Source organism: Rubritalea squalenifaciens DSM 18772 (assembly GCF_900141815.1).
GTDB classification, from domain to species: domain Bacteria; phylum Verrucomicrobiota; class Verrucomicrobiia; order Verrucomicrobiales; family Akkermansiaceae; genus Rubritalea; species Rubritalea squalenifaciens.
Map to the genome: position 1 here is coordinate 516,028 of NZ_FQYR01000005.1, position 57,671 is coordinate 573,698.

Genomic DNA, 57,671 nt, shown 5'->3' on the forward strand with positions numbered 1-57,671 from the left:
CCAAATCGGTCGCAGGTCTTCGCTGTAGAAGAACCAACGGTATTTTCTATGAGGTTCGCTGGTGTTTCCGTACTGGGGATAGAGTCGTTCCCTGATCAGCTTCAGACGTGCCTCAGGGCAGCTGTCTTTGGGGAGGTCATCGACAATATGAGAGAAAACTCGAAGAATGCTCTTCCGGTGATTCTTTGAGATGATGACTTCGTATTTGTCCGGATTACAGAGGTGAATCAGGGCTGCATGAATACCGCAATAGTCCTTCAACGTAATACCCCGATGGGGCTGAGGGGAGCCATGAAGGGCCTCATAGCTCAGAGACTCAAGGCGCTGGCGGAAGTCCTCAGGACTTTTGAGTGAAGAGTCATCAAAGACCATGCTGAGAATTCGCAACAGGGCTCTGATCTCATAGTATTTATTGGTTTGGTAGTACTGGCCCGGGTGAGCAATGAAGTGACTACCACCCTTCCCGAAGTAGGCAGCGTCATCATCACGAACTTCGTCATCTGAAAACCACCTTAGGGCATAGGATCGCTTTTTCTCGGCCTGGATGCCCTCGGTGTGTAATGCCCAGAGGTATTCGATATTGGCAAAGAAGAGTCTGGTATTGCGTGGAGCATCTTCGAACTGCTTCAAAGCTTTCACTCCAAAAGCCTCTTTACCTTCGTCGAAGTTTTCTACATAGCGTTGTAATACGTCATCGATCGCATGGCTGATATCCAGCTTTTCGTGCGATTTGGTGATGAAGCTGCGGTGCTGAATGAGGAAGAGCTCAATGAACTCAGCAAATACTGTGTAGGAGTGATAGTTTTTCCACGTGAAGTTCTCTGGCGGGGCTACAGGCATGGTGACAGTTTAAATAGTAGGTGGGACAATTGAAGGGGGATGTTGGGAGGAGTCTGACGGTGTTGTGTAAGTGACTAGATTAGACTTTCTATGTTTCTGTTTCGCTTGTGCCGCTCTAGACCGGTACAGGGCGGAGTATTTATGGAGTAGAAGCCTTTGGCTAGGTGACAGGGCTAGCTTGATACTCAGGAGAGATTTCAAGGTGATCCGAACTGTAGTCATCCCAGTGTATGCGCATGTGTGGTTCATCACCTTTCGGAAGTCTGGAGCGCTTGATCAGCTTTCCGTCGATGCGCATGTCAGGGTCAATCTTGACGATGGCTAATACGCCCCAGTTACCAGAACGCTTTACCGTGACGAATGGTTCGCTCTTGATCGGGGTGATAGTCTTCACTTCCACCAGTACATTTGCTAGCTGTGCTTCGTGGCCCGGTTTTGCCATGCGTCCATCAGAGCCTTGTGCTTGCGCTGGATTTTGAGTGAATCCGAATCTATCGGCAGCATATCTCTCGCCGATTTCTCCGTAGATAGGAAGGTGCTGCTCGTATTCTTTGTAGTAGCGGTCGGCGAAGGATAGCAGCCAGCCGTAGGATATGGGTGGTGTCGTTCTCGGGTGGTTGAATTTGCCTTTCTTGTAGAGTTCAACATCCCTGGCGAAGAGGTACTGGGGGGAGATATTATCGAAATCTTCAAAAGAATCACTCAGTGCATACTTCAGCTTCTTCGGATTCAAGCTCAGAGAGTCGACGTGTTTCTTGAAGAAACTATAAGGCGCGAGGTAGCGGTTGTGGGCGCGATAATAGGCCACGGAAGCGTGGAGGAGTTCCTCGACCAAAGTGGTCTCGTCTTCATCACGCGCAATGGCCTCTAGAACATCCTTTTCATCAGTGATCCCTCTGAGTTCCAGCTCGCTACGCTTCTCTTGCAGGTAGATGTGAGTGTTAATCTCATCCCAGCTAATCCATTCACCGTCGTCCCAAATGCCGTCCATATTTTTGATGTAGTGATAAAATGAGTTATTTAGATTAATCGTTCAGAGCCGCTGTAGTTGCAGCTGGGGATGGCTTTGCAGGTATACAAGGCCGACCTTTGCGATAGGATAGTGTGTGAACCTGATTATCTTGGATAAAAAGCGGTGTGCCATAGTTAGGATCAATCATAGGGAAACGACTCTGGGATAAGAGGCCATTTCCCTATCAATTTTGAGACGGGGATACGAGGTGAAAATGTGTCGTTCCAAGCTACAGTGACATGGTTTTAGCGTTGGGTTTCTATTACTCTTGGCTCGCTGGTGGTCTATTTATCTTAAGTATTTGAACTTAGGAGAGGTGTGGAGGTTTTCATTTTTTTTGGCAAATTTGTTAAGATGTCGCCGAAGTTTCCTGTTAAGGTGTAGAATTGGTATGAATACCCCTCAGGACACATCCAAATGCTCCTATGCGGAGTTTATTAGTCTGCTGACTAAACAGCAGTCTGATCTGTGTGCTTATATTTATGCTCAGCTCGCAGGAAGCTCGGATGTGGAAGATGTGCTGCAGAAGACCAATTTGACTTTATGGGCGAAGAGGGATCATTTTACTCTAGGGACTGACTTCAAGAAGTGGTCGTTCAGGGTAGCCCGTTTTGAGGTGCTGGCACATCTGAAGAATTGTAAGAGAGACCACTGGCTGGTTTTCTCAGGAGAGCTTGCTGAGATCATTGCGGATGAATCTGAGGAGAAGCTGAGTGGGTCCTTTGATAAGATGAGGCACCTAGAGAAGTGCATCTCCAGATTGCGACCACAAGACCAGAGATTGCTGCGCCATCGGTATCAGGCAGGTAATTCGCTGCGCGAATATGCCCAGCAAGTGGGCAGGAGTGTCTCCACGCTTTCAGTCACGCTCTATCGTCTGCGCGTGATGCTGAAGGACTGTGTGGAGAAGAAACTCAATGAGGAAGGGGGGAGAGTATGAATGAGAGGGCTCATCAATTGATCCAGAGATTGTGGGATAAAACCATCAGTGCTGACGAGTTTGAGGAATTGAACACCATGATGCTGGCTGACCCTCAAGTCAGGGATCTTTACTACGAGTATGTGTCACTGGAACAGGGTCTCAAGTTCCACCTGAGTAACGCATCACATAAGCCCGGGATACCGGGACTGGCTAGTTTCCTGTTAGCAATGCAGTCTAGAAGAAATCGCAAGATCGCCATGGTGTCGGCCTTGGCTGCAATGATCGTGCTAGGCTTCGCGCTAAGCCTGTTCTTTATAGATCGTTCGGTTGACCAAATTAACTACAAGGTGACGCCTGGCACGATTGTGCAGTTTTCGAGTTCTGATGAGGGGCAAACGGGCGAGCCTGGTGTTTTCAAGGTTGGTTCCACGATGGTCATCTCCCAGGGAGTTGTAGAGCTTGATTTTGAGTCTGGTGTGAAATCAGTGGTCTCTGGGCCAGCCAAGTTGACTCTGTATGCTGAGGATAGATTGGCGATGGATTATGGCACGGGGTGGTTCCGTGTTCCTAAGGAGGCTGTGGGTTTCGCCGTCACAACCAAGGAGTTGGAGGTGATCGACTTGGGTACTGAGTTTGGTGTGATCTCTGACCTGAATGAACCGGATCAGGTTCATGTGTTAGATGGGAGTGTGAAGGTCAAGTCCTTGAGGGGTCAGAGGCAGGAACTCGTATTGGCAAGAGATCAGGCTGTTAGTGTCTATCCAGTAGGGAGTTTTGAAAATCTACCTGCAGAGGACAAGTATTTCTTAACCAGTCTACCAGTAGTCTTGCCACATCTCCATTTCTCGTTTGATCAAGCAAATGACTTTGTAGCGAGTAACACGATCATCGGTCTCCAGGACTTTGATTACAGTTACCATGGTGACCGCCCCATGCTTGAGAATGGAGTGTTCGGTGAGGCCATTCACTTGAATGGAAAGAACAACTATCTGGAGACGAACTGGCCAGGTATTTTATCCAATGACCCCAGGAGTGTGGCCTTGTGGATGAAGATGCCCAAGAAGAGATTAGTGGATGAAGACGCCGATCACTTTGGCGATACGATCGTCGGGTGGGGGATGCAGCGAGATAGGAATAGCTTTGAGGCTGGAATCCACAGCAAGTGGACGCTGCATATGGATTATCGAAGAGATCGCTCTCCCTTCTTAAATATAAGTTTCGGAGGAGTCTGGTATTATGCAGATGATATCGTTCTAGATAATGATCAGTGGAATCACATTGTGGTCACTTATTCTGGAGAGAAAAATAAGGACGGCTTTCCTCTGGTTAAACTCTATTTGAATGCTGAACTGATAGATGTTCACCCTGTGCGGGGTGCCTATGTGAAGCCGGTGAGCGAGCAGGAGGTGCTGATCCGGACTCTGGAAAAAACCCCAGTGGTGATGGGGGCAACACTTTCGAGTGAGTCAGAACTGAATGTAAGGGAGGGGATGTATCTAGGCGCCATGATTGATGAACTTTATATCATCGAAGGTGTGATCGGTCCGGAAGAGGTGAAGTCACTGATGGACTCCAATAAGCTGCCTGAGCGGAACTGAGTGTGGGGCGGGCATTAATTTTCGACGGTTCTCTTCTATGTAGAGCTGAGAAACACAAAAACAAACACAACTGAAAAAATGAATAAACTCGTAACTGCTAGTGCATTAGCTACCCTAGGTCTCGCCGGTATGGCGCAGGCTACACTCACAGCTTGGCAGACAGAAGTAGGGCTTGGTGCCACTGCCTCCTCAACAGTCTTCGCTACCACCAGTACTCCAGTCAAACATGATGTAGGTACTCTTTCTGGGGCTCAATCCTTTGAGTTCATTGTCAACGCAAACCTTGGAGGAGCTTCTTCGGCTCTTCTTGGTGACAGAACAAGCGGGACTGGTAATGAGCAGGCATTGAAATTTGAACAGTACAACAACACAGGCAACTTGGGCTTGAGTGCATTTGGTGTGGCTGACTGGAACTCCGGTGTTGCCGCTCCTACAGGTGTAGATACTCATATCGTATTCAGCACTGATGGTGTTACAGGTACGAACCTGTACCTCAACGGAGCTTTGGTTGGAACAACGACAACCGTGTTAGATATTTCCGGACTCACTGGTCTGGGTGCTGTAGACCGAGGCGCTTCATTCCAGGATGTTATGGATGGAGATATCCTTGGTTTTGCTTCCTATGATAGCGAATTGACTTCTGGGGAGATTCTTGACCACTACAATGCCTTTAATGCAGCCGCTGTCCCTGAGCCGACGTCTACCATGTTTATTGGACTCGGAGCAGTGTGTCTTCTCTTTAGGAAGCGTAGGTAGTCATCTCGGTCTACAACATTCTACAATCGCAATTCTGCCTGGCAATATGTCGGGCAGAATTTATGCTATAGAGAAAGCTTTATTTTATCAGTTGGAATAATGATTTAGAATGATGATCTATCAAGAGTGTGCTGATTTGTTGAATGCTCGTGTGGCCGTGGCCAGTGATGCTGGTCAGGCTATGCGGTTGTACGAGAAAGCAGTGCGCTCGAACCCCAAAAATGTTTTAGTCCTGCAGGAAGCGGGGGCTTATTTTGCAGAGCATCATGAGTTGTCCAAGTCTCATGCATGCATTGAGCGCTTGATAAAGTTGGGGAAAGGTCAGGACGCTCGTATATTGCTTTTGGCTGGCCTTATGTGGAGGCAGGCTTACCGGCCTGAAAGGGCTCTGTCATGCTTGAGAGAGGCTTCTCAAATGCCTCAAGCTTCCCCCAAAGTCTATTTGGAGTTGGCTGATTTGTTAGAGCGAGCGAGTCAATACGAGGAAGCTCATGAGGCGGTAGAGCGGTGTCTAGCCGTAGATGAGAAAAGTGGAGTAGCAAAGGAACTGAAGGCAAGAATTCTCCATGCCTGTGGGGAAAAGGAAGAGTCTTTTAGGCTCTTACATGCATGCTTGAATCAGGATGGAGTCCCTAAGGTGGAATTAGCCAAGATACTCAATACTTGGGCTAGGATGCTTGATTCAGAAGGGGCGTATAATGAAGCATTTGATAAGCTCTTACAAAGTAAGGAGCTTCTGCGTAATGCCGGGGGAGTGGGGTCTATGGACCGGGCTAACCAAGTCGAAAATGCCAGATTGTCAGCGATGGTGGTAGGGGTGAATTCGTCTCATGTGGAGTCGTGGCTCTCAGAAGCCGAGGAAGGGCAGACGAGGCAGGTGTTGCTGACGGGGGCTCCCCGTTCAGGCACTACATTGATTGAGAGGTTTTTGGACAGTCATGAAGAGGTAGTGGCTGTGGATGAATATAATGCGTTAACAGGCCGGATTATCCCATCAGCCATGAGGAAAGGATTCCAGAGTACTGGGGGGATAGATATTGGAGTGGTTGATGGGATTGATCGACGAGAGAGAAAGATGTCTGCGAAGCTATATCTCAAGTTGATGGAAGCGTATTTAGGTGGTCGAGTTGGAGATAAGTACCTACTTGATAAAAATCCGGGTTTGACGGGGCATTTACCAGCCATTCTGAGGATGATGCCGAACATGAAAATACTCTATGCTTTGAGGAATCCTATGGATGTGGTTGTGAGTAGTTTTTTCAGCTGGTTCCCGGGTAATAGAATGAGTGTTGAGTACTTTACGCTGGAGAGTACGGTTAAGCGGGTATCTCTGGAGTTGGAGTTCTGGTTGAAGCTGCGTGGAGTATTGCCCACTGCTTTGTGGAGAGAAACGCGCTATGAAGACACAGTGGGTGATGTGGAGAAAGAGGTTGATGGTATCTTCGATTGGTTGGGGGTGACTGGTCGTGGAGCTGAGCGTGAGCGCAAAGGGCAGGTCTATGTCAATTCACCAACTTATCGAGAGGCTTCAAAACCCATTTATACAAGCTCACAAGATCGCTGGAAGAATTACGAGAAGCATCTGCATGAGCTCGCTGGAAATCTGCAAAGTCGTTGTGACCAGTTGGGGTATTCCATCTGAGTTAGGCATTAGTTTGCCGACTGAGTAGAGAAATCACGAATTTAAATAAATTTGTTAAGATATAGGGGTGATATGACTGTTATCTGTTGAGTATGTTCCTATTGATATAATCCCGTGATACCTGATTCATTCAGAGAACTTTCTTTAAGGTTGTCTCAACGAGTGATGAAAGACGTGGCGGCATTGTGCTCATAGCCTCGGCCGGGCTGTTGAAGAACGAAATTCAGCATTATCGCTACTCACAAAAGCTTGGCGTCTTCTGATGAAGGTGATGCCTCTGGCCAAGGGTTAAACATACTTTATTTGTGCTAAAACTCACACACACAGATAATGAAACGAATAAACCCTAAAACACGAAAGAAACTAAGCTTATGTGGCTTATTAAGGTGGGGCACGCTGAGTGCTGTCTCACTGGGAGTCATGGCTTTCCCTCAGGAAGCTGCTGCCACGCCTTTACCCGACTCTTTGAAGTTAACGGTAACGGTCAATGGAGTCCAAAAGACTCTGAATCTACACCGCCGTTCCATACGTGGTGCAAACTTCGCAGTGAGAGTCTGGGATCAAACCAGTGGCTATTCCACGCTGCCCACAGTGCCTGAAGTAAGAACCTACAGAGGTACTGTTGAGGAGGATCCAAATACTTTGGTCTGTGCTTCTATCAATGAAAGCGATGTGATCAGTGCCCAGTTTTTTGACTTGAGCAAAGGCAAGGGGAGATCGGCTTGGATCAATGAACAGGTTAGTGCTCAGCTCATTGCTCCAGTTGCTGCGGATCCAATGCCGTCCCAGTCAGTGGCTCCTCCGCGGAATGCGAATTCATCGGTTTCTTTGGCCGGTCCCAAAGTGCCTACCGGCGTCTCTGGTACGGGGATTTCGTACGGCGATCTAGTGGAGGTAGAACAAGCCATCGATGTAACGAACCATTCGTATAATAATCTATTGGGCAACGTGGATGACATCTTGGCCAAGTATGAGCTCGATATGTTGGTCTACGATATGATGATGACTCGTGATTGCCTCACGCGCGTCGTCCTTCCTCACATCGTCATCCGTAGTGAGCAGTTCTACGCTAGCTCCACAACACCAGGGCTGTCAGAGATGAATACGGAATGGAAGTCCGAGCCTTTGCTTAGTACCAACTGGGATATGGTGTGGGCTACCGAGGGCTATTATGCCTGGGGAAACCAAGTCGGAAAGGACGAGAACTCCATGGCTGCTGGAGCCCTCTATCATGAGACAGGGCATAACTGGGGTGTGTATCACCTTCCGTATGCATACGATACGATGGGGGGTAATAGGCCCTTGCACGAGGCCTACAGTGTCGATGTGATGTTGGCAAAGCGTGCGGAATCTATCGATGAAGGGGACCTCACTATTGCAGCAGGTTATAGTGATCCTTTGCATCCACATACGCATACGGATGTAGCCAGAGTGGTGCAGAATACACCCACTGATATCGATGTGTTAGCCAATGACTGGGACTCCAATGGTGATACGCTTACAATTTTCAGCCACACAACTACCACAGCCAATGGTGGTAGTGTAACCCTGAATCCTAATGGAACGCTACGCTACACGCCCGCTACGAATTTTGTAGGGAAGGACATGATCGTCTATACCGTGCAAGATGACTCCACCATGCAGTTGAAAGCGCGTGAGATTGTGCACATCGAAGTGGTGAACAATGGTCTGATGCTTCACTATGCGTTCGACGAAACAAGTGGCACAGCTGTCTCTGATTCAAGTGGAGTTGGTTTAGCTGGTGACCTCAATGGAGCCAATTTTGCAACTCATGCAGTCGACTCACCTCTGGGTAAGGGAATCCGTGTCTGGGGCTGGGAGAATGATAACAATGAGGAGAATGCTGACTGGAGTGGGGTTGTGGTAGGCAATGGGAGTGTACTTCCAGTAGCTTCTATCGATGATAGAGGGGCTACTCCCTTTGACTCTACACACAATAATCACAGTGGCTTCTACGATGTTATGGATGGGGACTTCACCGCATCTACTTTCTTCCGTGTAGACGACTATAATTTCGGTAATGGCTACACACTGTCAGGAGCTCCTTGGATTTTCACCAAGTGGTGGCATGCAGAGCAAAAATGCGGCTGGGGACTCCAGGCCACAGGTAATGCTCTGGTGATGTATTACCGTCCTTTCAAAGGAACTGAGTCAATTCGTACTGTTAGCGGCAGCTATAACTTTGAAGCAGGTAAATGGTATCATACTTCGGTGGTCTTTGATCGTGCCTTGAATGAAATCCGTCTTTATGTGAACGGAACAGAAGTGGCTAAGCAAACAAGTGCCTTCCCGGCTGATGCGCCTTACCTCTTTACGGGTCGCATGCCCATGCGATTGGGAACATTTGGGGCCGAGAAAGTCTGCTTGGATGACTTCCGCCTCTATTCAAAGGCGTTAACAGTCGCAGAGATCGGTGCCCTGGTAGATGCTGCCGGCCCCACGAAATTCCTCGCTGATGCCACCGGGCAGATCCAACACTACAAACCCATGGTTTTTGACCACAATGTGGCGGGAGATGTTTGGGATGGTGATGGTACGGGAATCACCTATAGCAAACTCAGTGGAGATACTTGGATCAATGTGAGCTCTGAAGGCCGCTTGACTGGAGAAGCTCCTGGTGAAGGAGTATACAGCGTCACTGTACGCGTATCCAATAACGAGGGTGATACAGATGAGCGACAGTATCAGGTCACGATAGTAAGCAAAGGCGTTTACTATGAAAGGTTTGCAACGAGCAGTGCAACCATGTCTGGCCTAACTGATCATGCATCCTTCCCGCATATGCCGACGGTAGGTCAAGTGATTGATCATGCCGAGATTCCAGCCAATGTGGCTAACAACTATGGCTCACGTATGCAGGCCTATCTTGTGCCTGATACTACAGGTGATTACACCTTCTGGGTGTCTGGAGATGATGTGGGTGAGCTTTGGTTAAGTACCAGCGAGTCTCCTGAAGATGCGGTGCAGATTGCAAACTTACCTTCCTGGACTAGTGCGTACGCCTGGGATGCAAATCCAGCTCAGAAGTCTGCCACGATTACACTTGAAGCTGGTAAGAAATATTACCTCATGGCTCTTCATGTAGAAGGTGGAGGAGGTGACCATTTTGCGGTAGCTTGGGAGGGGCCTGGTTTCACAAGGCAGCTGATTCCCAATAACAATCTGGAGATTTACTACAGTAATGTGGTTGCCAAGTGGGCCTTTGATGAAGGCAACGGTACCACAGCAGGAGATGGAGTTCCTTATGGTATTGATGGTGCGCTGAATCCCGCTGTGACTTGGACATCGGGTAAACGTGGTAGCGCGGTATCAGTCGCCAATGGTGCGATCACCCTTGGTCGCAATGACTACTCTGGTGAGTGGACCTGGTCTGGCTGGGTGAAGCGTACAGGTTCAGCAACCGCCAGTGCTCTTATGGCGAGCAGCAGTTATCAGATGCGCCTGGAGCAGTATTATAATACTCACAGAGTTGGTTATACACGCTTTGGTCATGCAGATTGGTCAACAGGCTATACTTCTCCACCGGGGACTTGGGTTTACCTAAGTGCAGTCATGGATGACGGAGTGTTCAAGGTCTATGAGAATGGGGTATTTCAGAGCAGCGTCGCTGTGACTGGAGGAAGCCTTCCTATGAATGCGATAGGTTCAGGCCCAATAGAGATGGATGATGTGGTGATCTATAACCGGGCCATGCCTGAGTCAGAGTTGCTTCCGTTTTCACTCAAGGGTGGGACTTATGCTGTGGATGAGAATGCAAGTGTGGGTGCCAGCGTGGCCTCTGTTGCTGGTAAAAACATCTGGGCAGTAGGATTAAACTACAGCATTACCTCCGGAAATACAGGAGGGGCCTTCTCTATCAATTCTAGCACTGGTGAAATCACCGTGGCAGGAACCCTGAGTGGTGGAAGTCAATATGTGCTCTCCGTAGCGGTAAACGACGGTAGCGGCCTGAGCAGCTCTGCTACAATGACTGTAGATATTAACGAGATAAATTTTGCTCCGAGTCTTTCAGATGAGAGTGCTAGCATTGCGGAGAATAGTGCAGCGGGCACTTCTGTGATTACCTTGAGTGCTACCGATCCGGATGCCGGGGACGTGTTGAGTTATGCAATTACAGCAGGAAATACTAATGGCGCTTTTGCGATTAATAGTAGCACTGGCGAAATCACCGTAGCAAGTACTTTGAACTATGAAGTCCTCAATAGCTATACGCTTACTGTGGAGGTGACTGATACTGGATCTTTGTCAGACACGGCTACCATCACAGTGAACGTAACTGATGTCGATGAGAGCGCTGTGACAGGAGTCCAAGCCTGGGAAGAGGCTGTACACCAGGGTGCATCGTTTATCCTTAAGCGTACAACCCCTCTTGCAGGGAATGCCACGGATACGGTCGATATGTCTTCCATCAGTGGAGATGCTAGCTATGAGTTCATCGTCGAAGCTGAGGATTTCGGCCAGTCTGCAGTTCACTTGTTGGACGGCAACGGATGGAGCCTTCGTTTCGAGCAGTGGAGTAACAGTGGCAAGCTCGGGATGACCCGATACGGCGTGGCTGACTACCAGTTGACCGCTGAGAGTGGGCAATCTGTAGCTTCGCCGTACGGCGCGGTACATCACATCGTCTATGTCGTGGATAGTGTGAATACCCAGACCAGAGTCTATGTGGATGGGGTATTTGTAGGAACCGTATCTCAGATTCCAGCCCTGAATACAGCGTCTATCACACTAGGTGCGACGAATCTCCGTAGTGATGCATCAACGGGTATTCACGCCTTTGCAGCTTACAATAGTGCATTGAGTGCCGCGGAGGTGTCTACTCATTCAGCAGCTTGGCTGGGTGTGGCTCCAGCTTCTAACAATCCTCCTGTAGCTACTACGATCGCCACGAGTAATGCTGAGACGATGATTGATGGACAGGTTATTTCTGGTTCTATGGCCGATACGCAGACATCCAACAATGTCTACGAAGTCCTTCAGGAGGCAAAGACGTCCGGAAAGCCATCTACTCGAGTATCGAGTCTGGAGCATACTTGGAGCTTTGATATTGGAGCCGGCGGGATCCTTGTTGAGCTGAATGTTGAGGCGCATCACAGCGCCAATAATGAAGGAGATGACTTTGTGTTCTCCTATTCCACTGACGGCCTTAACTTCACCGACCTTATTACGGTGACCAAGACTGCGGATGACAATACGGCCCAGATCGCACCTCTCCCAGCAGGTGTCACTGGAACCGTGTACATACGCGTAAGGGATACTGATCGCACAGTAGGTAACGGTGGTCAGGATACCATTAACATCGATCATTTATTTATGAGTATAGTTGAGTAGTTGAGGACTCATTGCGTGTAGCCGCTGTCGGGCACTGGTTGCCTGGCAGCGGCATTTTCTCTGAATACAGGATGATTTTGAATCGAGAATGTAAGGTAAATTTATGAAAAGAATATATTGTCTATTGATGTCACTAGTTAGTGTATGTGGCGTGAGTGCGGGTTACTCCCAGAACCTGGAAGTAGTGCCCGCTGTGAGTAGCTGGAAGCCAGCTCAAGGTGCACTGAAACTTGGAGAGATGCGTTGGTCGTTGTCTGATTCAGGTTCTATGCAGCTTTTGGTATCCGTGCTTGAGGGAGAGGGTGTATGGGGGGACCAAGTTGGTGTACCTGAGACGGCCAAGGGTGGCGTCCATTTCAAATGGGATAAGGGGATTGCGGGAGAAGAAAGCTACCGAGTAACCATTGGTGATGGTGTGCTGGTGGAAGCGAGCAGCTACGCAGGTCTATTCTATGGATCAAGAACTGTACTCCAGCTCGTTCATTCTTATCAGGGAAACATTCCGAAAGGTATCATTCAGGATAAGCCCGTTTATCAAGTGAGATCTCTTATGATCGATGTAGGGCGAAAGCATCTGGAGTTCGAGGACCTGAAGGACTGGGTGCGTCTGATGGGGTGGATGAAGTTCAACCAGCTTCAGCTTCATTTGAATGATAACTCATGGGGACGCTATCCAGGCTATCGACTGGAGAGTAAGGTATATCCGGGATTAGCGTCCAAAGATGGCCATTACACCTTTGAGCAGATCAGAGAGATTCAGGATTTTGCCAAAGGCTATGGAGTAGAGATTATTCCTGAGATTGATAGTCCAGGGCATTCACTAGCTTTCACGGTCTATCGCCCCGATCTAGCTCATCCTGATATCGACCGTGCTGGGTTTGGTCTGGCTTATTTGGATATCAGGGGTGAGCAACCCAGAAGATTCATGGAAAAGTTGTTCGATGAGGTGGCTCCTTTGTTTGATAGCAAAGAATTCCATATCGGCACTGACGAGTATCGTCTGAATCTGATTAAAGACAAAAATGAGCGAGATGCCCTGGGTGAAGACTTCCGCTTGTATATCAACCATTTCAACAAGTACCTCAAAGAGAAGCACGGCAAGACGGTACGTATCTGGTCTGGCTATGAGCACATGCCCGGTACTACTGAGCCAGAGAAAGATGTGATCATTGATATGTGGGTCACCGGTGATGCCAAGAACAAGACCAAAGACGGCTACAAAATCATCAACTCATCTCATAACTATACCTACATTGTGCCGGGTGCGCCATATTATGGAGTGCATAATCCGGGTATCTATAATGACTGGACTCCCTTGAAGTTCATGAACAAGCCTGAAGGTATCCTTGAGGAAGGTGAAAAGAATTTGTTAGGGGCTAAACTGCATATATGGAACGACTACGGGCCAACGGGGTATACTTGGAATGAGATCGCTCGTCTGACAGTTCCGTCCATGGCGGCCTTCGGTGAGAAAATGTGGGGTGTGAAAGGTGCTGAGAACTATGACGCGTTCGTGAAGTATGCAGACACTTTATCCTCGGCAGCGCCCGCAGTCACCCTGCTCACACGCGATGCTACAAAAGAAGAGATGGTCTGGAGCCTAGAGAATCAGAGCGAAATGATTGGCAATAGCAGCATCAGCATGAATGCGGCGGCACAGAACCTTGAGTATCCGTGGATTGCGAGTTTTACCATCACCCGGAAGAATGATATCGCCGGGGACGAGCTGCTAGTCAGCTCTTCTTTGGCAGCATTCTATCTTGATCTTACGCACGAGTTTAAGTCCAAGCAGGGTGTGGAAACCAAGCGGGGTGTGGCCTGTGTACGTGCCAACCAAGCTCCTGGTTTTGATCCTCTGACTTCCTATAATCCTGATGTGATTGTCTTTCCATACGAAGTGCCACTGAATCAAAAAGTGACGCTGACTTTTGTGGGGGAGCAGAAGAAAACCTCTCTCTATGTCGATGGTAAGTTAGTATCATCAGTGAATACCCAGATGGTTTGTCCATTAGGTCAGATAGGTGCAGATCAGTTGCCGAGAGGTTTTCACGGCACGCTTCACAAGGTGAATATTTTCTCCAAATCCATTAACCATGAGATTGGTCATTGGGATACAGACCTGTTGAAAGATGGCCGCTATCCATTTGAAGTGAATGTGCTCGCGGGGGCTGCTGCCGTGCGTTTTGAATACAAGCGTGGAGCCCATGGTGCCAACCTCAGAAAAGTGGGTCTGTGGAAGGAGGGGGTCCTCGTTCATCAGTATGAAGGTGACTACTTTGTCGGTGGTAGTAACCGGGACCAATCTTTCAAGATTCCTGCTGCTCTTAAGGATGAGCGGGATCTGAAGATAAAAGCGGAGATTACTGGTGAGGGTGGTAGTGACTCATTCGGCAAAGTGAGTTCAGGACGCTTCTTTTAGTCAGAGTGTGTATGGGAAGATTGGTTATAAGCTCGTGGCACAATGTGTCTTTTCATGCCCATCGACCATGGGCGTGGCGAGCTTATCAGTTGTGCGGAGCCATGGTGCGGTGGCGAAGGACTTTGCCGGACTTGCTGATGACCCAGTGCAGGCGGGAATGGCCATCGCACTCCTCGGAGCGGGTCCACTCTATCAGTACGGTTCCGCGATCGGCTGAGATGTGGATTTTGGGTTTGTTCAGGTGGGATAGGAAGCCTCTGGCGTAAGGTTTCTGGTCGTCTGGTACGTCCTCTAGCTTGAGGCTCGACTGCTGCAGGCGGAAGCCAGCGAGGTCTGCCCAGAAGCGTTCGGGGATATCGATCTTCTTGCCGTCCCAGGTGAGCTCGAACTTGCGGATGAGGGTTTCGCCTTTCCAAAAGCGGGAGGGTAGTTTTTGTCCTTTCAGCTTGTAGCCGACAGTCTGGCCCTTGTGGTTTTTTATCTTCTCTAGTTCCGCATCGGTGGGTTCGTAGAGTTCCACGTAGAGGGTAGCCTCACCGTACTCGCTGTAGGGGTTCTTCACGGTGCTGGACAGGGTGTAGGAGACGCTCTTATGCCAGTGTGGGTTCTTGGCCAGTTGCGCCTGAGCCCCGAGGGAGAAGATGAGTGTCGCCAGAGCGGGTAGGAGTAACATTTTCATCGTATGCTAAGCGTCCCGGCGCGGCAGCTATGGAAGAAAGCATCGACTGCACACCCGGACATTGGGGTTAAAATTCACCAGCTAAGTTAGCACAAGACGTGGGATGTGTCAGTAGGAAGTGGACTGAGAGCAGTTTACTCATGCAGGTAGCCCCAGTCGTGGACACGCTCGTAGTAGTTGTAGCTCATTTCGGCCTCATAGTTCTGCTGGGGTAGGTAGACGAATTCATCCCAGTTCAGGCCGCCGCTGGTGCAGGGGATGTAGAGTACCCAGGGGTTGGAATGGTAGCGCTCGGCTTGGGGCGCTACCTCGTACTTATATTCTGGGTAGGCCATGATGCCTGTGCGGGGGACTTTCTCCAGATACTGTGGTACGAGTTCCTGCAGGTTCTCCGGCGGGCTGCCGTGCTGTGCCGTGTAGTCTGCGATGGCGGTGACGAGTGGGGCGCTGCGCTGTGCCAGAGCTGCAAACTCGGCCATTCGGATTTTGTTTCCTATTAGGACGCTGGCGATGAAGAGTCCGGTGTATACTATGCATACGGACCACCAGCGTAGGGCCGGCTTGCGGAGCCGTTTATTCAGTAGCAGGAAGGGTAGCACGATGATGGCTGGTAAGGTAGCTAACAGCAGCATGCCCATGATGGCTAGTCCTGAGAGGAACATGCTGGTGCCAATGGGGGCAACTGCCACGTACTGAAACAGCAACGCTAGAACGGGCAGCGCAATGGCCCAGCGCCAGACTTGCTTCATGGTGTCTGGCTTCGGGCTGTCGGCTGGAGCTGGCTGGTTCATATGATTATTTTTAACTCGTGGGCCTTGGATGAGTTATTACTCGAAATGGGAAATTAGGTTAAGATTATCCAACATAGGTACCCTTAAGCTGATTATGAATTAAAAAAGTTTATTCCTTAACAATGATGATTTCCCACTGATGCTGGGAGCGGATGAACTGCTGGAGGCGTTCGGGGCTGATCTGGCCTTCTCGAATGATGATCTTCTTTAAGTTTGGTAGGGGAACGGTCTTGTTGAGGTGTAGTGTTGAGCAGCCACTGACGTTAATGGTCTCCATGGATTGTCCGTCAAGATCGTGAAGGTCATACCGGCCCTGGCATTGGAGGACGAGTTCGTTTACTTTGATAAATCGGAACAGACTCTCACCTGAACCTCCGCCTCTAGCTAAGTTTATGGTGACGATGTTCTCCGACGACTGGATGGTCAGCTTTTTCGTTTTGGGCTCGTACTCAGAGGAGAAAGTTTTTGGATGACGGTTTACCACTTCCAGAAATGCGATAAAAGCGGGGTAGGGAAGGCCGTTCTCACGAGCTACATGGTCGTAATAGAGAGTCCGTTCTATGTGCGCCGTTAAATCAGGCTTCATTTCCCCAGCGGCTCTGATGTAGTCAGTGAGTTGTTCCGTTGTGGGGCGGCGACTGTTAGAGAAGGCGTAGCCTGGAAATTTTTTGGCTAGTTCGAAAAGACTCAAGGTGAAGTTGGACTGGGTATGCTCTATGCCTTCGACCTCAAGAACACCTTTAAAGTTGAGTTGAAGACAGCGCATGGAAACTACCTCAGCTCGTGCGATGTTATCTTCGGGGTTGAGCTGTAAGGCAAGCTGAGCCAGTTCCTCAACCTCGCTTACGGTGCGTACGGGAGATTTGAAGATACCCAAGTTCTTGAGGCTGTTTGCCGAGCGGGCAAGTTTACTGGCTAGCTGACGACGAGAGCTTTCGCGGGTTTGGACTTCTTTCTGGTAGAGTGAGTCGAGCATGCTGGCCTCGGAAGCGTAGTCGGCTGCTTTTTGGCGTTCAACCTCAGCGCGTTGTTTTTCAGAAGCTACCCTCTGACGTTCTTGTTGGAGATCATTCAGAAGCCAGGCAGAAATACCTCCGATCGCTAGCAGCGAGGTCATGGAAATGACCACTGGTAGGCGGTGACGCATGATAAAGAAGCGCGCAGCCCTGAGGAAGCTGGGATCCTCGGCCTGAGTGGCATAGCCGGTGAGGTGCTTGCGCATATCAGAACTTAGCTCGGCTGCAGAGTGGTATCGCTCGCCGGGATCCGCAGCGCAGGCTTTCAAAATGACAGCCGATAAACTCTCTGGGATGTTACACTGAGGAAATTGCTTACTAGGATGCGTAAATTCGGCTGTTCGCGTTTTCTCTATGAGCTCTTCCTTGGAGTTAGAGATGATAGGCGGTTTTCCTGTAAGGATGTAGTGAAGGATACAACCTAGGGCAAAAACATCGGTTCGTTTGTCTTGTCTAGCTCCCGGAGTGACTTGCTCAGGGGCCATGTAGCCTGGCGTGCCACGAATTTCTCCCATTAAGGTGAGGTTGCCGATGGATTCGGTCTGGCCCGGGTAGGTGGGCTCATCGTCTATGGTGGCCTCTTCGGTTCGTTTGGCTAGACCCCAGTCGCATACAAGGACTTCGCCCAAGCGGTCGACTTGGATATTTTCCGGCTTTAGATCGAGATGGAGTACCCCACGTTCATGAGCATGGGCGATGGCTTCACAGATGGTGAGAAAGATCGCCAAGAGCTCACGCCGCTGACCCGGGCCAAGGGGATGGACAAAGTCAGCCAATGTGCTGTCACCCTTAAGGTCCATGGTGAAAAAAGGCCGACCCAAACTATCTGCACCCAGATTGTATACCTTGATGATATTTGGATGGTTGAGCGATGAGATGATGCGAGCCTCGTGTACGAAAAGGTCATAATACTCAGCACCGCGATCTTCCCGTAGACGGGCCATCGCTATCCAGCGCATGGCTCTGGCATCCCAGCATTTCCATACCTGCTTGAGTGATCCAGTACCCAGGAGTGTGTCGTCCACGTAGCGCTCCTGGATGCGGCGTAGCTCTTCAAAGTCCGGGCAGATCCCCTCCATCCCTGCTGGATCAAGGAGATTGGCCTCCGCATAGGCGCGGCCTAGGCGACGGTCTGGTTGATAGGGAACAGGTTCGTCGCTCATGGTTCTAGATCGGCGGTTAGGGCTCTAATTTCCAGGTAAAGCCGTTTTTTGACGCGTTTGCGCAGGGTGTAGACTGACTGGACGGTGAGATCTGTCTGTTCTGCAATTTGCTCTGCAGAAAGTCCGTCCAGACCGAGCTCGAAGACTTTGACAGCTTGTCCTTGGAAGGTGGCACGTACTCTTTCCATGGCTAGGTTCGCGATATACGTCGTCCATTCCTCTTCGATCAGTGCATCGATTTCTGGAGCCATAGCATCAGCTTCGTCTATCTGTAGCTCATGTCCAAACTTTTGGAGGCGGATACTTCTACGCTTGGACTTTCTGAGATGGCTGAGTGCGGTATTGCGAATCACGGCGCTCAACCAGCCTCTGAAGGAGCCCTTGTTTTTATCATAGCTGGCGAGATCCCGAGTCAAGTGGACGAGGACCTGCTGGGAGACATCATCCAGGTCAGCGTGATCGATTCCGATTTCTCCAAGCACATAATAAATGAAGCGTTGGTATTGCTGGACGAGTTCCTGCCACGCGTCCGCGTCACCTACATCGCAGGCGCGCATGATCAAGCTATGGCGGGTGTCTGGTCGGTCCATCTTATTTTCGGTTATGGAATGAGGTACATGCTGTCGAGGGGATTTATATCAAATGTGAAAAAAAATGACTCAAGTGTCCCAGTCACTGAAATGGGTGGCGAAGCATATCATGTCATGGGGCGGTATCACTCTGTCTCCATAGGGAAACCCTTAAATAACTCTATCACTCAACTCATGAAGAATACACTGATGTTTGGAGCCGTCTCGGTACTCATATTCACCCACGCTTCTGCGGCTACGATCACTCTGGATACTCTCACTGACTCCATTACGGCAGGTTCTACGGATACCACAGGCGGTAGCACCGCCCCTACGGCTCCAGGAGACAGCTGGTATACTGGAGACTATGAGGGATCCGTCAGGACTAGAAGTGATGGGAACCAAGTAGAACTGCGCACTCAGTGGTATTTCCGTTTTGATACATCCGCGCTGGCTGGCGTGGATGCTGCCGATATTGTCTCCGTAACGATGTACATTCCGCAGGTGGGGCGCCTTAATAACCGGACGGATAACATCGCACTAAAGCTCTATGATGTAGGGTCCAATTGGGACGACGAGGGCTCGGCTTATCCTCTCTGGAATCAGGGGAGACCGTCCTCAGAAATTGCGCATGGAACAGGTGATGAGCTAGGAGTTATAGACAATCACTACAACGTATTTGGCAATACGACGGACACAAGTAATCCTGATGTAGAGGGCATTTTTGAGTACAGCTCTGCACCTCTGCAAGCTTATGTAGAATCCTGGCAGAATGGAGATGATAATGATGGATTCTTGCTGACTGCACCTAACGTAGGGCTGACAGGGCTCGCTTTTGCTACACCGACTTTGGTGATTGAGACGGCAGCTGTTCCGGAGCCCTCATCAGTATTCCTGAGTCTCTCAGGTCTTGGATTCCTGTTGCTGAGAAGGCGTCGCTAAGCGAGGGGCATTCCTGCAGCAAGCAGGGTGGGGGGAATCCCTGCTCATGGCTTCTTTTACGGGGTGTCGATTTTAAGTCGGTAGAAGCGCTTCTCAGGAGTCGCAGAAGTGCTTGTCTCATGATCGACGCCGCTACCTGCGAATATGGGCTTCAGTGCTGTCCAGCTACCGGGTGCTAGGGTGTCACTATACTCGATCGTGTAGAAGCGGTTGCTCTGAGTGGGAAACTTCAGACTGGCTAAGCTAGAGCCGGAGGGGGACTCGATCATGAATACTGGGACGGAGTTCCGAGATGTAGGGTCTGTTCCTGCGACATACTCGTGGTAGTCTGTGAATCCATCGGCATCGGTATCCGTGTTACGATTGTCTGTGGTGGTGGAGAACGAGTAGGTGTTCTCCCATTCATCAGGCATGCCGTCATTGTCATCGTCTGCGTCGGCGTCATCGGCGATGCCGTCATCATCAGAATCTACAGAGTAGGCATTGCCCAATGCGGCTACTTCAGTGGCGCTCAGGGCTGTATTGTAGAGTCTGACGGAGCTGATGTTGATCGGGGCATCTTCACCATTTTCGTCGGCAAATAGTAGGAGGGTAGAGGAGAGCGCAAATCTGCCATCGATACTCTGGGCGCTGCCGTTGAGTATTTGAGCTCCGTCCGCATAAATTTTGTAGGAGGTGCCATTATCGACAGAGACTACAATCCTTGTCCAGGTGTCAGGCGCTAGCGACCATGAGCTGTAGCCTGTCGCCGATACGCCTATGGTTGCATTGGAACTACGGATGAAACAATCACCGTCATTACTGTTGTTAGGATCAGTCTGGAAGAAACACATCCAGCTGTTCTGGCTGCTGGATGGATAGCTCACATCAAAGACCAAGGTGTACTCGTTCACAGAACTGCCTCCGCCATTGGCCGGGATTCCGTGAGCGAGATTGTAGTGACTTCCTTGGGATATTTTTACCGCTCCATCACCAGCGCTGACTCCTGCGACAATATCTTGATAACCGTTGAGCTGTAGATCGGGGCCTATAGTAGCCTTGGTGAGGTCAAATGGGTCATCGAATTCCCAGAGTCCGACGAGTTTGCGGGCAGTGACTTCAATTTCTAGTACGGCAGTATCCGTGCCTCCATTGCCGTCACTTACTTGAACAGTCCATTGATTGCTTCCTAGATCACCATTGGCTGGCGTTCCTGAAAGAGTGCCGCCTGGAGAGATTGTCAGCCAGGTTGGGCCACTTAACTTGGAATAGATTAATGTGTCGCCATCTCCATCGAGAGCGCTTCCGGCCAGAGTAGCATAGTAGTTCAGATTTGTCTGAGCACCTGTTGCCTGAATGCTGTCGCTGTCAAAGACAGGAGCACCCGGAGCCGGGAGGATCTTGATGCTGACATCGTTCCCGTCGCCTCCCAAGTAAGTGATTTGTGCCGAGAGGCCGCTGCCAAGGAAGTCAGTACTGAGGATCTTGCCTTCGCTTAAAGAGGTGCCCGAGGCCAGGTCTGAGCCGATTCCGCTGAGCAAGGTTCCCGAGATCGCATCAGAAGCATCGTTTTCTAGTATCACAAATTCATCACCTGTTTGCGGAGTGTAGCTCGCGCTATTCGTGAGATCCAGAGTAGCATTATTCAGTGCTACGGAACCTGTCACTGACAGGGCGTCATACTCGCCGCTGGAATTTCCCCCAATACGAATTTCCAGTTCTGAGCCTGATTGCATACTGAGGTTGTCTAACAAGTTCAATGTTCCCGTAGTGGAGTCGTGACCCGGTGCGATGTGTGACCCTGTGGGGCACTCAGTCTTCCCTGATACTTTTCCCGAACCACGCAGGGTCTGCCCATTGGCGAGAGAGAGGGTGCCGTTTTGTAGACCTACCACTCTGAGCACGGCGTTGTAATCCACCAGAATTTCAGGCGAGGCAGGCATGAGGTTCTGGCTACCTGTATTTTCCAGAATCAGTGCACCTCCACTGACGCGGGTGTTACCCGTATAGGTATTCACTTTGGTGAAGTAGAGGTCGCCGATGTTTACGCCACCATCATAGGAGCCGCGGAAGTAGTCCCGTCCATGAGTCTTGGTGAGGGATCCCGAACCACTGATAACAGAGTCGATCACCATGTCCCAGTCACCTGTATTAAATTGTCTGTCGCCGATGATTTCGATGGGCAGTCGGAATGCTGGGCCACTGCGTGGTGTATTGGGACCGTAAGTCGCCATGTTCACGACGTCACCAGTCAGTGAGATAGCGTTCCCCGTGAACTCATAACCGTTTGAGAAGGTGCCAGGCCTGAAGACAATCCCAGCGAAGCTGGTCCCAGCAGGAAAGTCATTCACGGATGCTTTTCTGGTAGAGCCGAAAAACTTGAGGACGTCACCAGCAGAGGGGGCTGTGCCGCCCCAGTTGGCGGCGGTTTGCCAGTTGTTGTTAGATCCGCCACCATTCCATTGTCTATTGGTGGCTCCAAGTTCATTACCAATCGTGATACTGTTTGTGTTGAAGGTGGCCGAGTAAGCGAACTCGCCTGAGTAGTCGGTCTGAAACATCTCCAGGAACGGGGAGTATGTTTTGACGCGGATCTGGCTGTTATCTGGATCAAAGATGACTTTCTGGAGGAATGAATTGCCGCCATTGATACTCTGCTGCCAGTTACTCTGGATTTGGAGAATCTTGCGACCATTGGAGGTGGTGTCTACTTCGTGCCGAGACACCCAGTCATGACCATTGCAGGTCATGAAGACCTGGGGGTTAGGATCGATCAGGGTGTTCCAGATGTTTTGGCCGATTGAACTCCTGCCCGAGGAGTTGTCCGCCATATAGCCGTGGGTGGAGATGATGGTGGGCTTGCTCGAATGAGCCGACATGATTCCCAGAGCCCAGGTCAGGTGAGTACTCTTCGGATTATGCGGTAGATTGATATGCAGGAAGTCGATTCCGCCAGCACTGAAGGTTTGCGCGTGTGCCAGACTGTCTGAGCTTGCCCCGAGATACCACGAGTAATTTTGGTAGCGACTGGAGCCAAACGGGCCAGGAGCGCCACCGTCATGGTTACCAAAGGTAATGCTGTAGGGGACGGTTCCATCCAATTCATCGATGACTTGATCGGCATAGCTCCAGAGTGATGAGTTGTCCTGAATGACATCACCAACATGGGTAACGAAGGCGATATTCTCATTAGCCACGTTGTTCTTAATCCACGTGGTCTGCATTTTAAATAGGTCTGGCCCTCCGTGGTTGATGACTTGTGCGTAGCGTTGGCTGTCCGGGATAATAATCATTTCAAAGGGCTCCACGGCGAGCAGGCTTCCTGTGAGGATGGAAGAAACTCCTAGTGTGAGAACCCATCTAAGCTGACGATGGTTCATGTTGTGTGTTTCTGGTTTTGGACATCAGATCCGAAGGAATGAGTTTCTGACCTGATCCGAGATTCCATTTGTTGACACTAGAGGAGGAAGAATGAGGTCATTTAATAGGGAGAGTGACCGTTGAGCAGAGATTCCTCCAGAAGTGGTTGTGATTCTGGGTTACAAGGAGTTGCCCGGCCTAGACCGGACAACTCACGCATGTAACACAAAGAGATATAAGGCAGGGTGAACAGTGGCCTTATGTTAGGTTTATTGCAGTGTGATGAGCATGATGTTCTGTGTTTGAGCGTGATGATTATAGGTTAGTGAGATGATTTGAATCAATGGCTTCAGTGCAAAAAATATTGTCAAAGTGGCAAGTTGAGAGTTAGTGTACGATCATGCTCCCAGAGACTTCCCATCGATACAAAGTTGGTGTCAGATTACCGGACTGGCTGTCAGGGTACGCCTATCGCTTGTTCGAAGGTCTGGTGGATTTCCAACGCACAGGTGTTTCGATCGAATTACACTTTGATCAGCCCAGTGGTGGTGACTTGCCTCACGACCCTATCGATAAATCGTGGAAAGGAGATGGCTTACTTGTATACCGCTATTCTAAGGAGGAAGCGAGAGCCTGGAAGAAAGCCGGTATCAAAGTTATCAACCTGAGTACGGAATATCCAGGAGCTGCTCCGGAGATACCACGGGTTATTGTAGATAACCAGGCGGTGGGCAGAGCTGGATTCGATCATCTTCAATCGTTGGGTCTGAGAGATTTTGCCTACGTTCACGAGTCTAACAGACAATATTCCAAAGAACGCATGGAGGCCTTTGAGGAACAGGTAGTTTCTAATGGGTTGAATTTTTACAGGATTGATGTTCCCGCATCTTCATTTCCGATAAAGACGCGGCCAAAGCAGGTGATGAAATGCCTTCAGGCACTCAAAGATTTGCCTAGACCTTGTGGTCTTCTCAGTAAGGATGACATTGCAGGGGTTTCAGCCATTCGTGTGATGAAGTCCTTAGGAATCAAGTGTCCCGAGCAAATGGCGATCATTGGCGTCTCCAATGATGTTGTTTTTTGCCATACCACGTATCCTCCACTAACAAGTATTCCCTACCCGGGTAGAAAGATAGGCTATGCTGCAGCTGAATTGCTCTACAAACTCATGGAGGGTGAGGAAGTCTCCGATGATTACACACTGAAGGTAGCTCCAGGAACCGTGGTTGCCCGTGAGTCGACACGTTATGTGATCCTGCCTGATCCTGTAGTGACTGCGGCGCTCGAGTATATCCGTACGAGTCCTCTCCAGACTAATATCACCGTGGAAGAGCTTTGCCGTAAGGCTGGAGTATCCCGGGAGGGGCTAAGACAAAAGTTTCAGGCGACTTTGGGAAGAAGCCCCAAGCAAGAGCTTGAGCGAGTTCGCTGCTATCAAATTGTGGAGATCTTGAGAAACAGCACAGAGACTTTGTCTGAGTTATCCGAAATATGCGGATTTTCAGGGCCTGATCATTTGTGCCGTTTCGTGAAACGCCTCACTGGCAAGACTCCAGGGGAAATTCGCAGGGGGTGATATTAGTAATTTGGGGGTAATACTTGTATTTTTCGCTGTTTTTCCATTCTCATAAGTCATCTAATCTCTGTGTGTTAATTAGTTGTGTCCTACAGGTGGTTCTTGTTAGTTGGTGATTAATATTCGTAAAATAGAGAAAAAATGCGTTACAATACATTGCTCCTTAGTTATGAGGAGCCCAGAATTTGCTCAATTGTAGTATGAAGAAATTATTTGGAACTGATGGAATTAGGGGGGAAGCCAATGAGTGGCCAATCACTCCAGAGGTTGCTCTGAGGGTGGGGCGAGCTGTTGCCAGAGTGCTCTCCAATGGATCTGGAGAAAAGAAGAAGGTCGTGATTGGCAAGGATACGAGACTTTCTGGTTATATGCTGGAGACAGCTTTGACGTCAGGGCTGGTTTCTGAAGGCGCAAGGGTCTTACTTACTGGGCCACTACCAACACCAGCTGTCGCCCATTTGACTCAATCCATGGCGTGTGATGCAGGTATCATGCTGACGGCCTCACACAACCCGTTTCAAGACAATGGAATCAAGATCTTTGGGCCTGATGGTTATAAGCTGAATGACGAACTGGAAGAAGAAATTGAGAAGCTGATTCTTGCAGAGAGGCTGGATGATGCAGGTGCAGACAAGCAACTTGGGAAAGCGTATCGTATTGATGATGCTACAGGTCGCTATATCGAGTTTGCCAAGAATGCGATTGGATCTCGTTCACTGAAGGGACTAAAGATTGTCGTCGATTGTGCCCATGGAGCGTCCTACTTTGTAGGCCCACTGATTTTCGAAGAGCTTGGAGCTGAGGTGATCAAGTGCAACGTTTCTCCAGATGGTAGAAACATCAATGCAGATTGTGGCGCATTGTATCCGGAGAAGACTGCGGCTTTAGTCGTAGAGAATGGCGCCGATCTGGGAGTCTGTTTTGATGGCGATGCTGACCGCGTTATTTTTATCGATGCGAATGGAGAAATCGTGTCGGGAGACCGTGTGCTTTGCCTTTGTGCGATTGCTCTCAAGCAGGCTGGTAAGCTGAAGCAAGACACACTCGTGGCTACGGTGATGAGTAATCTTGGATTGCGTGACGGCCTGGATAAACAGGGTATCAAGCTGGAGACAACCGGTGTAGGTGATCGCTTGGTAATCGAGAGGATGCGAGAGAAGGGCTTCAGTCTAGGCGGGGAGAATTCAGGACACATCATCTTTGCTGACAGTGCAACGACTGGGGATGGCATCATGAGTGCTCTGCATGTGCTGGGTATCATGAAGTCCAGTGGGAAGCCCCTTGCTGAATTGGCTGCCTGTATGGAAGAGTATCCACAAGGGCTACATGGATTGAAGGTGAAAGAGAAACCTCCCATCGAGGAGGTACCTGAGCTGAAGGCTTGTATAGATGATGCCGAGAAATTGTTAGGCGACAAAGGGAGAATCCTGGTACGCTACTCAGGCACGGAGAAAAAAATCCGGGTCTTGGTAGAGGCTCAGGATGCTGGCCTGGCCAAGCAAGTGGCAGAGAAAATCTGCGGCGCCGTGAAACAAACCATAGGAGCATAGAAGATGAATATTTTAGATCCCTACGATCAGGGAAACATGTGGCCACTGACAGTAGGTGGCGTAAAGCCTGACCAATTCATCGCTGGGACGAGTCTTGAAGTCTTACAAAGCACCTTGGCACCGGCAAATGCCAATCTCTATGCCAATGCCTGGGTGAGTGCCGAGGATTGGACAAACCTTAGTCAAGAGGCTGAAGGCACCGTGCTTGTTTCCAGGGGCGGAGATGAGTTGGCTTGGATAGGTACGGAGAAGGCTACGCAGACTTTGGAAAGTTCCGAGAAGTCCTTGCTAATTCGCTACCCTTGGCACCTGATCACTGTGAATGAGCAGGTGGTCGGAGCCTTAGTGGAGGATCATCGAGTTGGTGAGGTGAGCCCAGCTGCTCATATTGAGGGAGTCATCTCTGTCGGAGCCGGTACACGTATTCTTCCGGGTGTATTTATTGAGGGAAATGTCATCATTGGTGAGCACTGTAAGATTGGGCCTAACTGCTATATCCGAGGAAATACGACCATCGGTGATGGAGTCCATGTCGGACAGGCGGTGGAGATCAAGAACTCACTGATTGGTCACGAGACTTCGATTGGTCATCTCAGTTACGTGGGAGATTCTGTGATTGGTCACCAGACAAATTTGGGGGCTGGTACGATAACTTCAAACCTCAGGCATGACGGTGTGAATCACCGCTCCATGGTACAAGGGGATTTGGTGGAGACTGGCCGCCGTAAGTTCGGCACGATCATTGGTGACGGTGTGCACACAGGCATTCACACGGCTATTTATCCCGGCAGAAAGTTAGGTCCCGGTACGAGTACCAGACCAAATGGTACGGTTCAGAAAGATTTGTTAGAAGGAGAGTAAGATAATGTGTGGCATAGTAGGATATTCAGGAAGCAAGGCAGTGGTGCCTTTGTTAATCAATGGTCTCAGGAAACTCGAATACCGTGGATATGATTCTGCAGGAATCGCCATATCACGCGGCGACAAGATCGATATCTTTAAAAGAGAAGGTAAGGTCGATAACTTAGCCGAGTTACTAGGTGGCACAGAGGGAATGAGCCAGTACAAGGATGCGCATACAGGAATTGCTCATACTCGCTGGGCGACTCATGGTCCGCCTTCTACAGTAAACTCCCATCCGCATAGTGTGCCAAATAATCGAATCGCACTGGTGCATAACGGGATCATTGAGAACTACGCCAGTCTGAAGTTGCGTCTGCAAGGAGAAGGGAGAGAATTTCTCTCTGAGACTGATACAGAGGTGCTTTGTCATTTGATCGATTCTCATTATTCGCCAGAGACTGGATTACAAGAAGCCGTGATCAAAGCCCTCAAGGAGGTGCACGGTACCTTTGGTATTTGCTGCCAGTCTGTGGATGAGCCAGGAGTGCTGATCGTAGCGAGACGAGGTTCGCCGATCGTAATTGGCCTGGGTGAGGATGAGACGATTGTGGCATCTGATGCCTCTGCGATCATTAACCATACCCGACAGGCTATCTATCTGGACGACAATGACATCGCTCGCGTGGAGGGAGGCAAGGTGGAGATTAGTACGCTGGACCGCCGACAAGTGCAGCGGGAAAGAGCGGAGATCGACTGGTCTGAGGGAGCTGCGGAGAAGAGCGGCTATGAGCACTATATGCTGAAGGAAATCTTCGAGCAGCCAGAGGCTATCCGTAACGCGATTCGGGGCAGGCTTGATCACGACCGAGGGACAGCCATCCTTTCTGGTCTCAATCTAACAGCTCGTGAGCTGGTGGATCTTCACCGATTGCTTATCGTGGGCTGCGGCACATCCATGAATGCAGGCCTAGTGGGTGAGTACGCCGTTGAGGATTTCGCAGGCATGCTAGCCGAGGTGGAGCAGGCTGCGGAGTTTCGCTACAGGAATCCTATCGTCAATAGCCGCGATATAGTTCTCGCTATCAGTCAATCTGGAGAGACTGCCGATACCTTGGCTGCAGTGCGTGAGGCTAAGGACAAAGGAGCCTTGGTGGCTGGTTTGGTCAATGTCGTAGGTTCCACGATTGCTCGCGAGACGGGCCGGGGTATCTATCTGCACGCAGGTCCTGAGATTAGTGTGGCTTCGACGAAGGCATTTACTTGTCAGGTCTCGGTATTGCTGATGGTGGCTCTTAAATTGGCACGTTCGCGCCGTTTCTCTCGCGAGGAGGGGATGAAGATGGCTCGTGAGATCGAGCAGGTTCCTGAGCTTGTGGAGCAAGTCCTGGGGCAGAACGACGCTATTGCCAAAGTGGCGGAGTCCTTCGTGAACTACAGAAGTATGTTCTACATTGGCCGAGGCTACATGTATCCAGTGGCTTTGGAAGGGGCTCTCAAGATCAAAGAGATTTCGTACATTCATGCTGAGGGTTACAATGCGGCTGAGCTGAAGCATGGTCCAATTGCTCTGTTAGATGAAGAGATGCCAGTAGTGGCCTTGCTCAATGATGGTCCAGGGAAGGACAAGACCATGGGCAATGTGGCTGAGTCCAAAGCGAGATCAGCTCCAGTCTTAGGTGTGATCACTACAGGAGACGAAGAGGCACGTGCAGCCTGTGACTGGGTGATTGAGATACCAGCCAGTCCTCAGTATACGGCTACGATTACCGCCACAGTAGCTCTCCAGCTATTCTCCTATCATGTGGCTAGACTGAAGGGCTGTGAAATTGATCAGCCTCGTAATCTGGCCAAGAGCGTGACGGTGGAGTAGTTTAGTCGTGCTGGCTCAGTGCCAGTTTGTAACTCACCGGGCGGGAGAATGATGGCCATTCTCCTGCTTGGATATCGTTGAGCCATTCACGGGCAGCGTCTCTGAAATCTTCCATGTTCAGGATGATCGCGGCTGGTGAGTGGGGGAATTCTGTGAATACAGGATCATCGATAAGAGTGAATACAGGTATGCCACTTCTTCTCACAAAGGGGTGGCTGATGACTCTGGCCCAGAACTGGGCTTGAATCGTGAAGATGATCGAGGGTTTGTGGTTGATGAGATGATACTGGAGTTGTTCATCCAGATCTTTACTCGACAGCTCCGGGAAATGTACTTTGGGATTAAACTTTTTTCCCTCCTCAGCAAAGATGACCTTTAGTCTTTTCGAGAGTTTCTCCCTAAGAGGCTTGCGGAAAGTCCAGTTCAGTAGGCAGGGAGTTTCGATACCTTTGCGCAAAGCGCCCCGGAACACCGATTCGATGACATCTGACTGAGCATAGTAAATGTGAGAAACAAGAGGATCCTCAGTGGCGAGTAATCCAAAGTCGAGTATAGGAAGAGACGCTGAGAGGTGCTGCCGAATAAATGCGATCTGCACATAGTGGGTGATAATGCCTGTAAAATCGACATCTTCGGGGATCGCATCAATGAGTCTACGCTTGGTCCAGTCACTGCCGGGAGATACTTGGATGTGGGTGATCAATACATTCTGGGACCGCAAGTAGTTTTCCACCATGCGCATGACCGCCTTGTCGAGGTTGTTGTGAATTTCTATGGGAGGAGTGAAGATGATGATGTGGGACTGTCGCTTGTGCGCGACCTTGGAAATGATTTTTCGGCGCTTTCCTCTCTCGGCTTTGGTGAGCCAACCTTCTGCCTCAAGATTTTTAAGTGCGTCTTCTACTGGTCGACGACTGACCCCCAGCTCTTCAGCCAGGGTATGGATACCGGGGAGACCATCAGGCCATTTTCCCTGCTTTATCAGCTTTTTCAGGCTCTTGGTGACTTGATCCCCAAGAGTCGCTTTATGAAAATCCAATTTTTTCATCATCTATGAACATCATGTTCATACTGGTTTTCTAGCATGAGTAGAAGAGTAAAAACTCGCTCAGGCTTATTGGAAGGAGATTTGTAGATTGAGAGGTCATTAGTGGTTGAACATAAAGGATATGTTGTGTAGTGTATTAGTTGAATTCCCCTATGGAGCTAATGAAAAAGCTGACCAGTCTAATCGCATCCTTAGTTTGTGCCTCCTCGGCTCAAGCAGCCCTTATTCTAGATTTTGACTTCTCTGGTGTGGCTGGTGATTCTCTGTTTGATCCAGATACCTTTGAACTCACCGATGTAGATACGAAGGATGCGAATCTGGATCTTCTTGTCGGCTTGAATGCCTTTGAACCCTCCGTTCTTAATTCGACTACCGCCGGAGGTGCAGCCAGCAACGACTGGAACCTAGTGAACTGGGGTGGCTCTGTGTCAGCCACTGTGGGAGATGCGGTGGCGGGTAATCGATTCATTTCTTTCACGATCCAGGCGGCATCGGGTTATATGCTCAATCTTGATGGAGCCACGATCTCGTATACCGCCTACAGGAATGGTAGTGGCGCTCCAGAGAAATTTGCGACCTTAGCCGTTGTTGGTGGAGGAGGCTTCAGTGCCGCCGATCAATTGGATGCCGGCATTGACACCCCTTTCGGAACCCCTGGTTCAGGAAGTACCGGAAGTGGCAATACGGAAACCTGGAGTGATACCTTCACAGGTGCTGAGTGGGATGGAGTGACGGAGAGTATCGAAGTGCGCCTATACGGTTGGGACGGTACTGGAAACATGCATTTTAGTGATGTGAAAATAGATGGTGCGGAAGTCGTTTTGGTACCTGAAACTTCTATTAGCATGATGATCGGCCTTGCTGGTTTGGGGCTTATCATCCGGCGCCGCAGAGTCTAAGGCGTCACTTGGCCACGACTATCATTTTGATATTGAAGGTGCCTGAGCATTACGCGCTCAGCTTCGCATTTTCCTTCTGATAAGAGGGTGCAAATATTTTGACTCAAACAGGGTTGCAGTTTGGAAATTCTTCGCTAAGTACGGGGAAAATGATCGAGAAAGTAGAATTCAGTGAAGAGGTAGAGCAGCTGCTCGAAGAGTTGGAGGAAGCCAGCGAAGAAAGAACGCTCAACAGGGAAGAACGCGCTATCGTGGATGCCGTTGACGCTGTGCGTGCCATCGAAGAAGGGGAAGGTTTACACGAGTTTTGGCAAAGCGGCCTGGACTACTCGCGCATCCTGCGATCATTCGACATGATTGGATGTGAGCGCATGGTTGACCTGATCAATGCCAGCCAGTGGTGCCAGACACGCAAGGAAGATCGTGACCAGTACACGGAACAAGAAAGCAACTATCTTGACGAGATCGAAGAGGATCTCTGGGATGCTCTCGCTGAGGTGCCTGACCTAGTGGAGGAGTTCATCGAAGATGAACTTTCCTAGCATCATTCCTTAGAAAATTTGAAAAACGCATGATGAATCATCATGCGTTTTTTTTTGTTTAATAGATGATCTGGTTGTCAACTGAGGGGCCGTCTTCAACTGAGTGGTAGACAAGAGTCTTTTTGACCGGATCAAAGACGTAGACGACTGAGTAGGCTTCTCCGCCATCTCCCACGGTGACCAGCAGGCAGCCAAGACCGTCTCTCTGGATGAAGTGCGTATTGCCAGCTCCGTTAGGCTTCCACTGAGAGCAGATGAATTGGTATTTCGATTTAGGAACAGCTATCGATGCCCCATCAACAGAGAGTGTGAGCTTATCAAGAACATAGGCTGGTGGTGGCGTACCCATATCGCCGACCCATTCCTTGATGTTGGCATCCTTTGTCGCATCATACTTTCTCCAGCTGAGAGAAGCTGTCGCCTTGTGATCGTAGATCTGGTAAGTCACGGTGCCTGCAAGCCCCTTGTTCACCCTGTTGACCTCTTTGGCATCGCGCCAAGTCGGCTTGGGAAATTCCTGCAGGGTCTCGCCAAAGTAGTCTACTTTGGTGGAGGTGCATGAGATGGCGAAAGATGAGATCGCGAGCGGAAGTAGGAGGAGTTTCATTTGCATGTCACCATGCAGACTATGTTAGAACGAAAGCAAGGCAAGGTATTCCTTGTTTCCATCCGTGCCGGTGATGGGTGAGTCAGTATGGTCCAGCCACTGGTAGCCAAGCTCCTCGGTGACGAAGCGGTGGATCTTGTCGACGGCTTTCTGGTGTAGCTCAGGCTCGCGGACGATGCCGCCTTTACCGATCTCGTCGCGCTCCAGCTCGAACTGAGGTTTGACGAGGCAGATGATTTTTGCCTCAGGCTTGAGGATGGAGAAGAGAGGGGGGAGGATTTTGGTGAGGGAAATGAAGGAGACGTCGGTCACGGCGAGGTCAACCTTTTCGCCGATGTCCTCGGGCACCATGTGGCGGGCATTGAACTTTTCCTTCACGATCACCCTAGGATCGTTTCTGAGCTTCCAGACGAGCTGGTTGGTGCCGACATCGATGGCATGTACCTTGACGGCTCCACGCTGGAGCAGGCAGTCGGTAAAGCCGCCAGTTGAGGCGCCGCAGTCCATGCAGACGTAGCCGGTGGGGTCGATCTGGAAGTGGTCGAGAGCCCCCTCTAGTTTTAGACCTCCACGGGAAACGTATTTAGGCTTCTCCTTGATGGTGATCTCCGCATCGACGGGAAGCTTGGTTGAAGGCTTGGAGACGACGGTAGTTCCCACGAGAACTTCTCCGGCGAGGATGAGGCGTTTGGCCTGCTCGCGTGAGTCGCAGAGGTTTCTGGATACGAGGAGTGAGTCTGCGCGTTCGTTTTTCAAGGTGGGGAAGTGTTCGCCGTTAAGAAAAAACGCCCTGTCCCGGGTGAGACAGGGCGTTGCAAAATCAATTTTGATTACTCGGCAATAGATGGAACGCCAGTAGCTGGGTCGGTATCAGCTTCGTAGTTGACACCCTCTAGACCGAAGCCGAAGAGCTTGAGGAACTCGTCCTGATAACCCTGGAAGTCAGCGATTTCGGAGAAGTTCTCGTTGGAAACAGTCTTCCACTTTTCAGCGACAGCGGACTGGATATCGTCGCGCATTTCCCAGTCGTCGATGCGGATGCGGCCAGCTTCGTCGAGCTTGGCGTCACCGGAGTACAGGCGGTCTGCGAAGAGACGCTCGATCTGCTCGATGCAGCCTTCGTGGAGACCTTTCTCCTTCATCTCTTTGTAGAGGATGGAGATGTATAGTGGGACTACCGGGATGGCAGAGGATGCCTGGGTGACGAGAGCCTTGTTCACGGAGACGTAGGCTTCACCGTTGAGGCTGGAGAGCTTCTCGTTGAGCTGGGCGCAGGACTTCTCAAGATCCTTCTTTGCCTGACCGATGGTGCCATCGGTGTAGATTGGCCAAGTGAGCTCAGGGCCGATGTAGGAGTAAGCCACAGTCTTCACGCCGTCGGCAAGGACGCCGGCGTCGGAGAGTGCGTTCATCCAGAGTTCCCAGTCTTCACCGCCCATTACCTTGATAGTATGCTCGATTTCCTCAGGAGTAGCGGCACCGATTGTGACTTCTTCGACCTCGCCTTTGTCGGTGTTGAGAGTCTTGTTGGTGTAGTCACCACCAGTGGTTTTGAGAACGGATTTGTAGACTTCACCTGTATCAGGGTCAGTACGGCGTGGGGAAGCGAGTGAGTAAACCACGAGGTCGATCTTGCCTCCCATTTCGTTTTTGATGATGTCGACGGCCTGAGCCTTCATCTCGTGGGAGAAGGCGTCGCCATTGAGAGACTTGGCAAAAAGGCCTTCAGCTGTGGCAGCTTTTTCGAAGGCGGCGGAGTTGTACCAGCCAGCGGAGCCAGTGCGCTTTTCAGAACCTGGCTTCTCGAAGAAGAGACCGAGAGTGTTTGCGCCGGAAGCAAATGCTGGGACAATACGGGAAGCGAGACCGTAACCTGTGGATGCACCGATAACGAGGACGTTCTTAGGTCCGTTCTCAAGCTTAGGCTTGGACTTCACGTAGTCGATTTGCTCCTGAACGTGGGCAGCGCAGCCGTCAGGGTGGGCAGTGGTACAGATGAATCCGCGGATTTTAGGAGAGACGATCATGATATAATGTTTGTTTCGTTGGAAAGTTCGTTAGCGCGCTGCGCCGTCTGGTGCAAGTGCTTTGATGTGGGCAGGGTAGGGGCTATGGGCTACTTTTGAAAGCGGATTTTCAGCCCACGTTGCTGCCAGTACTTTTCCAGCTTTTGAGGGAGCTCCTTTCTGATCTCTTGGGGAAAGAGTACGGTATTAGCCTCTTGGATTGATTTCCTATCTTTGAGCGTGGAAATGTAGGTTTTACAGTTCTCCCTTCCTTGAGGGTCAAGGTGATAGATATAGTGAGTGATGATGAGGGCTGCAAGATAGTGAGGATAGAAACTTTCGTCCTCGTTAAGTTTTTGGAGCTCCTCACCCCACTGGCGGTTGTTCATGGCGATGAGATCTTCGAATTTGGGGAGCTCAACCACTGCTCTGATATCGATGAATTTTTTGGCGTGGGCGGGAATGCGGCGAACCATGTCATCAAAGCGGTAGGAGCCTTTGGGGATGAATGCGGCGGACATGTATTCTGCTGTGCCCTCAGAGAGCCATGAGGGTAAATAGCCCAAGACTCCATGAGTGCTCATGTGTGTCAACTCATGTACCAGCAGTCTGTAGTTGGGGAGTCGGCCTATGGGAACTTTGATGAAGTGTTCAGAGCGGAGATAAACGCTCTTTTTTCTACCAGAGTAATAGCCTGAACTGGAGCGTTTGCCTCCTGCTCTGATGAAGCTCTCCGTGTCGCTGAAGAGATAGATGGGCACTTTGCCTCCCTTTTTATCTTCAGGTGGTGAATAGAGCGGGAGCGGAATCCTGGATAGGGCTGCAGGAACGGATTCCGCCGTGACAGCAAATGATCTGATCTTATCGATGGCGATTTTCTCGTTAGAGATGAATTGGAAGGTCTTGGTGGTGTAGTGATAGGGGGGAGAGTCCAAATCAGGCATATTGACTGGCGGGCTGGATTTGTTGATGAGTAGTTTGGGCCAGTCTAATTCCTCGTCCCCATGCAGTGATCCACTGACTATGAGCAGCAAGAGGTACCAGAGAGAGTATGATGGATGAGCTTTCATCATGGAGTTACTAGGGGAATCAGCAATATTGGTTCTCGTCTATTTTCGATGCAGTCTAGCTGGCGAAAGTGCCAAGGATAGTATGTAAAATGATAGTTTTTAAGACCGCCAACGTTATTCATTGTGACAGTAGTGTTGCCTCAGGCGATCGAACTTGTCTAAGTATTAAAGCACGGGATAAAGCGCTTCCAATATGTCTACTCAAGATCCACCACGACAAGGTCGCCTCAAAAGCTATCTGACTACGACTAGTCAGACCGCTTTTACAGCCTATGCGGCGATGGCTGCCTTTTTAACTTATTTTGCGATGTATGCCTTTCGCAAGCCCTATGCCGCGGCGGCATTTGAGGGACAGACTTGGTTTGGTGGTGAGGTCGGGCTCAAGGCGGCACTGGCTGCATCACAGTTGCTAGGTTATGCGGCGTCCAAAATTATCGGGATCAAAGTGTGTTCTGAGCTGGATCACAGGAAGCGAGGGATCTTTCTGTTTGGTGTGATTGCAGTCGCTGAGCTCAGCCTGCTTATCTATGGTATCTTGCCGAATGATTGGAAGGTACTCCCCATAGCAGTGAATGGTCTGGCGCTCGGCGTGGTTTGGGGAGTGGTAGTGACTTATCTGGAAGGGCGCAGAACCTCCGAGGTGCTTCTCGCGGGTTTGTCCTGCTCGTTCATCATGGCGAGTGGTATTGTGAAGGATTTTGGTAAGGCGGTCATCGCGGGTAGTGATGCCGCTTGGTGGCATGGAGTGCCTCTTTTGAGCCCAAAGCTAGTCCAGCTGACAGGGCCTGTTAGTGAAGGGTGGATGCCTTTTGTGGTAGGGCTTCATTACCTTCCTATTTTTGCGATTGCCGTGTTTTTACTGAAGCAAATCCCTGATCCTGATGAAAAGGATGTTGCTGAACGCTCTGAAAGAAAGGTGATGATGGGAAATGAGCGTATGGTATTCTTGAAGCAGTTTGCTCTGGGGCTATTCCTGCTGTGCGCTGCGTATTTGCTCCTTACAGCGTATCGCGATTTCCGTGATACCTACCAAGTGGATATCTTCCGTTTGATGGGGTATGAGGACTCCAAGGAAAATCAGAGTCTGTTGGGAACCTCGGAAACCATCGTCGCTTTTGCGGTGACCTTGGGGCTAGGTTTACTTTACTGGCTCAGAAAAGTGATGCATCGAGGAGGCCTCTTGCTGGTATGGCTTTTCATGCTAGTAGGTTTGGCTGTATTGGGCGGAGGAACTTGGCTCTATCAGGCCGGGCTGATTACAGGCTTTAGCTGGATGGTGATGACGGGAGTAGGAGTTTATATGACTTATGTGCCATTTGGCTCTGTCCTTTTTGATCAGATCATTGCCTCGACGCGTTTCCAAGGGACGGCCGTTTTTGCGATCTATGTTTGCGATGGAGTGGGCTACGTCGGGGCAGTTAGTTTGTATTTCCTGCGTGGAAGCTTGTTCGGTGACATGGACAAGTTGGTGTTCTTCAGGGAATTTACCTGGCTCATGACCATGATAGGGGTCGTCTGTTTGGTAAGCAGCTACTGGTATTTTGGAAGAAAAGCCAAAATTGCCAAGGAGTGTGAGGCTCATTTAGAGAGAGCATAAAATCATTTGAAGGAAATAACTGTATGGCGTGGCTTTATCTTTTACTGGCAATCTGTTCCGAAGTAGTGGCAACCACAGCTTTGAAAGCATGCGATGGTTTCAGTAAGTTATGGCCATCGCTCATTGTAGTGATTGGTTACGTTGCCGCTTTCTACTTTTTGTCGCTGGCCGTTCGAGTGATACCCTTGGCCTATGCCTATGCCATATGGTGTGGATTGGGTATTATCCTGATTGCCTGTACTGGCTGGATATTTTACCAGGAAGCCATCAGCTGGAGTTCCGCGCTAGGCATGCTCCTCATCCTAGGGGGAGTGGTTTTGCTGAAGGTGGGGAATGCTGCTTAGCAGCTTAGTCTGGTGGGGTTTATAAGCGCAAGAGTGGTCGAGTAGACGTCATCAGTAATCATGGCGACTTGCTTGGAGTGCTCATTGGGGCCGCCTAGACCGGGTTTCATAACCACTTTGATACCAGCGGCATGGGCGGAGGCTACACCATGATTGGAATCTTCAAGCGCAATGCAGTGCTCCGGTGTCGTGCCGAGGCGCTCAACAGCCAGTAGGTAGATCTCCGGAGCAGGCTTGCTTTGGGTGACCTCATCACCAGCGGCTATGTGGCTGAAGTAGTGCGTTATTTCGGCGATGCCTAGAAACTGATCGATCTCTGCCCGGTCGCTTGAGGAAGCCACGGCCATGGGGATTTCAAGCTCGGCTAATTTCTCAAGCAGATCTTTGATTCCAGGCATGAGAGGTATGCCTGCTGTAGTGATGAAGGTATTGAGATGCTTCGGCCACGAGGCCATGAAGGCATCAAGAGCTAGCTTAGAACCGAATTTCTTGGCGCAGTATTTATAAATATAGTCATTGGTCGTGCCAGCAAGGTGAGCATAGTACTCACTCACGCTGAGATCCAAGTTTTGCTCTGCCAGAGCCAGACGGAAAGCTCGGCAGTAGATCTGTTCCGTATCGAAGATAGTTCCATCCATATCAAAGATAACATGGAGGTTGTTTTGCGGGTTCTTCATACGGGATCTGGTAATTCTGCAGGAATGGGGAGAGTAGGGGATTCGGCTGCGTTCGGCTATGTGCAAACTACATTTTACGCTGTGCTATTTCGTCAGAATGGTTTGGTGGAGCGAATCGCTTGGCTCATCAGGGAGGCTGGCCATTGGCCTGGGGCGGTGGATTTATTGCCAAGGTATCCGTAGTTGAGTACCGAACCCAGTTGGGCAAAGAGAAGGCGGGAAGTGGGGCCTAGTGCACCCATGCCCATCATGGAAATGGCAATAGGATGGCCCTCTTGGAGAAGTTTGGCGCAGGAGAACATATCCTCCAGTGAATTGAGCTGCACAGCGATTTTAGCGATGTCCGCACCTTGGTCGATGGACTCTCTGATCTTATTTCTCAGAACGTCTTGGGTGGGGGTCTTTTTGAAATCGTGAAAGGAAGCGATGACTAGGGCATTGTTATTACGCGCCTGAGTGACCGCGGATTCCATCGCCTGGAAATTTGCCAGTTCAATATCCACGAAGGTGGCAAGCGGGGATAGGGCCGCAAGTAGCTGAGTGCGCTGCTCAGGCGTGAGGCTGGGTGTGCCGCCTTCGGACTCACAGCGAGCAGTGATGAGAGTCTGCAGTTGGGTGGTTTTCAGTTTGATGAGGGTGTCCTTGACCTTGGGGAGGCTTGATACCAAGGAGTCCAGACGGAACTCGAGAATCTCACACTCATCCGCGTTGAAGGGGTAATCAAGCAGGGAGGCGTCGCCAATGGAGCCGACAGTCTTGGGACGGTCAGGCATGCTGGGATGTGAGGTCTGAACGGACATGAGCTGTTGTTATCAATAATCTCCTGCTTCTTACCAGTGGGAAATGTGGAAGATGCCGCTTTGAAGCAAAAACACGCCACCAGCCAAGGACTGGTGACGTGTGTCACACTTATTCTCAATAGTTGAGATGAAAAACAAGAAGGGTGCTTATCGTCTGCGGCGCAGGATGAAGCCAAGGCCAGCAAGGCCGATGAGGGCTGTGCTGGATGGCTCTGGTACGGCAGCCGTGGAGTAGGTGACTACAACGTCGTCCAGGAGATATCTATTGCCTCCTGCTGTTGATCTAAATACGAGATCACCCGCAGTGATGTCTGAGGTGGCGATGAAGTCCACTGAATAACGTTCCGGGCCAGCATCAGTAACCATGTCGCCGCCGATGGTGCCGTCATTGATTCCAGTGCCACTAGTCTCGCCAATTCCTCCAAAATCGATGCGGAAGGTATCGCCGCCGCCATTTACTCTCCACAAGTCGAATTCCACCGTAATTATGTCACCAGTCTTGATGTCAAAACCGCTCAGGGTTTGAGAGATGGAGCTGTTCTGGAAGAAAGCTGCATTGCTACCTTCCAGAGGAAGAATTGTCTCAGCATCATTGTTCGCAGTATTTGCTCCTGTATTGGAAGGATTGGTGACATAGGCTAGGTGGTCCGCAGTGTTTGACTCGGTCCAGCCCGTGATCGTGCCGTCACCTCCGTCTGCTGTTCGTGTAGTAAGGCCGTCGGCGAGGACTTGGTCTTCGAAGCCGGAGTTGACTACATTAATGATCGTGGCGGCGTTTGCCAGGCCTGCGCTTGTGAGGAGCGTGGCTGTTATTAGTGTTTTTTTCATTATTTTGTGTATATTGCAGTGGCTATTCAGAGCATGAATCAGCTCACTACCTCAGAGCGAGAGATGCGTGAGTGTGACAGGAATTATGAAATTTTTTTTGCATGTCTGAATGAGGCTGCTCTCTTGGATAACAAAACACGCCACCAGCCAGGGGCTGGTGACGTGCGTCACACATATTCTCAATAGTTGAGATGAAGAAAAAAGCTTATCGTCTGCGACGCAGGATAAATCCTAGGCCAGCAAGGCCGACAAGTGCGGTGCTGCTTGGTTCTGGGATAGCTGCTGTGCCTTCGAGAGTGATGCCGTCATAAATGGCATAGGCGCCACCGCCTCCCATGTTGTTTTCAAAAACTGTGATGGTGTATGTGCCTGCGTCGATTACGGTGTTGCCGAGATCAAAGTCAGAAGTGATATAGTCGATTCCAGTATAGTCCAGTTGAAGCTTGGTTTCAGTCAAATCGGACCCAAGAGAACCTCCAGAGAGTGTGAACGTGAGGTCAGAAGCAAATGCCTGATTCTGTGAACCAGTATTATTTGTATGACCTGAGATTACCTGAAGGTTGGTGAGGCTAAATGCTGAATCCAGAGTAAATGTGAAGCTGTACCCGCGGGCATCTGCTCTGTCATCGATATTAAGGTTATGGTTCACATAGAGGTTGTTGCCGTCGGAGTACGCTGATCCTTGGTTAATGAAACCACCAGCTGGGCTTACTACGCTGATATTAGAGATGTTACTAACCGCTGTATTTACGTTAGTCCAAGATACTGTCACGGAGCTGGAGCCGCTAGAGTTCTGAACATATCCTGTAGTTGCGGAGTCATTTCCATCAAAGTTCGATGTGAACAGAGTGGCACCGTGTACCATGCCGCCAAGGACCAGCGTAGAGCTGAGTAGGAGTGTTTTTGTCATAGGGTTCATTGTATTGTTCGTGTATGAACCAGCAGTTTGAGTCATGTGGACTGCTTGAGTTCACTGCCTAAGAGCCAAAGAGCAGTGAGTGTGACAAAAAACTTCCAATAATTGATCAGTTTTTATTATTTAAAGACAGGGATGAGTCTTGCCGCCGAGATGTTTGAGCGAATGGTATTGCTCTGTAAGGGCTGGCCGGGAACGGTGATGGTAACAACGTCTTCGGTGAGGGTGTCAGAGAAGGATTGATGAACCCGGAAACCTACAGAATTTCCTTGGTCGGGATAATCTGCGGAGAGTATTTTCTCATTCATCGGGTCGAGTGTTTCAACCAGATTGGTCGTTGTGGATCCTGAGTAGAGGGAAACAGGGCGTAAGGTGGCATTTTTTACTCCTGTATTTCTCAGGATCTCCACTTTATAGCCTATGGCATTGGTCTCGGCTAACCACTTGGAAATATTTCTGATCTGAAGAACGATTCCAGTATGGCCATTTTCTGGTAACTGCAAATCTGTGGCTTTCTCGATCGTATTGTCAGACCAGGGCCAGCCCAGCAGGTGGGTGTGGTAGATTTTAGAGAGGTTAGATTGGTTGCCTCCTGTTGAGGTGAGGGAAGATCCAGCCCAGCGAATCTCAAGATTTGTTCCTCCAGGATATGCTGTACCAACGTGATCAATCAATGGTGTCCACTGTGTATCTAGCGGTAGAGAAGAAGTGATGGCGCTTATGTCTTCAGGCTTATTGACAAAACTGAAGCCGACCGGACGTCTGAGGCCGGTGATATAGAGAGAGGCGTCTGCTTCTGTGCGGTCCGGTGGCCACGATTCAGAGACTGCAATCAGAGCCACTCCCGCTTCGGCTTCTGCCTGATTATTTGCGGTACTCTTATCGGTCACTTGCACTTTGCCATCAAATACGTCGACACGCGTTACTTTGGTATTGGAATGGTCTATGCCGAAGGTGGTGCCGATGTCCCTGACGATGCCTTGGGTGGTTTTAATATCGATGGATGGGCCGTCCAGGACAGCCCAGGCTTTTCCTGAATTCAGTTGGATGGTTTTCAGGTCTTCAATGGTGAATTTGGCAGGACCTTGGATCGTGATTTTGTTACCGTCTGCGGAGTGTAATTCGACCAAGCCGGTTTTGACCTCATACTGTTCCTTGGTTTTGAGCCAGGAGTCGGTGGTGAAATGCTCTTTGTTCTCTGCACCTAGAATAGCGACAACCTGATAGGCGTCTTTGGGCGCGAAGCTCTGATAGATGAGAGTACCTGCGAGTGAGAAGAGTAGCACCGCTGCGGCGGCAAGAAGGTAGCTTTTACGGCGAGGCTTACGAGTGCCTGTGCTCGCTGTGGCAGGAGTGACCGTCTGGCTCGAGGTCGACTTCTTGGCAGCTTCCTTCAATGAAATGATGTTGGAGGAAGTTTGGCCGTAGTGATCCATCAGGCTGGAGTGCAGCATCCGCATTTTGACGAAGTAGCGGCGAGCCTCAGGATCACTGGGGATGATATGATTCAAATGCGCAATGTCGTCCAAGCTCGCCTCTTTATCGAGTACGCGCTGCACGAGCTCTATGAGCTCAGGCGATGGTTCATATGGAGTGGTTTGCGACATTACTTTTCTACTTAGAGAGATTCGGAGGGGTTTGTGACAGGGAAAATTAGAGTTTTTCGATGCATTCTTTCAGCGCGTGGCGTACCCTAGACATCGTCTTGCGTACAGCCATGTGGCTCTTCTTGTGGATTTTGGCAAAATCTTTGAGACTCATGCCGTCGTGGTAGTTGGCTTTCAGCATTTCGGCGTGTTCTTCGGGTAGCTTGCCAATGCAGTGGTTGAGCTTGCGCAACTGGCGCTCGGTCTCCTCGTATTGCTCACACACCTCCTCCGTGATTAAGTCGATGGCTTGCTCGGACAAATTGATCATGGGCCGGCGTTTTTGGTCCCGGAAGTACTGGAGACAGCGGTAGCGGACCACCTTGGAGGCCCAAGCCCGGAAATTGGTGCCTAGTTCAAACTGGGAGGCGTTGTTGATCAGGTAAATGTTGGCCTCCTGGAGGACATCATTAGCATCAGATGGGCTTACCCCGATGGTACGGATGAGCAGCCTCAGGAATTCTTGTTCCTGGGCGAGCAATTGGTCAAAGGTTTCAGGTACAGGGTTAGTACTTGAATCCTCAGGTGTTGGCTGGGGTTGATTCATCCGGATGCGGAATCCAACTTGGATCTACTAAGCTTTAGCTTATGGATGCCCCGCTTGGCAAGTGATAGGAACGATTTATGCCAGGATTGGCTTCACCACATGGCCGTGGACATCGGTCAGACGGAACCTGCGCCCCTGATACTTGTATGTTAGATGTTCGTGGTTAATCCCCATCAGGTGAAGTATGGTGGCCTGCAGGTCATGGACGTGGACCGCATCCGGGTGGTAGTGGTGTTTGGTCGGGTTAATCGGATTCCCAGCAGCATCGACGATGTTATAACCATAGTCATCGGTTCGTCCGAAGGTGATACCAGGTTTGATACCTCCGCCAGCCAGCCACATGGTGAAACAGCGCGGGTGGTGGTCGCGACCGTAGTCGTTTTTGGTAAGCTTACCCTGGGAGTATGCTGTCCGTCCAAATTCACCACCCCAGATAACCAGAGTCTCATCGAGCATGCCTCGTTGTTTGAGGTCCTTGATCAGTGCTGCTGAGGCTTGGTCAGTTTCTTTACACTGGTTGCGTATTGCCGCGGGAAGGTTGCCGTGTTGGTCCCAGCCCTGGTGATAGAGTTGAATAAAGCGTACTCCTCTCTCGGCCAGGCGTCGCGCTTGCAGGCAGTTTGCGGCATAGGTGCCCGGCTTTTTGGAATCTTCACCGTAGAGTTCGAATATAGATTCAGGCTCATCGGAGAGGTCGGTCACCTCGGGCACGCTGGTTTGCATGCGGTAGGCCATTTCATACTGAGCAATGCGGGACTCTATCTCAGGATCCAGCTCCTTCTCAAATTGCAGTTTGTTAAGGGCATTGAGTTTGTCGAGCATACCTCGCCGGCTCACAGGGGAGACTCCCTCGGGATTGGTCAGGTAGAGGACGGGCTCCTTACCGGCTCGGAAGCGCACACCTTGATAGCGGGAGTCGAGGAATCCTGAACCCCAGAGGCGTGAATAGAGTGGCTGGCCTCCCTGACCTGCGGAGACGAGGACGATAAAGGAGGGCAGGTTTTCATTGAGTGAACCAAGGCCGTAGGAAATCCAGGAGCCTAGGGATGGACGGCCTGAAATCTGAGAACCAGTCTGCAAAAAGGTGATGGCAGGATCGTGATTGATCGCCTCCGTGTACATCGAGCGAATGATGCAGAGATCATCTGCTACACTTGCCGTGTGTGGTAGTAGGGAGGAAAAGGCATTCCCACTTTGCCCGTATTGCTTGAAGTCGAAATGAGAGCCAGCGAGCGGAATGGACGACTGGTTGGCTGACATGCCTGTGAGCCGCTGACCGGAGCGAACACTGTCCGGAAGCTGTTCGCCGTTTTTCTCTCGAAGCAGCGGTTTGTCATCAAAGAGGTCAATGTGAGACGGCCCGCCGGACTGGCAGAGATAGATGATGCGCTTGGCCTTGGGAGCGTAATGGGCGATTGAAGACAAGTCGACTGGGAGTTCATCTTTACCGAAGGAGGGAAGGAGGGATGAGAGTGCCATGCCGCCGATACCTGCGGCCGCTTTCTTGAAGAAGTGACGCCGTGTCAGTCCCATGAGATCATCCATATTGGTGTGTTCGTTCATCGTTTCCAGATTGTTGCGTCGAGGTTGAAAATGGTTTGCACCACGATCGTGGCGGCTGCGAGATTGGCTGCTGGGTGGCTTGTGCTGGCTTTGCTTTCTCCTGTGCTGATCAGTTTTTCGGCTGCGGTAGTTTCGCTTGTGAAATGCTCTAACTGTTCAGTATAGAGATCCTTAAGAATTTTGGTTTCTTTAGTGCTGGGATGGCGCCCAGTCAGGCTGATAAAAGCACTCTCGATATTGAGGCCGGAACTTGTGAGGTGTTTCTCCGCGAGAGCACGGCAAGCCTCCACAAACTGGGTGTCATTGAGAAGAACCAGAGCTTGCAAAGGCGTATTGGTACGGGCCCTCTTTACCGTACAGACTTCTCTACTCGTGGCATCAAAGGCCAGCATGTTCGGGAAGGGAGCAGTGCGTTTCCATACTGAGTAGATACTGCGCCGATAAAGAGCTTCACCCTTGCCTTGGCGGAAAGCCGGGCTCATGCCATTGGATTCACGCCACAGGTCGCCTCCTGGTTGGTAGGGGGAGACAGGAGGTCCTCCTTGCTTGTCTATCAGTAATCCTGAGGCCGAGAGTGCGGTGTCCCGGATGAGCTCCGCATCCAGTCGATACGCAGGTCCTCTGGCTAACAGAATATTTTCCGGATCTTGCTCGAGGAGTTCTTTGCTGGCCCGGCTCGATTGCCGGTAGGTGGAGGAGAGGACGATTTGCTTACATAGGCGTTTGATATCCCAGTTGTGGTTGACGAAGTCTCGAGCCAGCCAGTCTAGCAGTTCCGGATGTGAAGGCAGGTCGCCTTGGACCCCGAAGTTCTCAGTGCTTTTGACAATGCCTCGGCCAAAGAACTGCTGCCAGATGCGATTGACGAAGACCCGTGAGGTAAGTGGGTGGTCTGGGGTGGTCATCCACATCGCCAAGCCTAGGCGGTTCACCGGATAATCTGAGGAGATGGGGGGAAGGAAATGAGGAGTGGCGCGTGGTACCGGTGTTGTCTTTGGCGCATCATACTCACCGCGTTCCAGCAGGTAAGCGGTGGTGGGAATCTTGGTGTCCTTCATGATGGCCACTTCCGTGCAGACATCTTGATTTTTTACTAAGGAGTGTCGAGCTTGTTGAAGGGCCTGTGTATGTTGACGCGTGGCAGAATTGAGAGCGGAAAAGTAGTATGGGGCGAGGAGATCTTTATCACCACGATGGATAGCTTCCTGAAGTGCTGAACCGCTGTATAGCTGCTGTACTTCCACTGGGCTGAGATCTCTGGAATAGATGCGAAACTCATCGACAAGACCTCCAGCGAAGCCTCTGTCCCGGAAACGTTGGCCCAGAGTATAATCGCCAGATCCGTAGGTGTTTTGGCCAATGTTTTTGATCATCGGGCCGTCAGCCAGAACCTCAGTTGCCACTTCTGCTCCATCCAGGAAAATGCGAATTCCCGCGGCGCTGCTGGATCCGTCATAGGTCCAGGTGACTTGATGCCATTGAGATTTTTCTATGGGTTCCTTAGTGCGCACTCCGATTGCGTTTCCAGGCCATACCCGATACCAACGGGCTTCAAGAAAGCCGTTCTGCAGCATGAGGTCGTAGCCATTGTAACCCACATCCGTACCGTACGTGCGCTGCATGACGACCACGGGGAGTTCGTCCCTTTTGGTGTCCATGAGCCAAAGGGAGTGGGTGATGGCTTGCCAGCGATCAGCTCGATGGAATTTGGGGATCGTGATTCCTGTATCGCCATTGAGTTCAATGGCTCCCCCTATTTTCCCGGATACCGCTTTGAGGCCGTTCTGCTTGGCATCTTTATCGGCTCCAGGTGTCATGTTTCTTAGCGTGCCGGAATTGTCCGAATCCAAGGGGAAATAGCCCACTAAGTCCGGAATCTCCGGCGTCTTGTCAGGGCTGCTTAGCCAGCCTTCGAAGGCACTTTGTTGAGATTCTTCGATTGCCTTTGTCTGCTTTTCTAAGGTTATGAGCTCTTTCCGGGCAGCTTGAAGTTGCGCTTCTTGCTGCTTAGTAGGAAGCAGCATGGATGGAGAAGGGATCTTTGAGGCATGGTCGTAAAGGCCGTTTTCTCCGATGGAATTGAAGTAGGCTGTTAGGGAAAAATAATCCCGCTGGGTAATGGGGTCGTACTTATGATCATGACAGCGCGCACATTCCATGGTGAGTCCTAGCATGGCAGTGCCCATGGTGTGGACACGGTCAGCAGCATGTTCCGCAAGAAATTCTTCCCGGATAGATCCTCCTTCATTGGTCATGCGGTGCAACCTGTTGTAGGCCGTAGCTAGCTTCTGGTCTCTTGTGGGATTCTCCAGGAGATCACCTGCGAGGTTGTAGGTGATAAACTTGTCGTAGGGTAGGTTGTCATTAAAAGCTCTGATGACCCAGTCACGATAAGGCCAGGTGACGCTGAGTTGGTCGGATTGGTAGCCATAGGAATCCGCGTAGCGGGCTGCGTCTAGCCAGGGAGTGGCCATGTGTTCTCCGTAGGCTGGCGAACTGAGTAGACGGTCGACCTCGGCTTCATAGGCTCCGGGTTGATCTGCTACCTTCAGGAAGCTTTCGATTTCTTGTTCCGTGGGAGGCAGCCCGGTGAGATCTAGGCTTGCCCTTCTGAGCCACTGCCAATGTGGGCTGTCAGGAGAGGGGGGGAGTTGATGCTCCGAGAGTGTCTCAAGGATGAAGTGGTCTATGTCTTGGCGCGCCCATGAACTCTCGGATTTAGGGACGGGGATTTCTTTGGCGAGTGGAGTGAATGCCCAGTGTGGTTCGTAGTTGGCGCCTTGTTCGATCCATTGACTGAGGATGGAAATCTCCTCCTCAGTGAGGGCGAGTTTGGATTCGGGGGGAGGCATGACTTCCTCAGGGTCGGAGGAATTGATGCGGTGAAGAATCATGCTATTCTTCGGGTCTCCCGGTATGATCCCAAAACCTTTGGATTCTTTTAGCGCGGCATAGGCGTGCGCGGGAGTATCCAGTCGGAGGCCGGCTTTGTTGTTCTTTTCGTCTGGTCCATGGCAGAAAAAGCACTTATCCGAGAGGATGGGGCGAACATGGAAATTATAGGATATCAGCTCACTGCTCTGGCTTGGGTTTACCGAGCAGGCTGCTTCAAGCGGAGCGGATTTTGACGCAGGCTCGCTATCGCATCCGCTGAGCAAGGGGATGATGAGTAGGCTGTAGAGTGAACGTGAGAGCATTCTTGATAAAAACGTGGCAAAACTGAATGTTTTTCATCAAATTGGATATTCATGACTCGAATGTGTATTATGCTAGGGATTTTGCGTCTTTCCCGGGTGAAAGCAGAAAGCCGGCACTCTATGACTCACGATGAGAAAAGGCAGCCTGTTGCCAGGCTGCCTTTGGTATATTAACTACTACGACTGAAAATTAAAAGATGACGCGGCTTCGGAGGCCAAGAAACACGGCGGTGTCATTGTCAGCAAAGACTGGGTTGACGACCTGAACGTCAGCTCCCAGTCGGAACCAAGGCGTGATGGCTGCGTCATAGAAGAGTTCGGCACCGTATTCGTCATCGACATCGACCACCGCATCTAGGCTTTTCTTAAGATCGTCGCTGACGCCGTTCCAGAAGAGACCGAAGCCGAAGTTGTCATTTGGGCGGGCCGGGGAAACCCCATTGGCTGCAATTCCCAACACTGCGCTATACTCAAATGGGTTCGGGTTACCGTCCGAAAAGGCAAACATACCGAACACTCCCCAGCCTTTCTTGGTATCACTGGCGTCTTGGCAAATGAACTGCTCAAAGGTGTAGCTTATCTGCCAGGAGTCATCCTTGAAAGATGGGGTGATGCCGGGATTTGAGGGGGGACGCAGGTAATCACTGGCATCCAGTGAGAAGGCATCAATCGTAGAATAGGTTCCACTGATCGTGTGTGTGCCATCTTTACCGCCGATTTTCGTATAGAAGGTGTAGTCGGCCAGGAAAGTCATCTCGTCACTAGAGAGCCCGTCGAAGCCGCTGCTGGTCTCAGGTGAGTCTGAATCGATAATACCAATGTTGAACTTAGGTTTCCCGCCATCGAGGACGGAGACGATAGCTCCCAGAGTCGAGATCGGGACGGTACGGCCTGCGATAGGTGGAGCCACAAAACTGGTATTCATGAAGCCTTCGTAGCCGAAGCCGCCGAGGAAGGTTTTGTCCGCCAGATCGATGGTGTTGAATTTTCCTAAAGAGAGAAGGACGCTCTCACTAAAGGCCTGAGTGATGACCACATTGGTAAACGCAAAGGCATCGCTATTGTCACTGGGGGAGAGCATGCCAGCATTCACTGGGGTGAGGGCCCCTGCTTGACGCGTGCTGTCTCCATAGCGGTATTCGCCGTGAATACTGATAAAGAGTCCCTGCCAGAGGCCTGCTTTGTGGCCGTCCACATTCAGGTGCAAATCCACTTTGCCGCCAAAGGCCACATCGTCACCATCTTTGCCACCTATAAAATCTGCCGACCCGTCTACGACTCCGTAGTAGAAATTCGTGGCTGTGAGATCCAGTTTGATCCCATGTTTAGCGAGGCAGGGTCGGAGTCCAAACATATCTCCAGCGAGATGACCTTCCCAGAGATCTTGAGTGGCGTCTGGTGTTGGTGTTTCCTGGCTTCCCGCGTACAAGAATAGGGGGAGACCTAGGCTGATGATTCCTGAGGTAACTATAGTTTTAGTCATGACTTGTTAGGTTAGGGGTGGTTTGGTGAAGTCTAGATTAAATGTTAGCAAAACAATAAATTAGCCTGATAGTTAGACTTGTTTGAGTGATTTTGCAAGATCTAAAATACAGTGACTTATGTGGAGTTGTTTGTTCACGAAATTGTCACGTGGTTTGTTAGTTCTAGCGGGGGAGTACAGAGTTGTTGGAGAGTGAGGTTTTATGGGGTTTGGGAAGGGTTTAGTTAAGTTGTGTTGATCGTGTATATTGTGTAATTGTAACAAATAGAGCGATATAAGTTGAACGATTTTGAGTGTTGTGTTAGTTCTACCGTGTGTGTGATATCCCGAATAGGGGTATCTAGATGGTGATGAAATTACTCTAACATGATAGCTGTTCTGATCACTTGTAGTGTGTGAGTCGATCTCTGGTCAGCCTTCTTAAGGGGGTAATGATGTCACCGAATTTACCGAAACCATCAAAGTGAACGTATGAGATATAGTAAATTTTATGGAGTTCAATTAGGAGCTCTAGCATCTTGTGTTGCCCTGCAGAGTGCAGGGCTTGTGTCAGCGGAGGAAGCGGCTCCTTCAGCTGGCGGGACGTCAGCCGATGAATTGGCCAAGCAATTGTCGAACCCAGTGTCATCATTGATCAGTTTGCCTTTCCAGAATAACTTCGACTTTGGTGCTGGTGATGATGGCTGGCAGTACAAACTCAATGTCCAGCCAGTCATTCCTTTCTCTCTCAATGATGACTGGAATCTGGTAGCGCGGGCCATCGTGCCTTTTGTTCACCAGGAAGACGTGATTCCAGATACGGAACAAACTGGTATCAGCGATACGGTGGCCAGTTTCTTTTTATCCCCGGCAGAGCCTACAGACTCAGGTCTCATCTGGGGTGTCGGTCCAGTATTTCTCCTGCCGACGGCCACAGATGACCTGTTAGGCACGGAGAAATGGGGAGCAGGACCAACAGCCGTTGTCCTGAAACAGGATGGAAAATACACCTATGGTGCCCTAGCAAATCATATCTGGTCATTTGCTGGTGATGATGATCGCTCGGAAGTCAGCGCTACCTTTCTACAGCCCTTTTTTGTGACCGCTCTGGGAGAGGGCGCCAATGTCGCTCTGAATAGCGAACTCACCTACGACTGGAATTCCGAGCGGTGGACCATTCCTGTCAACCTTCAGTACAACAAGGTCTTCCAGGTCGGTGACCAGATGATGCAATGGCAAGTGGGCGGGCGCTATTACCTGGAAACTCCCGAAGGCGGCCCCGAGTGGGGCATTCGGGTCGGTCTAACACTTTTATTTCCCAAGTAACAAGTCGACAATGATGTTGGCGATTAAAATTTAAAAAACAAGAAAACCCCAACGATGAAAACCCCAACGATGAAAACTCTCTGTGGCGTACTAGTCTTCTGTGGCTTTACCTCTGCAGGACATGCAGAAGAGCCGGACCGCACGAAGATTCCTCTGGAACTTCCAGAGTTTAAAGGAAAGATCGGCAAGACTTATAAGGAGTCTGAGGCTGCTTGGCAGAATCCGGTGCCAGCTCCCGAGGGCGCGCCGAATGTGATCATCATTCTGTTGGATGACGTGGGCTTTGGACAGGTGTCAACTTTCGGTGGTCTTATCCCGACACCGAATCTGGACAAGCTGGCCTCCGAGGGGTTGCGCTATAATCGCTTTCACACCACCGCCATTTGTGGCCCATCCCGTGCAGCCCTTCTCACGGGAAGGAATCACCATAGCTGTGGCAATGGCTTCCTGATGGAGTGGGCCACTGGGTTTCCAAGCTACTCTACCATGCTGCCCAAGAGCACAGCTACAGCAGGCGAAATCCTGAAGTGCAACGGCTACACTACCTGGTGGTACGGTAAGAACCATAACACCCCTGACTGGGAAACGACGGTGGCAGGTCCATTTGACCGATGGCCGACGGGCATGGGCTTTGACTATTTCTACGGTTTTAATGCTGGAGAAACTCACCAGTTCTATCCGGTTATTTTTGAAAACACCGTAGCGGTAGAGCCTGATAAGTCGCCAGAAGAGGGCTATCACTTCATGACGGACATGACTGACCGTGCAATCGCTCGCATGAAATTTTCAAAGTCAGTGGCTCCTAACAAACCCTTCTTCATGTATTTTGCCCCGGGTGCGATGCACGCACCTCACCATGTGACCAAAGAGTGGAGGGATAAGTTCAAGGGGAAGTTCGATATGGGCTGGGACAAGTACCGTGAGATCGTTTTTGAAAATCAGAAGAAGATGGGAATCATCCCTGCGGATACGAAGCTCACTGTGCGTCCGGAATGGGTGCCAGCATGGGATAGTCTGAATGCCGATCAGAAGAAGCTTTATGCGGCACTCTTTGAGAACTTCGCGGGCTATTTTGCCTTTACTGATTATGAGGTAGGAAGGTTGTTAGATGCGGTGAAAGAGTTGCCAGATGCTGACAATACGATGATCATTTATATTGCCGGGGACAACGGCGCTTCATCGGAAGGGGGGCCTGACGGTACGTTGAATGAGATCAAAAACCTGAATGGTATTAATACGCCGATTGAGGAGATACTGCCTCATCTGGATAAGCTGGGAGGTCCCGAGTCTGAACCCCATTATCCCGTAGGCTGGGCGTGGGCTGGAAATACACCCTTCCAGTGGGTAAAACAGGTGGCGTCTCATCTCGGAGGTACCCGCAACCCGATGGTCATTAGCTGGCCGGCCAAGATCAAGCATGATGACAAACCGCGCGATGCCTTCCTCCACCTGGTGGATGTTCTGCCGACCGTGCTTGAGGCAGCTAATATTCCGATGCCTGATACTGTTAATGGTATCAAGCAGAAGCCTCTGGAAGGGAAGTCCTTCCTGGCTAGCTTTGAAAATTCATCATTCAAAGGGCGGAGTGAGCAGTACTTCGAGGTCTTTAGTAACCGTTCTATATATGAGGGCGGTTGGAAGGCGAATGCACAGCATACCTTCCCATGGCGTCAGGACTATGCCCCAGGAAATTGGGACAAGGACAAGTGGGAACTCTACAATTTGAACGAGGATTTCTCCGAGGCTAACGATCTAGCAGCTAAGAATCCCGAGAAGCTTGAAGAGCTTAAGCGAAAGTTTGAGGAAGCTGCTGAGAGATACGCCATCTACCCACTGGATGATCGAGGGGCAGCGCGTCTTGCCATTCCTAAACCTCCGGTGCCTGGTGCTGTAGAGGGAGGGGATACCTACGTGTATTATGCGGGAGCCACAAGGATAGCAGAGCCTGCTGCACCTCCTATGAAGAACAACTCATGGACGTTGACAGCAAAGATAAAAACTACAGGTGAGAAGACCGAGGGTGTCATCATGGGCTTCGGTGGTGTCGCTGCCGGCATTGCACTCTATGTTGAGGATGGAATCCCAATCTTTGATTACAACTATTTCGAGGAGCACACCATTGTGAAAGGGAAGGAGGCATTGCCTGAAGGAGAAGTGACCGTGGAGGTGAACTTCGAGTACTTGGGCAAGAAAGACGAAGCTGGTAAGGGGGCTAATATAGCCCTGAGTGTGAACGGTGAGAAGGTAGCAGAAGGAAAAATGGAAGCCACAGTCGGAGGCCGATTCGGGATTGATACCTTCGGTATTGGCGAAGATAGCGGTCAGCCTGTGAATCTTAAGTACAAGCCCCCTTTCAAGTTCAACGGTGAGATCGAAAAAGTCGTCATCAAGATCAAAAAATAAAACCAAGTTTACCGAACAAAACCCCAACTATGAAACTAAAACAGACACTAAACATCAGTGCGAGAAGCCTGTGGAGCGTAGCTCTCTGCAGCGGGCTCGCGATGAGCGCTATCGCTCAGGAGGACTCAGGCAATTCGAAGAAACCCAATATCCTGGTGATATGGGGGGATGACATTGGCTGGCAGAACGTGAGTGCCTATGGCATGGGTTCCATGGGCTACACCACCCCGAACATCGATAGTATCGGGATGCAGGGTATCCGCTTCACCGATCACTATGCTCAACCATCCTGTACGGCGGGGCGTGCGGCCTTTATCACAGGACAGTACCCGATCCGTTCCGGTATGACCACCGTAGGTCAACCTGGTGATGCACTCGGGTTACAGGCGGCATCACCCTGTTTGGCTGAGGTGCTGAAGAAGCAAGGCTATGCTACTGGGCATTTTGGTAAAAACCACCTTGGTGACCGCAATGAGCACCTTCCCACGGCTCATGGCTTTGATGAGTTCTTTGGCAATCTCTACCACTTGAATACTCAGGAGGAGGCCGAACAGCGCGACTACCAGAATTTTGGTAAGGCGTACTCGGGCAGTCTGGAGGAGTACGAGAAGAAGTTTGGTACCCGCGGAGTGATCCATTCCTTCGCAACCGATACTGAGGATGCCACGGAGCATCCGCGCTTCGGCAAGGTAGGAAAACAGAAGATCGAGGATACGGGGCCACTGACTCAGGAAAGAATGAAAAACTTCGATGCTGGTGAAGTGATTCCTAAGGCCCAAGACTTCATCAAGAGAGCGAAGGAGGAGGACAAACCCTTCTTTGTCTGGCTAAACACCAGCCGGATGCACCTCTATACGCGTCTTGATGACAAGTGGAGATATGCTGCGGAGAGCTATACCTCTGAAGCCGATGTGCATGGATCTGGCATGCTTCAGCATGACCATGACATCGGACTGGTTCTCAAGTTCCTCAAGGATAACGGACTCGATGAGAATACCATCATCTGGTACTCCACTGACAATGGTCCAGAGCATTCTTCTTGGCCGCATGGGGCGACAACTCCTTTTCGTGGTGAGAAAATGACAACCTATGAGGGTGGTGTACGCGTACTCTCCATGCTCAGATGGCCAGGGGTGATCAAGCCTGGTCAAAAACTGAATGGCATCCAAGGCCACCAGGATATGTTCACCAGCCTTGCAGCAGCAGCTGGGGTGGAGGATGTGGCCAAGCAGGTGATGGAGGAGAAGAAGCAGTACATCGATGGGGTAAATAATCTACCTTACTGGAAAGGTGAGATCGATCATTCTAACAGGGATCATATTTTTCACTACTACGAGAGTAAGCTCACTGCCGTGCGGATGGGACCTTGGAAGTTTCACTTCTCGACCAAGGAAGACTATTACGCCAACGTAGTGCCTCGGACCGTGCCGCTGGTCTTTAACATCCGGATGGATCCTTTCGAGTCCTACAGTGACAAGGAGTCCTATGGGCATTTGATGCAGAAAGTCTCTTGGCTGATCCAGCCAATGGGTGAGCTGATGGCTGCCCACTTGAAGTCCCTGAAAGACTATCCTCCAGTACAAGGGGGCAAGAGCTTTGACATGTCCAATGTGGTGGACGAGTTCATCAAGAAATCCAAACAATAGACAGATTGTGCAAGAGCCGGGGGAACTCCCCCCCGGCTTTTTTGTCCTCATACACCTCACGCAGATTTTTCTCCCTAAGCAAACCCCTACATTATGAAAATACAGCGAAGAATAAGAAAAAATGCGAAGTGTCTGTGGAGCCTAGCTCTCTGGACAGGTCTCGCTATGAGCCTTGGCGCTCAAAACGACAATGATGCTAATGCGTCTAACAACGGAAAGAAACCAAACATCCTAGTCATCTGGGGTGATGATATAGGTACCTGGAACGTCAGTCACAACAACCGGGGCATGATGGGCTACAAGACTCCGAATATCGACCGGATTGCCAAGGAGGGGGTGGCCTTTACTGATTATTATGGCCAGCAGTCATGTACAGCAGGACGAGCCGCCTTTGTCGGGGGCACGGTTCCCGTGCGTTCTGGCATGACGAAGGTGGGTCTACCTGGTGCCAAGGAAGGTTGGCAGGAGAAGGATATTACCGTAGCTGGTGTGATGAAGTCGCTAGGATACTCGACAGGTCAGTTCGGTAAGAACCACTTCGGTGACCGGGACGAGCATTTGCCTACCAATCATGGCTTTGACGAGTTTTTCGGTAATCTCTATCACTTGAATGCCGAGGAAGAGCCTGAGCACCGTGATTATCCAAAGGATATGAAGCTACCGAATGGGAAGACCTTCATGGAGCAGTTTGGGCCTCGTGGTGTCCTCAAGTGCAAGGTGAAAGCCGACGGAACTCAAGAGATCGAGAATACGGGGCAGTTGACCAAGAAACGCATGGAAACTGTGGATGAGGAAACGCTTGCTGCCGCAAAAGACTTCATCAAGAGGCAGCATGAGGCCGGGAAGCCATTCTTTTGCTGGTGGAACGGTACCCGGATGCACTTCCGCACTCATGTGAAGGAAGAGCATAAGGGGCTATCTGGTAAGAGTGGTGATGAATATCACGATGGAATGGTAGAGCACGACATGCACGTGGGACAGCTACTGGATCTCTTGGATGAGCTGGGCATTGCAGACAATACGCTTGTCTACTATTCCACGGATAACGGCCCGCACTACAATACCTGGCCAGATGCAGGTACGACCCCATTTCGTAGTGAGAAGAACTCCAACTGGGAAGGTGCCTACCGTGTGCCTGCCTTTGTGCGCTGGCCAGGCAAGTTCCCAGCAGGGACGACACTCAATGGCATTGTAGCCCATGAAGACTGGATGCCGACCTTCGCTGCCGCAGCTGGTAAGACTGACTTGAAAGAAGACCTTTTAGATGGCTATAAGGCGATCAATCGTGACTACAAGCAGCATCTAGATGGCTATAACATGATAGACTATCTATCAGGGAAAGCTGACAAGTCTCCGCGCCGTGAGTTCTGGTATTTCAATGATGATGGAAAGCTTGTTGCGATCCGCATGGATGACTGGAAAGCGGTGTTCTATGAAAACCGAGGCAAGGCCTTTGGTGTCTGGATGGAACCGTTTACTGAGATGCGTGTGCCGTTGATTTTCAACTTGAGACGAGATCCGTTTGAGAAGGCGCAGCATAATGCCAACGTCTATTACGACTGGGTGCTGGATCATGCCTTTATTCTGGTGCCGATGCAGGCAGCAGCTCAGCAGTTTGCGAAATCCTTCGTGGATTATCCACCAAGCCAGAAACCTGGTTCTTTCAATCTCGATGGTGTGGTCGAGAAGCTGAAAGAAGGTTCAGGTGCTCGATGAGGAGTTCCGCGAAATGGCTATAACTGAGAGCCGGGGCTGTCCCCGGCTCTTACCATCTCAGATCGAACATGGAGACAGATTATGAAACTGCTATTAATGTATACTTTGCTTGTCGGTATTCTTTTTGGAGCCGACCCCTTGCCCTCCTGGAATGATGGCCCATCGAAGAAGGCCATCACCGACTTTGTAGAGAAGGTCACGAAAGACGGGAGTGCCGACTTTGTAAAAGCCGAAGACCGTGTGGCGGTCTTTGATAATGATGGAACCCTGTGGTCTGAGCAGCCGCTTTATTTTCAGGCGTTCTTTGCGATGGATCGGCTGAAAGCGATGGCGCCCGACCACCCCGAGTGGAAGGAGACCGAGCCTTATGCCTCACTGATGAAAGGTGATGTGAAAGCGGCTGCAGAAGTAGGCAAGGAGAAGGTGCTAAAAGCTTTGATGGATTCTCACGGTGGTGCCACCCAAGAGGAGTTTGATCGTATAGCCAGAGAATGGTTGAAGACCGCTAAGCATCCGAAAACAGGGAAGCTCTTCACTGAGATGGTTTTTCAACCGATGTTAGAGTTGCTAGAGTATCTGAGAGCGAATGGCTTCAAGACCTACATCGTATCCGGTGGAGGTATCGAATTTATCCGCGCCTTTGCACAGGAGGTGTACGGTATCCCTCCAGAGCAAGTGGTAGGTACTGTGGGCGATCTGAAATATGAAGTGAAGGATGGTAAGCCCATGCTCGTACGCAGTGGTAAGGCCGTCTTTATTGATGATGGACCGGGTAAGCCAGTCGGTATACAGCGATTCATCGGCAAGCGTCCTATTATGGCTTTTGGAAATTCTGATGGGGATTTCCAGATGCTGGAGTGGACTACCTCAGGTGAGGGGCCGCGCTTTGCCGGTATCGTTCATCACACCGATGAGGAACGTGAGTGGAAGTATGATCGTGATTCTCATATTGGAAAATTAGATCGAGGACTCACTGAAGGGCCCCAGCGGAAATGGACGATCATCGACATGAAAACGGAGTGGAGTCGTATCTATCCTGAATAGTGATTCGTTTGAATTTAGATCAGACTGTAGTAGAGTTATGGGCTGCATTTTTTGTAGCCGTGTCGTTTTAAACCAAACCCCAAATCAGTTTATGAAGAACTCTCTTTTAGGTAGCTGTTGTGCTTCGGTGCTAAGCTGTGGTCGTCACTTGCTATTGGTATCCTTGTTTGCGCTGACAAGCAGTTTGAGTCCCGCCCAGCAAGATTCGGCTGCGGAGCTAGCTGCCAAATGTATACAAAAATATACGGACGTTTGGCACAAGCATGATCCTGCGGTCATCGCTGCCATGTACACAGAGGACGCCCGTTTTGAAAATGAGCATGGTGAGGTCATACAGGGGCGGGAGGCCATTCAGAAGGTGATTGCTGATTCAGTCGCTGGAGACCAAGGAGCTGAGTTAGTGGTGCACATTGAATCTGCGCGTTCCTTAGGAAAGGATGTCTTATTGGTTCGCGGAACGACAAGCGTGACGAAGGATGAGAGTGTCAGCGAGAGTGAATTTTCGGCAACGATGCTGAAGACGGGGGAGCAGTGGTTGATTGCTGACGTCATAGAGCGAGCGCTGGTAGAAGTTACAGAGGCTGAATCTCAGCTGGCCAATCTAGCGGCCTTAGTGGGAACTTGGAGGCCAGTGAGTGATAGCTCCCAATTTGAGACCCAAGTCACCATGTCTCTGAACGGTAGGTTTCTCACGCGTAAAACGAAAAGCCTGGATGAAGCGAATCCGTTCACGAGTGTGGAAATCATCGGCTATGATCCCGTGAATAATCATCTGAAGTCTTGGTTCTTTGATTCCGAGGGAGGATTTGGAGAAGGTTTTTGGAGAGAGGACGAAGACAAGTGGGTGGTGCACCGGGATGTGACCATGCCTGATGGTGGCAAGTTCTCGAGTGAGTATCGTTTGTCTT

The 57,671-nt window shown here is 50.4% G+C and carries 42 protein-coding genes (2 of these 42 only partly in view); 21 read left to right on the plus strand and 21 right to left on the minus strand.

Translation table 11 applies throughout. The annotated features are described in order from the left end of the window. Together BUB27_RS15520 and BUB27_RS15525 are read right to left on the minus strand one after the other, a co-directional pair. On the minus strand, positions 1 to 840 hold the 5' portion of the coding sequence (locus BUB27_RS15520; protein WP_143184774.1) for an HNH endonuclease. 399 nt of this gene lie to the left of the window's left edge; the window shows 840 of its 1,239 coding nt (coding positions 1–840); the start codon lies at positions 838 to 840; the stop codon falls past the left edge of the window. A gap of 160 nt (positions 841 to 1,000) precedes the next feature. Then, entirely contained in the window at positions 1,001 to 1,831 is an 831-nt protein-coding gene (locus tag BUB27_RS15525; RefSeq protein WP_143184775.1) for a hypothetical protein, read from the minus strand. A 412-nt stretch (positions 1,832 to 2,243) separates the two neighbouring features. Between BUB27_RS15525 and BUB27_RS15530 the strand changes: the two genes are divergently transcribed. The 6 genes from BUB27_RS15530 (at position 2,244) to BUB27_RS15555 (ending at position 14,541) form a co-directional block, all read left to right on the plus strand. Then, positions 2,244 to 2,792: a sigma-70 family RNA polymerase sigma factor gene (locus tag BUB27_RS15530; protein WP_143184776.1), complete on the plus strand. Its 549-nt coding sequence runs from the start codon at positions 2,244 to 2,246 to the stop codon at positions 2,790 to 2,792. Next, positions 2,789 to 4,372 carry a LamG-like jellyroll fold domain-containing protein gene (locus tag BUB27_RS15535; protein ID WP_143184777.1) on the plus strand — a complete coding sequence of 528 codons (1,584 nt, stop codon included), beginning with the start codon at positions 2,789 to 2,791 and terminating at the stop codon, positions 4,370 to 4,372. The genes BUB27_RS15530 and BUB27_RS15535 overlap by 4 nt, the downstream gene beginning before the upstream one ends. Before the next feature lie 78 nt (positions 4,373 to 4,450). Then, positions 4,451 to 5,128: a LamG-like jellyroll fold domain-containing protein gene (locus BUB27_RS15540; protein WP_143184778.1), complete on the plus strand. Its 678-nt coding sequence runs from the start codon at positions 4,451 to 4,453 to the stop codon at positions 5,126 to 5,128. A gap of 415 nt (positions 5,129 to 5,543) precedes the next feature. Beyond that, on the plus strand, positions 5,544 to 6,770 hold the full coding sequence (locus BUB27_RS15545) for a tetratricopeptide repeat-containing sulfotransferase family protein (RefSeq protein WP_159435000.1): 1,227 nt from the start codon (positions 5,544 to 5,546) through the stop codon (positions 6,768 to 6,770). 420 nt (positions 6,771 to 7,190) lie between these two features. Next, positions 7,191 to 12,122, plus strand: coding sequence for a cadherin domain-containing protein (locus BUB27_RS15550; protein WP_159435001.1), 4,932 nt, complete (start codon positions 7,191 to 7,193; stop codon positions 12,120 to 12,122). A 127-nt stretch (positions 12,123 to 12,249) separates the two neighbouring features. After that, the gene (locus tag BUB27_RS15555; RefSeq protein WP_159435002.1) at positions 12,250 to 14,541 is read left to right on the plus strand and encodes a beta-N-acetylhexosaminidase; all 2,292 of its coding nucleotides are present in this window, start codon (positions 12,250 to 12,252) and stop codon (positions 14,539 to 14,541) included. A gap of 85 nt (positions 14,542 to 14,626) precedes the next feature. Here the strand turns inward: BUB27_RS15555 and BUB27_RS15560 are convergent, their stop codons facing one another. The 4 genes from BUB27_RS15560 to BUB27_RS15575 all read right to left on the minus strand — a co-directional run bounded on the left by BUB27_RS15560 (position 14,627) and on the right by BUB27_RS15575 (position 18,780). Continuing rightward, complete coding sequence (locus BUB27_RS15560) at positions 14,627 to 15,220, minus strand: hypothetical protein (protein ID WP_143184782.1); 594 nt, start codon at positions 15,218 to 15,220, stop codon at positions 14,627 to 14,629. Between the two features lie 134 nt (positions 15,221 to 15,354). Further along, positions 15,355 to 16,011, minus strand: a complete 657-nt coding sequence (locus tag BUB27_RS15565) for a hypothetical protein (protein ID WP_143184783.1) — start codon at positions 16,009 to 16,011, stop codon at positions 15,355 to 15,357. A gap of 109 nt (positions 16,012 to 16,120) precedes the next feature. After that, a complete protein-coding gene (locus BUB27_RS15570; protein ID WP_143184784.1) occupies positions 16,121 to 18,190 on the minus strand; it encodes a serine/threonine protein kinase in 2,070 nt (689 codons plus the stop codon). Next, the gene (locus BUB27_RS15575) at positions 18,187 to 18,780 is read right to left on the minus strand and encodes an RNA polymerase sigma factor (RefSeq protein ID WP_143184785.1); all 594 of its coding nucleotides are present in this window, start codon (positions 18,778 to 18,780) and stop codon (positions 18,187 to 18,189) included. Before BUB27_RS15575 ends, BUB27_RS15570 begins: the two co-directional genes overlap by 4 nt. Positions 18,781 to 18,954: 174 nt before the next feature. On the opposite strand from BUB27_RS15575, the gene BUB27_RS15580 reads away from it, so the two are divergent. Then, positions 18,955 to 19,701, plus strand: a complete 747-nt coding sequence (locus tag BUB27_RS15580) for a PEP-CTERM sorting domain-containing protein (RefSeq protein WP_159435003.1) — start codon at positions 18,955 to 18,957, stop codon at positions 19,699 to 19,701. A 56-nt stretch (positions 19,702 to 19,757) separates the two neighbouring features. On the opposite strand, the gene BUB27_RS15585 is transcribed toward BUB27_RS15580, so the two are convergent. Next, positions 19,758 to 23,060, minus strand: a complete 3,303-nt coding sequence (locus tag BUB27_RS15585) for an Ig-like domain-containing protein (RefSeq protein ID WP_143184787.1) — start codon at positions 23,058 to 23,060, stop codon at positions 19,758 to 19,760. A gap of 380 nt (positions 23,061 to 23,440) precedes the next feature. Here BUB27_RS15585 and BUB27_RS15590 point away from each other — a divergent pair, with 380 nt between their 5' ends. The 4 genes from BUB27_RS15590 to glmS all read left to right on the plus strand — a co-directional run bounded on the left by BUB27_RS15590 (position 23,441) and on the right by glmS (position 28,879). Continuing rightward, the gene (locus BUB27_RS15590; protein ID WP_143184788.1) at positions 23,441 to 24,616 is read left to right on the plus strand and encodes a XylR family transcriptional regulator; all 1,176 of its coding nucleotides are present in this window, start codon (positions 23,441 to 23,443) and stop codon (positions 24,614 to 24,616) included. Positions 24,617 to 24,816: 200 nt separating this feature from the next. Further along, positions 24,817 to 26,166, plus strand: a complete 1,350-nt coding sequence (gene glmM, locus BUB27_RS15595) for a phosphoglucosamine mutase (RefSeq protein ID WP_143184789.1) — start codon at positions 24,817 to 24,819, stop codon at positions 26,164 to 26,166. A gap of 3 nt (positions 26,167 to 26,169) precedes the next feature. Continuing rightward, complete coding sequence (locus BUB27_RS15600; RefSeq protein ID WP_143184790.1) at positions 26,170 to 27,027, plus strand: hypothetical protein; 858 nt, start codon at positions 26,170 to 26,172, stop codon at positions 27,025 to 27,027. A gap of 4 nt (positions 27,028 to 27,031) precedes the next feature. Then, positions 27,032 to 28,879: a glutamine--fructose-6-phosphate transaminase (isomerizing) gene (glmS, locus tag BUB27_RS15605; RefSeq protein WP_143184791.1), complete on the plus strand. Its 1,848-nt coding sequence runs from the start codon at positions 27,032 to 27,034 to the stop codon at positions 28,877 to 28,879. Between the two features lies 1 nt (position 28,880). Here glmS and BUB27_RS15610 read toward each other — a convergent pair whose 3' ends face one another. Further along, positions 28,881 to 29,930 (minus strand): winged helix-turn-helix domain-containing protein, encoded by a 1,050-nt coding sequence (locus BUB27_RS15610; protein WP_143184792.1) that lies wholly within the window; start codon positions 29,928 to 29,930, stop codon positions 28,881 to 28,883. 158 nt (positions 29,931 to 30,088) lie between these two features. On the opposite strand from BUB27_RS15610, the gene BUB27_RS15615 reads away from it, so the two are divergent. After that, complete coding sequence (locus BUB27_RS15615; RefSeq protein WP_143184793.1) at positions 30,089 to 30,826, plus strand: hypothetical protein; 738 nt, start codon at positions 30,089 to 30,091, stop codon at positions 30,824 to 30,826. Positions 30,827 to 30,975: 149 nt separating this feature from the next. Next, the gene (locus BUB27_RS15620) at positions 30,976 to 31,368 is read left to right on the plus strand and encodes a DMP19 family protein (protein ID WP_143184794.1); all 393 of its coding nucleotides are present in this window, start codon (positions 30,976 to 30,978) and stop codon (positions 31,366 to 31,368) included. 58 nt (positions 31,369 to 31,426) lie between these two features. Here BUB27_RS15620 and BUB27_RS15625 read toward each other — a convergent pair whose 3' ends face one another. The 4 genes from BUB27_RS15625 to BUB27_RS15640 all read right to left on the minus strand — a co-directional run bounded on the left by BUB27_RS15625 (position 31,427) and on the right by BUB27_RS15640 (position 35,054). Further along, a complete protein-coding gene (locus tag BUB27_RS15625; protein ID WP_159435004.1) occupies positions 31,427 to 31,975 on the minus strand; it encodes a hypothetical protein in 549 nt (182 codons plus the stop codon). Between the two features lie 24 nt (positions 31,976 to 31,999). After that, on the minus strand, positions 32,000 to 32,731 hold the full coding sequence (locus BUB27_RS15630; RefSeq protein WP_143184796.1) for a TlyA family RNA methyltransferase: 732 nt from the start codon (positions 32,729 to 32,731) through the stop codon (positions 32,000 to 32,002). Positions 32,732 to 32,805: 74 nt separating this feature from the next. Beyond that, positions 32,806 to 34,002, minus strand: a complete 1,197-nt coding sequence (gene fabV, locus BUB27_RS15635; RefSeq protein ID WP_143184797.1) for an enoyl-ACP reductase FabV — start codon at positions 34,000 to 34,002, stop codon at positions 32,806 to 32,808. An 89-nt stretch (positions 34,003 to 34,091) separates the two neighbouring features. After that, the gene (locus BUB27_RS15640; protein ID WP_143184798.1) at positions 34,092 to 35,054 is read right to left on the minus strand and encodes a hypothetical protein; all 963 of its coding nucleotides are present in this window, start codon (positions 35,052 to 35,054) and stop codon (positions 34,092 to 34,094) included. A 190-nt stretch (positions 35,055 to 35,244) separates the two neighbouring features. Here BUB27_RS15640 and BUB27_RS15645 point away from each other — a divergent pair, with 190 nt between their 5' ends. Beyond that, complete coding sequence (locus BUB27_RS15645) at positions 35,245 to 36,648, plus strand: DUF5690 family protein (RefSeq protein ID WP_143184799.1); 1,404 nt, start codon at positions 35,245 to 35,247, stop codon at positions 36,646 to 36,648. A gap of 23 nt (positions 36,649 to 36,671) precedes the next feature. Continuing rightward, positions 36,672 to 36,992: a DMT family transporter gene (locus BUB27_RS15650; protein ID WP_143184800.1), complete on the plus strand. Its 321-nt coding sequence runs from the start codon at positions 36,672 to 36,674 to the stop codon at positions 36,990 to 36,992. Here the strand turns inward: BUB27_RS15650 and BUB27_RS15655 are convergent. The 9 genes from BUB27_RS15655 to BUB27_RS15695 all read right to left on the minus strand — a co-directional run bounded on the left by BUB27_RS15655 (position 36,989) and on the right by BUB27_RS15695 (position 48,649). Beyond that, a complete protein-coding gene (locus BUB27_RS15655; RefSeq protein ID WP_143184801.1) occupies positions 36,989 to 37,669 on the minus strand; it encodes an HAD family hydrolase in 681 nt (226 codons plus the stop codon). The genes BUB27_RS15650 and BUB27_RS15655 overlap by 4 nt on opposite strands. A gap of 92 nt (positions 37,670 to 37,761) precedes the next feature. After that, positions 37,762 to 38,469, minus strand: a complete 708-nt coding sequence (locus BUB27_RS15660) for a type I 3-dehydroquinate dehydratase (RefSeq protein WP_143184802.1) — start codon at positions 38,467 to 38,469, stop codon at positions 37,762 to 37,764. A gap of 147 nt (positions 38,470 to 38,616) precedes the next feature. After that, on the minus strand, positions 38,617 to 39,297 hold the full coding sequence (locus tag BUB27_RS15665; RefSeq protein ID WP_143184803.1) for a PEP-CTERM sorting domain-containing protein: 681 nt from the start codon (positions 39,295 to 39,297) through the stop codon (positions 38,617 to 38,619). 205 nt (positions 39,298 to 39,502) lie between these two features. After that, entirely contained in the window at positions 39,503 to 40,207 is a 705-nt protein-coding gene (locus tag BUB27_RS15670) for a PEP-CTERM sorting domain-containing protein (RefSeq protein WP_159435005.1), read from the minus strand. A 125-nt stretch (positions 40,208 to 40,332) separates the two neighbouring features. After that, entirely contained in the window at positions 40,333 to 41,820 is a 1,488-nt protein-coding gene (locus tag BUB27_RS15675; protein WP_143184805.1) for a FecR domain-containing protein, read from the minus strand. A gap of 46 nt (positions 41,821 to 41,866) precedes the next feature. Beyond that, on the minus strand, positions 41,867 to 42,406 hold the full coding sequence (locus BUB27_RS15680; protein ID WP_143184806.1) for a sigma-70 family RNA polymerase sigma factor: 540 nt from the start codon (positions 42,404 to 42,406) through the stop codon (positions 41,867 to 41,869). Between the two features lie 75 nt (positions 42,407 to 42,481). Beyond that, entirely contained in the window at positions 42,482 to 43,969 is a 1,488-nt protein-coding gene (locus BUB27_RS15685) for a DUF1501 domain-containing protein (RefSeq protein WP_143184807.1), read from the minus strand. Beyond that, on the minus strand, positions 43,966 to 47,166 hold the full coding sequence (locus BUB27_RS15690; RefSeq protein ID WP_143184808.1) for a DUF1553 domain-containing protein: 3,201 nt from the start codon (positions 47,164 to 47,166) through the stop codon (positions 43,966 to 43,968). Before BUB27_RS15690 ends, BUB27_RS15685 begins: the two co-directional genes overlap by 4 nt. A gap of 190 nt (positions 47,167 to 47,356) precedes the next feature. Next, positions 47,357 to 48,649 (minus strand): carbohydrate porin, encoded by a 1,293-nt coding sequence (locus tag BUB27_RS15695; protein ID WP_143184809.1) that lies wholly within the window; start codon positions 48,647 to 48,649, stop codon positions 47,357 to 47,359. Positions 48,650 to 49,195: 546 nt separating this feature from the next. On the opposite strand from BUB27_RS15695, the gene BUB27_RS15700 reads away from it, so the two are divergent. The 6 genes from BUB27_RS15700 to BUB27_RS15725 all read left to right on the plus strand — a co-directional run. Then, positions 49,196 to 49,954: a hypothetical protein gene (locus BUB27_RS15700; protein ID WP_200797137.1), complete on the plus strand. Its 759-nt coding sequence runs from the start codon at positions 49,196 to 49,198 to the stop codon at positions 49,952 to 49,954. 69 nt (positions 49,955 to 50,023) lie between these two features. Further along, complete coding sequence (locus BUB27_RS15705) at positions 50,024 to 52,357, plus strand: arylsulfatase (RefSeq protein WP_343124701.1); 2,334 nt, start codon at positions 50,024 to 50,026, stop codon at positions 52,355 to 52,357. 101 nt (positions 52,358 to 52,458) lie between these two features. Beyond that, on the plus strand, positions 52,459 to 54,003 hold the full coding sequence (locus BUB27_RS15710) for an arylsulfatase (RefSeq protein WP_343124702.1): 1,545 nt from the start codon (positions 52,459 to 52,461) through the stop codon (positions 54,001 to 54,003). Positions 54,004 to 54,168: 165 nt separating this feature from the next. Continuing rightward, the gene (locus BUB27_RS15715) at positions 54,169 to 55,719 is read left to right on the plus strand and encodes a sulfatase-like hydrolase/transferase (protein WP_200797151.1); all 1,551 of its coding nucleotides are present in this window, start codon (positions 54,169 to 54,171) and stop codon (positions 55,717 to 55,719) included. A gap of 81 nt (positions 55,720 to 55,800) precedes the next feature. Continuing rightward, a complete protein-coding gene (locus tag BUB27_RS15720; RefSeq protein WP_200797138.1) occupies positions 55,801 to 56,763 on the plus strand; it encodes an HAD family hydrolase in 963 nt (320 codons plus the stop codon). 91 nt (positions 56,764 to 56,854) lie between these two features. Further along, on the plus strand, positions 56,855 to 57,671 hold the 5' portion of the coding sequence (locus BUB27_RS15725; RefSeq protein WP_159435006.1) for an SgcJ/EcaC family oxidoreductase. 134 nt of this gene lie beyond the right edge of the window; only the first 817 of its 951 coding nucleotides appear in the window; it begins with the start codon at positions 56,855 to 56,857; the stop codon falls past the right edge of the window.

What these genes read in the sequence shown, in the direction of transcription:
- BUB27_RS15525 (WP_143184775.1), bottom strand. Translation starts at nt 1,831, where the DNA reads ATGGACGGCATTTGGGACGACGGTGAATGGATTAGCTGGGATGAGATT.
- BUB27_RS15530 (WP_143184776.1), top strand. Translation starts at nt 2,244, where the DNA reads ATGAATACCCCTCAGGACACATCCAAATGCTCCTATGCGGAGTTTATT.
- BUB27_RS15535 (WP_143184777.1), top strand. Translation starts at nt 2,789, where the DNA reads ATGAATGAGAGGGCTCATCAATTGATCCAGAGATTGTGGGATAAAACC.
- BUB27_RS15540 (WP_143184778.1), top strand. Translation starts at nt 4,451, where the DNA reads ATGAATAAACTCGTAACTGCTAGTGCATTAGCTACCCTAGGTCTCGCC.
- BUB27_RS15545 (WP_159435000.1), top strand. Translation starts at nt 5,544, where the DNA reads ATGCCTCAAGCTTCCCCCAAAGTCTATTTGGAGTTGGCTGATTTGTTA.
- BUB27_RS15550 (WP_159435001.1), top strand. Translation starts at nt 7,191, where the DNA reads ATGGCTTTCCCTCAGGAAGCTGCTGCCACGCCTTTACCCGACTCTTTG.
- BUB27_RS15555 (WP_159435002.1), top strand. Translation starts at nt 12,250, where the DNA reads ATGTCACTAGTTAGTGTATGTGGCGTGAGTGCGGGTTACTCCCAGAAC.
- BUB27_RS15560 (WP_143184782.1), bottom strand. Translation starts at nt 15,220, where the DNA reads ATGAAAATGTTACTCCTACCCGCTCTGGCGACACTCATCTTCTCCCTC.
- BUB27_RS15565 (WP_143184783.1), bottom strand. Translation starts at nt 16,011, where the DNA reads ATGAACCAGCCAGCTCCAGCCGACAGCCCGAAGCCAGACACCATGAAG.
- BUB27_RS15570 (WP_143184784.1), bottom strand. Translation starts at nt 18,190, where the DNA reads ATGAGCGACGAACCTGTTCCCTATCAACCAGACCGTCGCCTAGGCCGC.
- BUB27_RS15575 (WP_143184785.1), bottom strand. Translation starts at nt 18,780, where the DNA reads ATGGACCGACCAGACACCCGCCATAGCTTGATCATGCGCGCCTGCGAT.
- BUB27_RS15580 (WP_159435003.1), top strand. Translation starts at nt 18,955, where the DNA reads ATGAAGAATACACTGATGTTTGGAGCCGTCTCGGTACTCATATTCACC.
- BUB27_RS15585 (WP_143184787.1), bottom strand. Translation starts at nt 23,060, where the DNA reads ATGAACCATCGTCAGCTTAGATGGGTTCTCACACTAGGAGTTTCTTCC.
- BUB27_RS15590 (WP_143184788.1), top strand. Translation starts at nt 23,441, where the DNA reads ATGCTCCCAGAGACTTCCCATCGATACAAAGTTGGTGTCAGATTACCG.
- glmM (WP_143184789.1), top strand. Translation starts at nt 24,817, where the DNA reads ATGAAGAAATTATTTGGAACTGATGGAATTAGGGGGGAAGCCAATGAG.
- BUB27_RS15600 (WP_143184790.1), top strand. Translation starts at nt 26,170, where the DNA reads ATGAATATTTTAGATCCCTACGATCAGGGAAACATGTGGCCACTGACA.
- glmS (WP_143184791.1), top strand. Translation starts at nt 27,032, where the DNA reads ATGTGTGGCATAGTAGGATATTCAGGAAGCAAGGCAGTGGTGCCTTTG.
- BUB27_RS15610 (WP_143184792.1), bottom strand. Translation starts at nt 29,930, where the DNA reads ATGATGAAAAAATTGGATTTTCATAAAGCGACTCTTGGGGATCAAGTC.
- BUB27_RS15615 (WP_143184793.1), top strand. Translation starts at nt 30,089, where the DNA reads ATGAAAAAGCTGACCAGTCTAATCGCATCCTTAGTTTGTGCCTCCTCG.
- BUB27_RS15620 (WP_143184794.1), top strand. Translation starts at nt 30,976, where the DNA reads ATGATCGAGAAAGTAGAATTCAGTGAAGAGGTAGAGCAGCTGCTCGAA.
- BUB27_RS15625 (WP_159435004.1), bottom strand. Translation starts at nt 31,975, where the DNA reads ATGAAACTCCTCCTACTTCCGCTCGCGATCTCATCTTTCGCCATCTCA.
- fabV (WP_143184797.1), bottom strand. Translation starts at nt 34,002, where the DNA reads ATGATCGTCTCTCCTAAAATCCGCGGATTCATCTGTACCACTGCCCAC.
- BUB27_RS15640 (WP_143184798.1), bottom strand. Translation starts at nt 35,054, where the DNA reads ATGATGAAAGCTCATCCATCATACTCTCTCTGGTACCTCTTGCTGCTC.
- BUB27_RS15645 (WP_143184799.1), top strand. Translation starts at nt 35,245, where the DNA reads ATGTCTACTCAAGATCCACCACGACAAGGTCGCCTCAAAAGCTATCTG.
- BUB27_RS15650 (WP_143184800.1), top strand. Translation starts at nt 36,672, where the DNA reads ATGGCGTGGCTTTATCTTTTACTGGCAATCTGTTCCGAAGTAGTGGCA.
- BUB27_RS15655 (WP_143184801.1), bottom strand. Translation starts at nt 37,669, where the DNA reads ATGAAGAACCCGCAAAACAACCTCCATGTTATCTTTGATATGGATGGA.
- BUB27_RS15660 (WP_143184802.1), bottom strand. Translation starts at nt 38,469, where the DNA reads ATGTCCGTTCAGACCTCACATCCCAGCATGCCTGACCGTCCCAAGACT.
- BUB27_RS15665 (WP_143184803.1), bottom strand. Translation starts at nt 39,297, where the DNA reads ATGAAAAAAACACTAATAACAGCCACGCTCCTCACAAGCGCAGGCCTG.
- BUB27_RS15670 (WP_159435005.1), bottom strand. Translation starts at nt 40,207, where the DNA reads ATGACAAAAACACTCCTACTCAGCTCTACGCTGGTCCTTGGCGGCATG.
- BUB27_RS15675 (WP_143184805.1), bottom strand. Translation starts at nt 41,820, where the DNA reads ATGTCGCAAACCACTCCATATGAACCATCGCCTGAGCTCATAGAGCTC.
- BUB27_RS15680 (WP_143184806.1), bottom strand. Translation starts at nt 42,406, where the DNA reads ATGAATCAACCCCAGCCAACACCTGAGGATTCAAGTACTAACCCTGTA.
- BUB27_RS15685 (WP_143184807.1), bottom strand. Translation starts at nt 43,969, where the DNA reads ATGAACGAACACACCAATATGGATGATCTCATGGGACTGACACGGCGT.
- BUB27_RS15690 (WP_143184808.1), bottom strand. Translation starts at nt 47,166, where the DNA reads ATGCTCTCACGTTCACTCTACAGCCTACTCATCATCCCCTTGCTCAGC.
- BUB27_RS15695 (WP_143184809.1), bottom strand. Translation starts at nt 48,649, where the DNA reads ATGACTAAAACTATAGTTACCTCAGGAATCATCAGCCTAGGTCTCCCC.
- BUB27_RS15705 (WP_343124701.1), top strand. Translation starts at nt 50,024, where the DNA reads ATGAAAACTCTCTGTGGCGTACTAGTCTTCTGTGGCTTTACCTCTGCA.
- BUB27_RS15710 (WP_343124702.1), top strand. Translation starts at nt 52,459, where the DNA reads ATGAGCGCTATCGCTCAGGAGGACTCAGGCAATTCGAAGAAACCCAAT.
- BUB27_RS15715 (WP_200797151.1), top strand. Translation starts at nt 54,169, where the DNA reads ATGAGCCTTGGCGCTCAAAACGACAATGATGCTAATGCGTCTAACAAC.
- BUB27_RS15720 (WP_200797138.1), top strand. Translation starts at nt 55,801, where the DNA reads ATGAAACTGCTATTAATGTATACTTTGCTTGTCGGTATTCTTTTTGGA.